This window comes from Candidatus Accumulibacter sp. ACC012, from assembly GCF_907163155.1.
Lineage (GTDB): Bacteria > Pseudomonadota > Gammaproteobacteria > Burkholderiales > Rhodocyclaceae > Accumulibacter > Accumulibacter delftensis.
The window spans coordinates 1-57,671 of sequence record NZ_CAJQUC010000024.1; the positions used below are offsets into that span (position 1 = coordinate 1).

General features: G+C 61.4%; 40 protein-coding genes, 1 tRNA gene and 1 pseudogene (1 of these 42 running past the window's edge). 17 read left to right on the top strand and 25 right to left on the bottom strand.

Going from position 1 to position 57,671, the window contains the following annotated elements; all coding sequences use genetic code 11:
* Positions 1 to 4,861: 4,861 nt before the first annotated feature.
* Genes QZ648_RS23365 through QZ648_RS23380 form a run of 4 tightly spaced genes read right to left on the bottom strand, consistent with a single transcriptional unit; the run spans position 4,862 to position 8,954 of the window.
* Positions 4,862 to 5,695, bottom strand: coding sequence for a hypothetical protein (locus QZ648_RS23365; RefSeq protein WP_291998430.1), 834 nt, complete (start codon positions 5,693 to 5,695; stop codon positions 4,862 to 4,864).
* A 51-nt stretch (positions 5,696 to 5,746) separates the two neighbouring features.
* Positions 5,747 to 6,142, bottom strand: coding sequence for a hypothetical protein (locus tag QZ648_RS23370; RefSeq protein WP_291998431.1), 396 nt, complete (start codon positions 6,140 to 6,142; stop codon positions 5,747 to 5,749).
* A 42-nt stretch (positions 6,143 to 6,184) separates the two neighbouring features.
* On the bottom strand, positions 6,185 to 6,745 hold the full coding sequence (locus QZ648_RS23375) for a Pvc16 family protein (RefSeq protein ID WP_169065085.1): 561 nt from the start codon (positions 6,743 to 6,745) through the stop codon (positions 6,185 to 6,187).
* Positions 6,738 to 8,954 (bottom strand): ATP-binding protein, encoded by a 2,217-nt coding sequence (locus QZ648_RS23380; protein ID WP_291998432.1) that lies wholly within the window; start codon positions 8,952 to 8,954, stop codon positions 6,738 to 6,740. Before QZ648_RS23380 ends, QZ648_RS23375 begins: the two co-directional genes overlap by 8 nt.
* A 229-nt stretch (positions 8,955 to 9,183) precedes the next feature.
* Here QZ648_RS23380 and QZ648_RS23385 point away from each other — a divergent pair.
* Positions 9,184 to 9,429, top strand: a pseudogene (locus QZ648_RS23385) (response regulator); the annotation flags it as partial.
* Between the two features lie 46 nt (positions 9,430 to 9,475).
* Here QZ648_RS23385 and QZ648_RS23390 read toward each other — a convergent pair.
* Positions 9,476 to 9,748 (bottom strand): hypothetical protein, encoded by a 273-nt coding sequence (locus QZ648_RS23390; RefSeq protein ID WP_248595201.1) that lies wholly within the window; start codon positions 9,746 to 9,748, stop codon positions 9,476 to 9,478.
* 128 nt (positions 9,749 to 9,876) lie between these two features.
* Between QZ648_RS23390 and QZ648_RS23395 the strand changes: the two genes are divergently transcribed.
* Positions 9,877 to 10,479, top strand: coding sequence for a HipA domain-containing protein (locus QZ648_RS23395; RefSeq protein WP_336511587.1), 603 nt, complete (start codon positions 9,877 to 9,879; stop codon positions 10,477 to 10,479).
* 209 nt (positions 10,480 to 10,688) lie between these two features.
* Positions 10,689 to 11,264 carry a DNA-3-methyladenine glycosylase I gene (locus tag QZ648_RS23400; protein ID WP_169065172.1) on the top strand — a complete coding sequence of 192 codons (576 nt, stop codon included), beginning with the start codon at positions 10,689 to 10,691 and terminating at the stop codon, positions 11,262 to 11,264.
* Between the two features lie 158 nt (positions 11,265 to 11,422).
* Here the strand turns inward: QZ648_RS23400 and QZ648_RS23405 are convergent, their stop codons facing one another.
* The gene (locus tag QZ648_RS23405) at positions 11,423 to 12,028 is read right to left on the bottom strand and encodes a plasmid pRiA4b ORF-3 family protein (RefSeq protein WP_169065083.1); all 606 of its coding nucleotides are present in this window, start codon (positions 12,026 to 12,028) and stop codon (positions 11,423 to 11,425) included.
* An 85-nt stretch (positions 12,029 to 12,113) separates the two neighbouring features.
* On the opposite strand from QZ648_RS23405, the gene QZ648_RS23410 reads away from it, so the two are divergent.
* From QZ648_RS23410 to QZ648_RS23430, 5 genes are all read left to right on the top strand, one after another.
* Positions 12,114 to 12,503: a zinc ribbon domain-containing protein gene (locus tag QZ648_RS23410; RefSeq protein WP_248595193.1), complete on the top strand. Its 390-nt coding sequence runs from the start codon at positions 12,114 to 12,116 to the stop codon at positions 12,501 to 12,503.
* A 203-nt stretch (positions 12,504 to 12,706) separates the two neighbouring features.
* Positions 12,707 to 13,009, top strand: a complete 303-nt coding sequence (locus QZ648_RS23415) for a hypothetical protein (protein WP_169065082.1) — start codon at positions 12,707 to 12,709, stop codon at positions 13,007 to 13,009.
* A 45-nt stretch (positions 13,010 to 13,054) separates the two neighbouring features.
* A complete protein-coding gene (locus QZ648_RS23420) occupies positions 13,055 to 13,933 on the top strand; it encodes an HDOD domain-containing protein (protein ID WP_169065081.1) in 879 nt (292 codons plus the stop codon).
* Positions 13,934 to 14,047: 114 nt separating this feature from the next.
* A complete protein-coding gene (locus QZ648_RS23425; RefSeq protein ID WP_291998433.1) occupies positions 14,048 to 16,249 on the top strand; it encodes an ATP-dependent RecD-like DNA helicase in 2,202 nt (733 codons plus the stop codon).
* Positions 16,250 to 16,803: 554 nt separating this feature from the next.
* Positions 16,804 to 18,024 (top strand): IS110 family transposase, encoded by a 1,221-nt coding sequence (locus QZ648_RS23430; RefSeq protein WP_291998434.1) that lies wholly within the window; start codon positions 16,804 to 16,806, stop codon positions 18,022 to 18,024.
* A gap of 276 nt (positions 18,025 to 18,300) precedes the next feature.
* On the opposite strand, the gene QZ648_RS23435 is transcribed toward QZ648_RS23430, so the two are convergent.
* A tRNA-Phe gene (locus QZ648_RS23435) sits at positions 18,301 to 18,376 on the bottom strand.
* Between the two features lie 311 nt (positions 18,377 to 18,687).
* Here QZ648_RS23435 and QZ648_RS23440 point away from each other — a divergent pair.
* Positions 18,688 to 20,853 carry an exonuclease domain-containing protein gene (locus QZ648_RS23440; protein ID WP_291998435.1) on the top strand — a complete coding sequence of 722 codons (2,166 nt, stop codon included), beginning with the start codon at positions 18,688 to 18,690 and terminating at the stop codon, positions 20,851 to 20,853.
* A gap of 385 nt (positions 20,854 to 21,238) precedes the next feature.
* Positions 21,239 to 22,459, top strand: a complete 1,221-nt coding sequence (locus QZ648_RS23445; protein ID WP_291998434.1) for an IS110 family transposase — start codon at positions 21,239 to 21,241, stop codon at positions 22,457 to 22,459.
* Positions 22,460 to 22,581: 122 nt separating this feature from the next.
* Here the strand turns inward: QZ648_RS23445 and glmS are convergent, their stop codons facing one another.
* From glmS to gltB, 4 genes are all read right to left on the bottom strand, one after another.
* A complete protein-coding gene (gene glmS, locus QZ648_RS23450; protein WP_169067861.1) occupies positions 22,582 to 24,411 on the bottom strand; it encodes a glutamine--fructose-6-phosphate transaminase (isomerizing) in 1,830 nt (609 codons plus the stop codon).
* A gap of 7 nt (positions 24,412 to 24,418) precedes the next feature.
* Positions 24,419 to 25,777 (bottom strand): bifunctional UDP-N-acetylglucosamine diphosphorylase/glucosamine-1-phosphate N-acetyltransferase GlmU, encoded by a 1,359-nt coding sequence (gene glmU / locus QZ648_RS23455; protein WP_291998436.1) that lies wholly within the window; start codon positions 25,775 to 25,777, stop codon positions 24,419 to 24,421.
* A 259-nt stretch (positions 25,778 to 26,036) separates the two neighbouring features.
* On the bottom strand, positions 26,037 to 27,479 hold the full coding sequence (locus QZ648_RS23460) for a glutamate synthase subunit beta (protein WP_169067863.1): 1,443 nt from the start codon (positions 27,477 to 27,479) through the stop codon (positions 26,037 to 26,039).
* A 2-nt stretch (positions 27,480 to 27,481) separates the two neighbouring features.
* Complete coding sequence (gene gltB, locus QZ648_RS23465) at positions 27,482 to 32,161, bottom strand: glutamate synthase large subunit (RefSeq protein WP_291998437.1); 4,680 nt, start codon at positions 32,159 to 32,161, stop codon at positions 27,482 to 27,484.
* Positions 32,162 to 32,844: 683 nt separating this feature from the next.
* On the opposite strand from gltB, the gene QZ648_RS23470 reads away from it, so the two are divergent.
* From QZ648_RS23470 to QZ648_RS23480, 3 genes are all read left to right on the top strand, one after another.
* Positions 32,845 to 34,434, top strand: a complete 1,590-nt coding sequence (locus QZ648_RS23470; RefSeq protein ID WP_291998438.1) for a Re/Si-specific NAD(P)(+) transhydrogenase subunit alpha — start codon at positions 32,845 to 32,847, stop codon at positions 34,432 to 34,434.
* Between the two features lie 12 nt (positions 34,435 to 34,446).
* Complete coding sequence (gene pntB, locus QZ648_RS23475; RefSeq protein WP_169067865.1) at positions 34,447 to 35,865, top strand: Re/Si-specific NAD(P)(+) transhydrogenase subunit beta; 1,419 nt, start codon at positions 34,447 to 34,449, stop codon at positions 35,863 to 35,865.
* 306 nt (positions 35,866 to 36,171) lie between these two features.
* Entirely contained in the window at positions 36,172 to 36,633 is a 462-nt protein-coding gene (locus QZ648_RS23480; RefSeq protein WP_169067866.1) for a CBS domain-containing protein, read from the top strand.
* A gap of 99 nt (positions 36,634 to 36,732) precedes the next feature.
* Here QZ648_RS23480 and QZ648_RS23485 read toward each other — a convergent pair whose 3' ends face one another.
* The 8 genes from QZ648_RS23485 to QZ648_RS23520 form a co-directional block, all read right to left on the bottom strand.
* Positions 36,733 to 37,854, bottom strand: a complete 1,122-nt coding sequence (locus QZ648_RS23485) for a deoxyguanosinetriphosphate triphosphohydrolase (protein ID WP_169067867.1) — start codon at positions 37,852 to 37,854, stop codon at positions 36,733 to 36,735.
* Positions 37,847 to 38,935 (bottom strand): 3-dehydroquinate synthase, encoded by a 1,089-nt coding sequence (gene aroB, locus QZ648_RS23490; protein ID WP_291998439.1) that lies wholly within the window; start codon positions 38,933 to 38,935, stop codon positions 37,847 to 37,849. The genes QZ648_RS23485 and aroB overlap by 8 nt, the downstream gene beginning before the upstream one ends.
* Complete coding sequence (locus QZ648_RS23495) at positions 38,923 to 39,459, bottom strand: shikimate kinase (protein WP_169067869.1); 537 nt, start codon at positions 39,457 to 39,459, stop codon at positions 38,923 to 38,925. Before QZ648_RS23495 ends, aroB begins: the two co-directional genes overlap by 13 nt.
* 293 nt (positions 39,460 to 39,752) lie before the next feature.
* Positions 39,753 to 41,816, bottom strand: coding sequence for a type IV pilus secretin PilQ (gene pilQ / locus QZ648_RS23500; RefSeq protein WP_169067870.1), 2,064 nt, complete (start codon positions 41,814 to 41,816; stop codon positions 39,753 to 39,755).
* Positions 41,817 to 42,332 (bottom strand): pilus assembly protein PilP, encoded by a 516-nt coding sequence (locus QZ648_RS23505; RefSeq protein ID WP_169067871.1) that lies wholly within the window; start codon positions 42,330 to 42,332, stop codon positions 41,817 to 41,819.
* On the bottom strand, positions 42,329 to 43,009 hold the full coding sequence (gene pilO, locus QZ648_RS23510) for a type 4a pilus biogenesis protein PilO (RefSeq protein ID WP_169067872.1): 681 nt from the start codon (positions 43,007 to 43,009) through the stop codon (positions 42,329 to 42,331). Before pilO ends, QZ648_RS23505 begins: the two co-directional genes overlap by 4 nt.
* Positions 43,006 to 43,572, bottom strand: a complete 567-nt coding sequence (locus QZ648_RS23515) for a PilN domain-containing protein (protein WP_291998440.1) — start codon at positions 43,570 to 43,572, stop codon at positions 43,006 to 43,008. Before QZ648_RS23515 ends, pilO begins: the two co-directional genes overlap by 4 nt.
* Positions 43,569 to 44,648: a pilus assembly protein PilM gene (locus QZ648_RS23520; RefSeq protein ID WP_291998441.1), complete on the bottom strand. Its 1,080-nt coding sequence runs from the start codon at positions 44,646 to 44,648 to the stop codon at positions 43,569 to 43,571. The genes QZ648_RS23515 and QZ648_RS23520 overlap by 4 nt, the downstream gene beginning before the upstream one ends.
* A 384-nt stretch (positions 44,649 to 45,032) precedes the next feature.
* On the opposite strand from QZ648_RS23520, the gene QZ648_RS23525 reads away from it, so the two are divergent.
* Together QZ648_RS23525 and msbA are read left to right on the top strand one after the other, a co-directional pair.
* Positions 45,033 to 47,327, top strand: coding sequence for a penicillin-binding protein 1A (locus tag QZ648_RS23525; RefSeq protein WP_291998442.1), 2,295 nt, complete (start codon positions 45,033 to 45,035; stop codon positions 47,325 to 47,327).
* Positions 47,328 to 47,333: 6 nt separating this feature from the next.
* Complete coding sequence (gene msbA / locus QZ648_RS23530; protein WP_169066160.1) at positions 47,334 to 49,136, top strand: lipid A export permease/ATP-binding protein MsbA; 1,803 nt, start codon at positions 47,334 to 47,336, stop codon at positions 49,134 to 49,136.
* A 51-nt stretch (positions 49,137 to 49,187) separates the two neighbouring features.
* Here the strand turns inward: msbA and QZ648_RS23535 are convergent, their stop codons facing one another.
* Genes QZ648_RS23535 through QZ648_RS23555 form a run of 5 tightly spaced genes read right to left on the bottom strand, consistent with a single transcriptional unit; the run spans position 49,188 to position 54,310 of the window.
* Positions 49,188 to 50,621, bottom strand: coding sequence for a lipopolysaccharide kinase InaA family protein (locus QZ648_RS23535; RefSeq protein ID WP_291998443.1), 1,434 nt, complete (start codon positions 50,619 to 50,621; stop codon positions 49,188 to 49,190).
* 36 nt (positions 50,622 to 50,657) lie between these two features.
* Positions 50,658 to 51,425: a lipopolysaccharide kinase InaA family protein gene (locus tag QZ648_RS23540; RefSeq protein WP_291998444.1), complete on the bottom strand. Its 768-nt coding sequence runs from the start codon at positions 51,423 to 51,425 to the stop codon at positions 50,658 to 50,660.
* Positions 51,422 to 52,246 (bottom strand): lipopolysaccharide core heptose(I) kinase RfaP, encoded by an 825-nt coding sequence (gene rfaP / locus QZ648_RS23545; RefSeq protein WP_291998445.1) that lies wholly within the window; start codon positions 52,244 to 52,246, stop codon positions 51,422 to 51,424. Before rfaP ends, QZ648_RS23540 begins: the two co-directional genes overlap by 4 nt.
* On the bottom strand, positions 52,243 to 53,364 hold the full coding sequence (locus QZ648_RS23550; protein WP_169066158.1) for a glycosyltransferase family 4 protein: 1,122 nt from the start codon (positions 53,362 to 53,364) through the stop codon (positions 52,243 to 52,245). The genes rfaP and QZ648_RS23550 overlap by 4 nt, the downstream gene beginning before the upstream one ends.
* A gap of 52 nt (positions 53,365 to 53,416) precedes the next feature.
* The gene (locus QZ648_RS23555) at positions 53,417 to 54,310 is read right to left on the bottom strand and encodes a lysophospholipid acyltransferase family protein (RefSeq protein ID WP_291998446.1); all 894 of its coding nucleotides are present in this window, start codon (positions 54,308 to 54,310) and stop codon (positions 53,417 to 53,419) included.
* Positions 54,311 to 54,513: 203 nt separating this feature from the next.
* On the opposite strand from QZ648_RS23555, the gene metK reads away from it, so the two are divergent.
* Complete coding sequence (gene metK / locus QZ648_RS23560; RefSeq protein WP_169066156.1) at positions 54,514 to 55,680, top strand: methionine adenosyltransferase; 1,167 nt, start codon at positions 54,514 to 54,516, stop codon at positions 55,678 to 55,680.
* 109 nt (positions 55,681 to 55,789) lie between these two features.
* Positions 55,790 to 57,028: an HD-GYP domain-containing protein gene (locus QZ648_RS23565; RefSeq protein WP_291998447.1), complete on the top strand. Its 1,239-nt coding sequence runs from the start codon at positions 55,790 to 55,792 to the stop codon at positions 57,026 to 57,028.
* A gap of 57 nt (positions 57,029 to 57,085) precedes the next feature.
* On the opposite strand, the gene QZ648_RS23570 is transcribed toward QZ648_RS23565, so the two are convergent.
* Positions 57,086 to 57,671, bottom strand: the 3' portion of a protein-coding gene (locus QZ648_RS23570) for an SPFH domain-containing protein (protein WP_291998448.1). Its footprint extends 479 nt past the window's final position; 586 of the gene's 1,065 nt are visible here — the last part of the coding sequence; the start codon falls outside the window, past its right edge; the stop codon is at positions 57,086 to 57,088.

Genomic DNA, 57,671 nt, shown 5'->3' on the forward strand with positions numbered 1-57,671 from the left:
TCCCCCCCACTGGAACAGGCAACCCACGGCCTGCCCGTTTTTCGATTTGTCCCGGGTCAAGCCGTTCCTTGAAGTGTTTTGTCTTTCGCAACATCGTACGTGCCTCTAGCTGTCGTAGTGCACGTGAATCACGAGATCGCCTCCTTAGTCTTCGCTCCACTGCAGGCTTTGCCCGACTTTTTTTTCGTTCCAGGTGATGTTCCGTTTTCGAGTAGTCGCCGGGTTGAACTGCCCTAATTCCGGCACAGCTATCGGCGTTGCCCGTTCGCGTTGAGCGGCAGCACTTGCGCTTTTGTGACTGCCCGGGATCATGATCGGATACCTCTCCGTCACCGTACCCACATCCACCACCAGCCGCCGCCCTCGATTATGCTGAAAACCGTCGGCGAGAACTAAAAAACGATCGACATCGGACGATACCGGCCCCCGTGGCTACTGCTCAGATCCTGGTGCGTGGCCGTGCTGTCGGATTTGTTGTGCTGCGCCCAATGTCGCGGCCACAAGCGTCGGAATCGGGTTCTCTTTCCGCAAACGAGGTCCGCAGGTTAAGCTCGGTGGCCATCGGGCGCGTTCCGGCTGCTGGCTGCGCCGCCGTCGGCACATTCGACCACAGTCGTCCTATCCGGCGCTTGCAGTACATCACCTGGTCCATGAACGGCCGCTCAAGCCCGGCCACTACGACGGTCACGGAATCTGGCTGGGCATGATCAACGCCCGAGCCGTGCTGCCAATCGCTCTGGAGTGTCCGACATCCGGCAAGGCGCTGGCGGGCCAGCCGCAATATCGTCAGCGGCAGCGTGGAAGGTCACTGTCCGCTTGCCATCGCTGCTTGGCGTCGCGTGATCGCCGACGCTGCTGATCGTTTTGCTCCGGCGCTTGCTGCAGATGACCTCACCCGAATGACGGGCCACCGAACGATCCCGCCATAGCCGCGGTGACCTGTCGTCCAAGCCTGGCATGCGGCATTTTTGCTTTGCACGAGCCGCTGATCGCCCGCATCGACAGAAAAACTGGCCGAAGCATGCCCGAAGCAGGGACCGAGGCCGCGTTACTACGGAGCCGCCGCTACGGGACTACGGGTTAACCTCTAGCGTCGGCGCGCGAACCAGCGGCATGAATCGTGCATATGGGTGCACCGTCAATGCGCGGTGGGCCTGTGGCTGACGCCATGATGCGCTCTGGCATGTGGATCGGAGTCCTTAGGCGGGTGACGTGACGAGGATCAGCGACGGACTCATGCCCGCGCTGGTGGTCGGGTGCGCGAACACCATCCCGTGTCAGCGAGCGTGTGTGTTGCATTATCGGCCAGGCCCTTCGCGCGATCCGCGCCAGGCAGTGCAATGGCCGGGTTTTGCGGTGGCCTTGAACGGTCTCGGGGGGGGGGGGGGGTCAGGGTTCGGCTCCCAGCGCGCATGGTCAACAACGGTCATCTCAGCCTGCAAGCGTGTCGCCATTCCGCAGATATCGTCAGCGGCAGCGTGGAGGTCACTGCCGCGTGCCATTCGCTGCTTGGCGTCGCGGTGGAATCGCCGCGCTGCATGCTAGTTGTGCTCCGGCGCTGCTGCGACTACCTCACGTCTACTCACGAGGTCCACGCCGAATGACGGGCCCCCGCACGATCCGCCATGGCCGCGGTGACCGGCGTACCAAGCTGGGCCGGGCGAGCAATTTGCGTTGCACGATCCGCTGATTCGCCCGCCATCGACCTGCCGAAGCATGCCAGACGCAGGACGCGAGGCCTCGTACGACGGCGCGCGCTACGGCTGGACTACGGTACCGCTAGCGTCGGCGCGCGACCAGCGGCGGAGTCGTGATACTGGGTGGCAGCTCTGCGCGGTGGCTGTGGATGACGCCAGGATGCGCTCGTCGAGTAGTTGATTCTGAAGGCCGTGTCTGTGACAGACGAAGGATCGCGCGGGAACTCAGCCAGCGCTGTTTTTCGGTCGGCAGAACCACCATCCCTGTCAGCGAGGGTTGTTGCAGTATCGTCAGGGACGGCAGGGATCCTTCGCGCGATCCGCTCCAGGCGTGCATGCCGTTGCGGTGGCTTTGAGGTCATCTCATGTGGGGGACGCCACAGCGCGCATGTTCCACAACGGTCAATCGCTGCCGGCTGGCAATCGGCGCCGTGGCGACAATCAAGCGGATTGCGTTTGCAGACAGCAACGTCCCATAAACAAAGGGCCTGTATACATGACACCCGTCGTCCACGTCGGCCGAGCGTGCGTTGGCCTCACCAACCTTCGAATCGAGTCTGGTTCGCCAGCCGACGCCTGTCGCGCCGGCGCCTCGTTTACGCCGTCCAAAGCGGTTGGCCCTTTCTTCGCCCGTTCTGCATCTACCGGCGTGGCCAGGTGTTGCAGCTCCAGCACGCATACGTGTCCGCGTGCCGTATAACCGGCGCAAACGAAATCTGTGCGAAAACACGTTCGGCAAACGTCGCGTGGCTACTGCCGGTGCCTGTCGCCTTTTGACCTGTACAGGGTTGCCTATTGGCTGCGTTTCGATCGATCCCGATGGTCATCTGGTGTCATGTTGCTTTTCCCGTTTATGCCCCTCTTCGCAGAGTAGTCGTTCATTCTAGAACCACCGAACCGACGACGCCGGAGAACGCACACAACGCCGGCGTGCCTGGTTTAGCGCTGTACTTGGTCCCGTGTGCGCCAGTCAGTCTCGACGGCACCCCAGATGCCAACGTTGTAGAAGTCTGGTCCGGACACTTGACGGGAAGCCTGGAACATCCAGTCGACTCGCAGAATACCCTTGGAGTCGAGCATAGTGCGCCGTTTTGCTCTCGACCTTGCCGGCCCACATCTGCATACCAATTCCCAGAGCGATCGTTACGTCTGGTCCCTTTCTCAGCACCAGGCGCCTCGGTGGTCCACTGGGAACCTGTGAACGTATGTTTATCACCGCCTTCGCGAATCGACGCGACCCTCGGTACTCATGTCCAGACCGACACTCGCTTGAATCCGCCGGCGTGAATGCGCTCTCGATCTCGACCAGGAAGTTATACGGCTCACATAGTGGTCGCTCCCGGCGCGCACCAAGGCACTTCCGTCGATGGTCATCGGGTGGCTTGATGCCTGAAAACGGTCATGATTAGCCTGCCGCTCGACTTCTCCGTGAACTTCTTGTTTGATTTCCTAGAACTGCGTCATTACAACCCGTGGGCGGTGCCCATTCTCTAAATTCGAATTTCGCCGCATACGACCAGTGCAGGTTCTAGCCAGAGGGCTACCTCCCATCGATAGTGTCCCGAGTGAAGGGTAGCCGGTTTATTCCCCCGGCTTCCAGCGCCGACCTCTACGCGAACTGATGGTCGCCTTGGGGCCCCCGTTGTTAGGGTATTCGACCCCGCTCCGTTGATGCGCCGGTAGATTCCCTGTATGTAAACTGAGGTCCTCCGCACAGGCCCTCGATGACACCAGGTATTGACCATCTTGACTTCTCACCACCGATTGATGCACCTCGACAGACGGATGACTCGCTTACGCGGGATTCTGCTGCCCCGCGCTCCTTCATTGCAGAAGCTCTCGGTCGCCGGCTGTCGGCCAGCCGCATCACGCCTCATTGATTCAGTACCATCCGGTTCACGATAACCCTGTTGTAAGGGATGAATTCATACTCTTCTGCAGTGCCATACCGGCGCTTCCTTGCCGGTCACGATGCAGTCATAATCCACCGGCAGGGACCGGTGGCCTTATTTGTCGCGCCAAAAGAGGCGCCTTGATTAATTACTGAACCCGAACGACTTCCCTCACAACCATATCCAACTCTCCGATCGCACCTCGGCACCCTTGTCGGACGGTCACTGGAAGCGTCTTGTTGCAGGCCTCCAGTATTAGTCCAGCGCGCGCCTTGTCTGTCGCCTGGCCCTCGTCGATCAGCACCACGAGCAGGGTCTTTTCGATTGTCCTGCGCGCCTTTTGTCGCTGACCTGCTTCCGCCAGTTTGTAGGGAGTTCCCTGGCATGTCAACCCATTTTGAAGTGGCGTTGCCGTATGGTCTTCGGACAGCCGAAGTCTTGCGGGTTATGCAACCGGTTCTGTAGCCTGTCGCGGTAATCTCTCGTGGCGCCGTGGTCGAGTCCGTAATCACGGCATCGCAACGTCGCCTGGTTTACTGCCGTCGATTTTCTACGCTAAAGCGGAAGTACGATAGGGAAGGCCTCTTTGCGTGCCATGTTGAAGTTTCCTCCTCGCCATTAACCCGGCTTTGCCACGAAGTCATTGCTGGCTGATGCGGATGATTGATCGAACCGGCCGTCACTTGAACGGCGCCCACCCCACCTCGATGATCATACGCCCGGCGGTCCAACCACCTCGGGTGCATTTTTTCGGCGTCCACTTATCACGAGACGGCCTCCGTCTGTCGCTGGTTGCCGAGTGGTCCCCGTCCGCCAACCTTTGGTCAATAATGCCGTGTATTGAAAACAAGGGGGGCGTTGACCCTACCCCACCAGCCTCGGTGTATTCGTCTCGATACCCCTCCTGGGTGCCCTCGTCGACGTTTCTTCTTCGGGAACAGACAGTCGTGCTCACGTTTGACGTACTTCCATTCCGAGTCCGCAGACCATGTTCGGGCGCCCCAACGACGCTACCGGCGCCAGGAAAGAACCATGACGTTCACCTCCGATCGTTGAGGGTGCGGGTGCTCACCCTTGCTGATCACCCGCTCGAGAGCCCGATGGCCGTTTCAGTACCCCACCTCGTTCCGTCCGTTTCCTTGTTGGCGCCCGCCGCGCCAACGTCGGTGGTGGGAGAGAATGCCGGCCGTGCGCCCTGCGGGTTGTGACCTTGCTCTTGGTTGCCGTTAACGGGGGCGGATCGGGAAATTGAGTCCGGTATGAGATTGCTGCTTACAGGAATTGAGGTTTTCGGTGGTACCATCCTGAAGGCGGCGGCCCCTTGCGCATCCAGGTTCTGGGGTGTGTCCGCGACAAAGAAACAATCTTTGCGGTTATAGCAATAGGTATAGGCGTTCTGCGTGACGGTGGCATTGCCGAGGGCATCCGGAATGGCGACGATGTTGATGTCGTCCACCGGATCGAAGGAGTTGATGAAGCCGGTGGCGCCAGCCCATCGGAGCTCAGCAGCGTGTCGCCATCCAGGCCCCCGGCCAGAGGGGTGGTGCCGTTGGGTGGCCGGGTAGCGCCGTTGTCGACCATTTCCACCCACTTCGAGTCCACGCGCTTGAGAACATGATCTGGCCTTGCTTCATCCAGCGTGACGTTATCGAAGGCCTCGACGACGGCACCATCATAAACAATGCTCAGCTGGAAGTAATCGATACGCACACTACCTCCCGGCAACGTGGTCTCGTCGGCCACCACGGCGCTCAACGCGTTGCCCCAGATGCCCTCCGAGTTGGCGCGCACGACCAAGCTGCCCATAGCCGCGGTCTCGGCCTTCTTGAGCGTCGTCGCGCTCCCCTTGGCCGCACGGATCACATAACAACGCGTACCGCCCTCGCTGAAGAACTGGTAGACCGCATAAGCCAAATACCCATTCTCAACGAAGCCGCCGAAGGTGGCGGTAAATTGTGTCCAGTTGGTGATCAACCGGGGCTTACCGATTGGTCCGCGCTGGGCGATGCCGACGAATGCTCCGGTCGAGGTTCCCACCCCTTCGACCGGCTTGATTCCCGATGAAACTTCCTCAACATAGACTCCTGGCGAAAGATACTCTGGCATGGCAACTCTCCTTTTCCCGGGTTAGGTGTTACTGCAATGCGACGACAGGCTTTATTCCGTTTCCTCCTCGTGTCGAGCGCCGGGCTGAGCGGCCCGCCGCTTCGGGCGGGGCGATTCCGGCGCCTGTGCAGGTTCGGATTCCGATGGCGCGGGAAGCGTCGACTCGACCGTCGGCTCGGGTGAGGCCGCCGCACTTCCCTGCCCATCGCGCTCCCGCAACGCCCACTGCCCGCTCTCAATCAGACTCTGGACATGTGGGGAATCGAGGTCGGTTGCCGAGACACCGCACTCCTCTCGTGGCTGGAAATGAAGCATCCTGCCGTCGCGGAGCAGGGCGCCGGTCGGTTGAAACAGCCTGTTCTTGATGACTGGCATGATGAACATCCTTCCTTGAGTTGGCGCGATATGTGTTGGTGATTTACCCCAGCCGTACGTCGCGATGGTCACACCGTGAATTTTCTTCGTCGGTGGCGCGATTGTTCGTTACTTTCACCGTGATCCAACCCTGATAGTTTTTTCCACGACACGGCTGATGGGCGCGATCCTCGATGACGGCACCTGTACCGGCGATACCACGTAGGTCACCGACAGGCTGAAGGCCTTGTTGGGGAACATCGCCCATAGCCGGTTCATGTCCTCCAACGAGAACGGATGGGGCGTGATCCGCACGGCCTCGTTGCCGGCATCGACCATGGTTGGCGGCAGCAACGGCGGTTTCAGTACTGGATGGTCGTAGAACACGCGCATCACGGACTCCAGGTGGCCCAGGGCGGTATCGGGATCCTGGGACAATGCGGTGACCAGGTAGAAAAGATCCAGTGGTAGCGGCGGCGGACGCAGGCCGTCCACGCCAACCTCTTGCTGTTCCGCATTCCTCAGGTACGAATTCTGCTGGACCTGGAACAGGAACAGGGCAACCTTGGCCGACGTGGCGGCGTCCACCGGCGACTTCATGACGATGTCGCCGTCAGCGAACCCGGCCTGACTCTTGAGCAGATCGATCATCGTTTTGCCTGCCGAGGAGATGATTGTTCCGATTTGTTCAGCCATCGAGAGCCTTGATCAGGTGGTGGTAGGCACCGAAGTCGTTCGCGGTGCACGGCCAGCCCAGCTTCTTGTACTCGCGCCTGGTGGCCATAATGAGATGCGGCATCGTCAGACCCGTGCCTTCCGCGGCTGCAAGGAACGCCGCACATAGTCCGATGTTCCTGATGTTCCCGCCCGGCACCTTAAACTGCTTCGCCAGGAACCGGAAGTCGATCTCCTCATCCCTGGGCACGTCGGCAGGGAAAAGCCCCTCCCATAGCCTGGTTCGGTGCTCCTCGTCCGGAAACGGAAACTCAACGACGAAGTGCATGCGGCGACAGAAAGCTTCATCGAGATTATTGCGAAGATTGGTCGCCAGGATCACGATGCCCTCATGCTGCTCCATCCTCTGCAGGAGGTAGCCGGTTTCGATATTGGCATACCGGTCATGGGCATCCTTGACTTCCGAACGTTTGCCGAAAAGCGCGTCTGCCTCGTCGAAAAACAAGATGGCGTTGCCCGACTCGGCTTCCCGGAACATCTGGTCCAGGTTTTTCTCCGTTTCGCCAATATATTTGCTCACCGCCTGCGACAGATCTATCTTGTACATATCAACTTGGAGCTCGGCGCCGATGACTTCGGCTGCCATTGTCTTGCCGGTACCGGGAGGCCCTGTGAAGAGGGCGTTCAGGCCTTTGCCGAGGGACAGCCGGCGCTCGAATCCCCAGTCACCGTAGACGATGTGCCTGTGCCGGGCCTGATTGCACAGCTCCCGCAGCAGCCGCAGGTGATCTGGCGGCAGGACCAGATTGTCCCATTTGTGCACCGGCGCGGTCTTCACGGCTAGGCCTGAGACCTTCAGCGAGACCTGCGCACGACAGGCCTCGGAGATATCCTCCGCGGTGACGGTTTGTCGCGCGGGGTCACGCCAGTAGGCAATCGTTTCGGCCGCATCGAGAGCATTTCGTATTTGCTCGGCGTTGAATCTAAAGCGGCTCGCCAGTACGCCAGGGTCTATGGTGGCATGGACTTGGCGCGCCGCGAGGTGGTCTTCCCAAAGAGATCTGCGGACTTCAACAGCGGGTGTCGGGAAAGCGATCTCGATATAGATCAGTCCCTCACTCAGCTTGCCGGGAGACCATAAGGATCTTCCCAACAAGAACGTGAGTTGCGAGAAGCCACGGATGGCGGTGAACCACGCTTCGCGCTGCGCGAAGCTCTTGGCATCATCAAGCCAAGAGTCTGTGCTTTCAATGCAGATGGCCGCCGGCAGCAGAACAGCCTCGCGTCCGATCAGCCAGGGCAGTTCGCTTGAAGTCGGCCCCGCCGCCATCGCTTTCTCGATATCGACGAACACCACCAAAAGCGCAAGATCGCGGCAAATGCTTTCGACGGCGGCGCGCTGCGCGGCTACGTCCGCGCCGTAAAGATGAAACGCGAGGCCCTTCGGCGCTTCGCTGGAGGCCAGGTGATGGCGGACGAACGCCTTCATCCTGTCGGCTAGTTTCGCCAAGGACACGGGTAGCGAGGCCAGCCGTGGGTCGTTGGTGATCAGCCTGGCGACAGGCAAAAGCCGATCGTCGATCGACGTGATGCCAAGAAGATAATTGGCGATTCTTTGATCGATGTAGAGCGCACGCGAGAGAGACGGCGACACGGCGTCGCCCCTCGCGTCGGCCACCTGGAGAAGCCTGTACTCGAATAACGGTGATTGAACGGAAAATGCCCTGCGGGCAGCCTGTCTTTCGCCCTGGTTGGGACAAAGCAAATCCAGAAGCAGCGCCGCGCTTGGGTGCTTCCGAGCCACGTCATTCTGCAGGAAAGCGTAGTGCTTTTCGTATCTTGCGTCGATCTCGATGGCAAAACATGTCAGCAGGCACTGCTCCTCGAATGTGCTGAGCCGAAAGATGTCTGCCAAACGTGGCAGGGCCAAGTGAGTTCCCGCAGCCTGACTCGCGCGACGCTTCTGTTCGATGTCCCGACCGCGCGCGACGAGCGCGTCAAGCAGTGCTTTCTCCATGACGGCGTCGCTGCCTTGCGCCGGAAAATACGCTACCGAATCTGGGACAGTTCCCGACTGTAGTTCGCTATACGACGAATGCGCACGCTCCTCGCCTTGGCGCCGGAGCACGGCAATGCGGATGCGCAAGTCGAGCCGACCAAGCTCATCGTCAACATGCGCCCAGCTATTGGAATAGCCACGACCAGCCTGCGGATAGCAATCTGGTGACATGTCTACACGCTCGAAAAGTAAAGATGCGAATTCCTGGACTCTGCTCACATGCCACTAATGGTGGTGTGTTCATGTAAGCCGAACGAGAGGAAGAAGATATTTCTGAGGCTGCTTGCAGCGGTGGCGAGAGGCCAGAAACACCCTCCCGAGAACAGCAATATATACGCCCGAATGCACGGCCGTCAACCGCCAACCTCACGCTAAATTTGTTCTCCGCACCGCCCCACGCTTGGGCGTTTCCGACCGAGTTTCTGGTCATCCGCAGATAATCAAAGACCAGGCGGACTATCAGGTACGCGCCGAAAATTCCGGAGAGCGCGCATTGCGTGCTGCGACTGTCGAGCCACGACCGGACCTGATGTTGCTCGACGGGATGATGCCCGGCTTGGATGCTTACAGCGTCCATGAGCAGTTGCACAGCAACCCCGCCAGCACCGACATCCCGGTGATCTTTCCCACCGTCCAGGCCGAGACGCGCGACCTCGAGACCGGTAACCGTATTCACCGCACACGGAACTACGTTAATCTACCGGCCGAGCGACGCCGATACAAGCCGCGGTTTTCACGGTGCGGAAGTTACGTTCGACTTTTTGCAGATCGCGATAGCGCTCATCCACGGTCTTCGCATCCATCAAGTCGACCGGGACGTTGGTTTCCAGGAGGTAGCAGCCGTCGAGCAAGCTATCTTGGGCTTTGGCCTCTTCGTCGATGGCGCAGACAATGACCGCCTCCTCCAGAGTGAGCGTGACGAACATGCTGAGCTTGTGGCGTTTGACCCAGTTCTGCAGGGCCACCAGTCCCGCCTGTGCGCTGGCACGTTTGGCACCCTTCACGAAGGCGTTGCGTTCGGACTAGAGGCCGCGCGCGGTGAGCTACCTGGATCGTCAGCGGGGGCGAACAGCCGAAGTTCACCACCAGAGCCATGACGCCAGATGGCCCTCGGCACCTTATCGTGAAGTTCAGCGAGATCGAGGAAGGGCCCGTAAGCGAGCGCTGGCGTGATCTGCTGATGGCCGAACACCTCGCGCTGAACACGCTGCGCGAAGCTGGCGTTCCTGCTGCCAAGACGCAGATATTGGACCACGGCGCTCAGCGCTTCCTCGAGGTCGAACGTTTTGATCGCACCGGCAAGCTGGGCCGGCGTGCGCTGATCTCTTTGGCCGTGCTGAATGCCGAATTCGTCGGGGCAGGAACAGGTGGCTGGCCTGCCATAGCGCGCCACCTTGCCGTTGACGGCCTAATTCGTCCGCAAGCAGCCGACGGGGCAGATCTCCTGTGGGCCTTTGGCACCCTCATCGGCAACTCCGATATGCACAACGGGAACTTGTCATTCGTCTCCGACGATGGTCGGCCGTATGACATTGCGCCAGCCTACGACATGACGCCCATGACTTTCGCACCCCGAAGTGGTGGCCGGCTTCCTGACACCCTCTCCGAAGCAAGCATTCACGCCAGTGTGGCCAACGAAACCTGGCGACGGGCAGAAGCACTGGCGCGCGCGTTCCTCGCCGGGGTCGTGGGTTAAGTAACCGATTTGGACCCTGCATCACCGCGCTGGAGCAGCACATCGAGACGGCCAGCCTCAAGATCGAACGGCTGGCTTGAGTCTGTCGCAAGAAGCAACCCCAGGCAGGTGGCTGAGGTATGAATCGCCCTGGCAGGCCAGGAAGCAGCCACGGGCACTCCCCGCCCTCTTGGCAGTACACTGAGCCTTTGGGCGCCGAGTTGATCGCGATGCAAGCTTGTCCGTGGTGCGAAGGTTTCGACCTTTACCGTGACTACCATGATTCGGAATGGGGCGTGCCGCTCTACGATGATCGATCCCTGTTTGAACTGCTGATCCTGGAAGGAGCGCAGGCCGGTTTGTCCTGGGCGACGATCCTCAAAAAACGAGAAAACTATCGCCGTGCCTTCGATGGTTTTGATCCGGCGCGGATAGCCGAGTATGACGACCGAAAAGTTGCCGCATTGTTGGCCGATGCGGGGATCGTTCGAAATCGCGCCAAGGTAGCCGCAACCATCCAGAACGCCAAAGCCTACCTTCTACTCACCGGCGACGGACAGTCGTTCAGCAATTTTCTATGGCATTTCGTTGATGACACCCCGATTCAGAATCAATGGACGACAATGGCCGAGGTACCCGCCAAGAGCACACGCTCGGAGGCCATGAGCAAGGCCTTGGGTCGAGCCGGGTTCAAGTTCGTCGGCGCAACGATTTGCTACGCGTTCATGCAGTCGACGGGCATGGTCAACGACCATCTAACGACGTGCCCGCGTCATGGCGAAGTCCAAGCCAGCTTCCGCAGGTAGTTCCAGCCGCCGCGACGGGCATAGGTCACCGCGCTCGCCGGCGCCCTCTGTCCCGAGCGCCGCATCGACTGGTGCGCCCGGTCCGACGGCGAGCAATAGCTTACCGACCGCCTCTCGTCATCCGTCGCTGCGGCGCGGCCGCCAACGCCAACGTCAGCTTACTTGATCCAGCCGTTAGAGAGCATGCGGCTGATCGCCGCGTTCGCTGCGGGCCGATCGAAGCGTGCGGGATCGAAGTCCAGCCCCGCCCAGGTGCGCATCTGTTCGGTCTCTTCTCCGTAAGGATCGCTCTCGAAGCTCTCCACGAACTCCTGGTAGCGGCCAACGCCACCGGCATCCTCGGGCGGACATGCGCGCTCGCCCGCCTCGACCCCGGCGACGGGTCCGTCGTTGTAGCGATCATCGCGGGCGCGAACCTGCTCGACGCTGATGCGATGTTCCCAGCTGTCGCCAAAGTCGTAGAGGTAAGTGAAGCTGCTGCCCATCGCCAGGCGACGGTCGAGTCGGATGCGCTTTTCGACGGCAACCGGCTGGTCGGGCTCATCGTACTCCGCATCCGGAACACCGATTCTCATGTTGCCGACCCGGAACTCGTGCAAATGGACATCCTGCCAGCCCATCGCGGCCTGAATGACGTGGTGCAGCATGGCGAAGCTCGCGTCTCCGTTGATCACGATCTGGCGCCAGATGAGAGGCGTCGTATCGACGAGTTCGACATTCAATGTGAACAAGGTCGAGGATGAATTCTTGCGAGTAGTGGCCACGGCGCTTCCCTGATCATTTTTTTCCCATTCTACGGAAGCTTTGCCCCTGCCTCCATTCACTCCACGAAAAATGCAGGAAATCTTGATGACCGCCCTGGCGTTGGTCGCCATGGCACCGCGAACGCCCGGTGAGGATTACGGTGATGGCTGGCTTCAACTGACTGCGAATTACTGCTGCTTGAGCACGCTTTCTGCGGACAAGCCGATTTTCAGGCATCATCGCGAAATCATCGGGAGTATCGACATCATGCCCATCTACGAATACGCGTGCTCCGCCTGCGGCAAGGAGTTCGAGAAGCTGGTCCGTCAGTCATCACCTGCGCCGGAGTGCCCGGACTGCCACAGCAGCGAGTTGCGCAAGAAGCTGTCGGCTTTTGCCGCGCCAGGCAACTCGGCATCGCGTGCCCATGCCATGCCCAGCTCCTGTGGCAGTTGCGGCCACCCGGATGGTCCGGGTGCCTGCGCTTTTCAATAAGCCGCCGTTCGCTCCTTCCCTTTCCCAGGAATCCCCAATTTACCACCGGCCTGCCGTCGTGGCTGAACGAGGACAGCCTGGACCTCTCACGTGTCCCGATTGGCAGCATTTTCCAGCAATCGCTCTCGGCGAACGAAGACCTGTTCAGGGACGGCTGCAAGCTGCTCAATTCGCTGTGTCATGGGGGGCGGGTCGAAGCGGGCGTGTTTCTGCTCGGTCTGCTCAGGCAGAATTCCGACAACTACGCGCGCCTGACGGCAATCGCAGAAGCGCTCACCGCGTTTCCCACGGCGGCAACGGTCGATGCGCTCGCATCGGAACTGCTTCGCGTCAAAGGCTCGAACGCCACACGCGGCTACCTGCGCCGGATCATTGACACCCTTGAGCACTTTCCCGACAACATCGCGCAAGCGCGAATTCTGGAACTATCGTCCGACCCGCGGATCGGCACACGCTTCCGTCGGCGCCTGCAATCGATCGCCTTCGGCACCTTCAATGACTGGTGACCGAGTCCGCAACGCTGCACCAGACAAGAAAGGCCCGCACCCGTCATGAATCCAAAGCAAGACCCAAATGCCGACAAGCATGGACAAGCACTAAGCGCGCAGCGCTTCCAGATGATCAAGGACATCGCCGACGAACTGGGAAAAGGGGATGTCGTCTTTCCTACCAGCTTCGACGCCGCTTTGCGCCTGCGCCGGGAACTGCAGAATCCCGACCTGCCGCTTGCACGCATCAGCAGCATCGTCAGCCTGGAACCCCTGATCGCCGCCAAACTGCTGCAGCTGGCCAATTCCGCTCTCTATCAGGCGGGTGGCGCGCCGGCGCAGGATCTCAAGGCAGCGATCACCCGCCTGGGCCTCAATCTGGTACGCACCACGGCGCTGGCCATCGCCATGCGCCAGCTCGTGCGCTCCAGGGATGTCGCGATCTTCAACGACCTCACCGTCGCCCTCTGGACGCACTCGCTGAAAAGCGCGGCGGCAACGCGCGTTCTTGCCCGCGCCCACACGCGGATCAATCAGGACGCAGCCCTGCTGGCCGGCCTGGTCCACGACCTCGGGGCTTTCTACATGCTCTACCGCGCTGCTCAATACCCGGAGCTGTGCGCCCGCCCCGACAGCATGAGGTTCCTGATCATGCAATGGCATGAAAGCATCGGCGTCTCGCTGCTCGGCGCCCTCGGCATGCCTGAGGAAATCGTCGACGCGACAATCGATCACGATCAGCTGCGACCAGCACCAGACCCGATACGGACACTCGCAGACGTCGTTTATATTGGCAGCATCCTGGCCGGCACGGATTTTGAATGGCTAGCTCAGGACGTCAACCCGAATGCCGACGAAGCAGAGGCCTTTCGCAAGCGCTTCGCCGACCTCCTGCCGGAAATCGACCGCGACGCTCAGCAAATGCAGACCATATTTGGCTAGCAGGCATGGCCCGACCGCTGGCCATCGCCTAAACTCGGAGCATCGGCGACCAGCCATGGGCTGAGAACAGCGTGTAGTCGCCTCAGCGCACGGCCTGCACTCCGCCAATTCGCCATGTCCGACTACGCCACCATATCCCCCTCCTCCGAACTCGAACGCCTTGCCGGCCTGGTTGAACGCGTCACCTTTCACAACGAGCAGAACGGTTTCTGCGTCCTGCGCCTGAAAGTGAAGGGCGAGCGCGAGCTGATCACCCTGATCGGCCACACGCCGGTCGTTTCACCCGGCGAGTACGCAGCGGCTTCCGGGCACTGGGTCACCGACCGCGAGCACGGTCGTCAGTTTCGCGCGCTGTTCGTCAAGATCTCGCCGCCCACGACGCTGACGGGCATCGAGCGCTACCTCGCGTCAGGCATGGTCAAAGGCATTGGCCCGGTCTATGCCGGAAAACTGGTGACGGCCTTCGGCGCGGCGGTGTTCGATGTCGTCGAGCACTCGCCACAGCGCCTGCGTGAAATTCCCGGCATTGGCGATATTCGCGCCAGAAAGATCACCTCCGGCTGGGCCGACCAGAAGGTCATTCGCGCGATCATGGTCTTCCTGCACGCGCATGGGGTATCGACCTCGCGTGCGGTGCGCATCTTCAAGACCTATGGCCAGGCAGCCATCGCCATCGTCAAGGAAAATCCCTACCGCCTGGCCCAGGACATCCGCGGTATCGGCTTCCTGTCGGCCGACACGATTGCCCGGAAAGTCGGCATCGCCAAGGATTCTCCACTGCGTGCCCAGGCCGGCATTTCCTATGCACTCAGCGAAGCTTCGCGGCACGGCCACTGCGGCTTGCCGTATGCCGAACTGGTGCCCCTGGCGGTGAAGTTGCTCGACATCCCGGCAGCGATCATCGAGGCGGCCATTGCCCAGGAGATCGCCAACAAGGCCCTGCTACCCAACACCGTCGAAGGACAAGCCTGTGTGTTTCTGGCACCGCTGTACTACGCCGAGCAGTCGATAGCCGCTCAGATTCAGCGGCTCAAGAGCGAAGTCACGACCCTGCCGACCTTCGCGGGCGACAAGGCGATTCCCTGGGTGGAGCAGAAACTGGCCATGCAACTGGCCGACAGCCAGAAGCAGGCAGTCCGTCTGGCTCTGTCGTGCAAACTGCTGGTCATCACTGGCGGGCCCGGGGTGGGCAAGACCACCCTGGTGAATTCGATTCTGACGATCATGGCCGCCAAGGGCGTCAAGCCCCTGCTCTGCGCACCCACCGGACGCGCCGCCAAGCGTCTCGGCGAATCGACCGGACTGGAAGCGAAGACCATCCATCGCTTGCTGGAGATCAATCCGCTCAACGGCCAGTTCAAACGCAACGCCGACAACCCCCTCGCATGCGATCTCCTGGTGGCTGACGAATGCTCGATGATCGACGTGCCGCTGGCAAACCAGTTACTCAGCGCTGTCGCCACCAGCAGCACGCTGATTCTGGTGGGCGACGTCGATCAACTGCCTGCGGTCGGCCCGGGGCAGTTCCTCGGCGACGTCATCGACTCGGGCGCGGTTCCGGTCGTCCGGCTCACTGAAGTCTTCCGCCAGGCAGCAGCCTCGCGCATCGTTCGCAGTGCCCACCAGATCAACCAGGGCGTCTTTCCCAGCCTGCCCGCGAAAGGCGAAGCCTCGGATTTCTACCTCGTCGCCGCCGAGGAACCGGAAGCCATCGCGCAGACTGTCGTCGATCTGGTACAGACTCGCCTGCCCGGCAGGTTCAAGATTGATCCGCTACGCGACATCCAGGTGTTATGCCCGATGAACCGGGGCATCACCGGCGCCCGTAGCATCAACCAGGCCCGGCAGGCGGTGCTCAACCCGCCCGGCGAAGACAGCATCGACAAGTTCGGCAACCGCTTCAGCGTCGGCGACAAGGTCATGCAGATCGAGAACAACTATGATCGCGACGTCTTCAACGGCGATATCGGTTTCATCACAGCCCTCGATGCCGACGAAAAGGAGCTCACGGTGGCTTTCGATGGCCGGGAGATCAACTATCCGTTTGGCGAACTCGACGACCTGGTCCTCTGTTACGCAACGACGATACACAAGTCACAGGGTTCCGAGTACCCGGTGGTGGTCATTCCCGTCTCCACCCAGCACTACATGATGCTCAAGCGCAAGCTGATCTACACCGGTATCACCCGCGGCAAGGCGCTGGTCGTGCTGGTCGGGCAGAAAAGAGCGCTGGCCATGGCGGTTAAGGGCAAGCAGGTGCAACAGCGCTGGTCGAAACTGAAGGAGCGTCTCGTGATGATGTGCGGCCGATCGTGATCAGTGCCATTCACCACCGGCACTTCGCCAGGGCATGCACACGACAATTGGGCGAATTTCTCTTTTGCAGCACAATGCTGCCCACGACCAACCAACGCTAACGATCATGTCAGTCGAGATACCCCGGATGATGAAATTCATGACCGTCCGCCCTCTCACTTGCAGTGCGCATTCCGGCTTGCACGCCGGAATCGTTCGACGGGCAGGGAGCATGCTCCCTGAATTCTCCGCCTCACCCCCGGCCCTTCTCCCGCGAGGGGAGAAGGGAGTTTCGTGAGTCGCTTGCGCGACTTTCACATTAACGGTCATTGCAGTTGCGGCCGCCCCGGATCATGAAAGAAAATTCGAGTTGGGAAGCGATGGGTAGAGGTCGCGCAAAGCTTTGGCGGCTCGACCCCGAACTTTAACGTGACCCGCTGAACCGACTCGTACCCCGGATTGCTGCCATCGAGCGCACACATTAAAAGGGCCGTTGGCGACCTGTCGCCTTCAGGCAACTTCGGTTCTGGCACCCACCGCCTCCCGCTTTCAAGTTTATTGCGAAAGGAGACGGTATGGAACTGGTTCCGATCCACAAGCGGGTCATTGGACTCGACATTCATCAAGCCCAGATCACGGCGTGCGCGATCATCGAGGAATCGAGCGGCGAGACACGCATCGAACAACGGCAATTTGGTGCCTTCAAACGCGATCGACGGGCGCTGGCGGCCTGGGCGGCGGCGCTTGAGCCTGAGGAAGTCGTTATGGAAAGCACAGGCATCTACTGGAAGAGTCCGTATGCGGCGCTGGAGGCGGTGGGTCTCCGGGCGACGGTGGTCAATGCCCGCCACGTCAAGCAGGTGCCCGGGCGCAAGACCGATGTCGGTGATGCCCAGTGGCTGGCCACCCTGGCGCGCGCCGGTCTGCTGCGTGGCTCTTTCGTGCCTCCGGCCAAACTGCGCGAACTGCGTCTGATCGCCCGGCAGCGGCAAAAGCTCGTTGGCCTGCTCTCGTCCGAGAAGAACCGCCTGCACAAAGTGCTGACCGATGCCGGCATCCGCCTGGCCGTGGTCGTCAGCGACATCCATGGGCAGTCGGCACGGGCGATGATCAAGGGCATCCTCGCCGGCCAGCCTCCCGAAGAGGTGCTCAAGCTCGCCAGCCGACGTCTCAAGGCCAGCCGCGAGGAGTTGTACGATGCCCTGCAGGGCGAATTGACCGCGAGTCATGTGTTCGTTCTCGACGAACTGTTGCGGCATATCGAGGGGCTTGAAGCGGCCATTGCCCGCTTCGACGCTCGACTGCTTGGCGAGCTGGCAAGTGAGATGAATGCGCTGGCGCTGCTGCAAACGCTACCGGGCGTCGACGCGATCGGCGCCGCCATGCTGCTGGTCGAAATAGGCAGCGACATGAGTGCCTTTGGCTCCCCGGATCGCCTCGCTTCCTGGGTCGGCGTTTGCCCGGGCAACAACGAATCCGCCGGAAAACGAAAGTCGGGGCGCGTGCGCAAGGGCAATCTCTACGTTCGCCGACTTCTCTGTGAGTTCGCTCACGCCGCCAGCCGGACCAAATCAGCGTTCCAGTCCAAGTTCCAGTCGCTGATCGTTCGCCGTGGTCACAAACGGGCCATCGTCGCGCTGGCTCACAAAATGTTGCGCACCATCTTCTTCATGCTCAAGCGTGGCGAACACTACCGGGATTCCGCCACCAACTATGAGCAGCTTTCCGTACAGCGCAACGCTTCTCGCTGGATCAAGGCTCTGACTCGCTTCGGCTTCATCCCCGCAGCCGCTTGATTCACAGCAACCCATTTGCATGACCCCAGGCGGTCAGGATTTCGTGCGTCTTCCAACTGGCTTCTTTCACATTAATCGCCGCTATCGCCAACCGGGACGGGCGCAGCGGCGCCATCGAGTGCAGCCGAGAAACCTGGCCAGCCGATGCTTGGAAGCTCAATCGTTGAGGATCAATGTGGAATTCGCGGACAGCCCGCTGGCCTGCAGGCCACGCCCGACACATGCGCCACCCAGAACGCATTTAGCCCAACCAATGGCCGGGCTAAATTTTTTTCATGGTGGCCAAGCGCGGAATCGAACCACGGACACGCGGATTTTCAGTCCGCTGCTCTACCAACTGAGCTACTTGGCCATCGAGTGCGGCAGTATATCGAATCGATTCTCTGTCGTCAAAGCCAACAGGGCAATCGCATGAATATAAAGCGCGACCGTGGAAGCGGCCGCCGCGGTTGGCGTTGCTCGCGGCAAAAAAACGGCGCACCTGCCCCCCCTTTCCCGGTCGGGAGTTTGCCACTTTGTCCGCTCTGCCCTGCTCATTTCCGCGGCCAGTCGGCTAAGCTTATGCCTCGTCGCCTTGGCGACGCGATTTCTGGACCGATGCACGCCACTTTGGGAGGGGTGATGAGTGCCAGATCACCCGCAATCGTTGAACAGGCCCAGTGAATGAACGCACGTATCCGCTTCGCCATCTCGGTGATCGTCCTCGGTCTGCTGATGACCGGCCCCTTTGTCATTACCGCGCTGCTCATCTGGGCCGGCGCAAAAGCGCCCGAGCGGGCAATGCTCGTGCAGCTGATCGCGCCACATCTTTCGCTCGGCGCGATGATGACCACCTTTGGCTTCGTCCTCGGCCTGCTGGTGATTCGTTACCTGTTCCGCCAATACGTGCAGGGGCTGCTCAAGATGGCCGAATGCCTGCGCCTTATGCTCACCGCCAACCGCGACTTTCGCGTCCTTCCCGAAGGCCCGCCCGAAGTCCGACAGCTGGCCGAGGCGACCAACGATCTGGCGCAGCAGCGTGATGGACTGATGGATGACGTGGACATCCAGATCGCGGCCGCCAAGGCCTCTGTCGAGGAAGAGAAAAACCGCCTGGCAGCACTGATGTCCGAGCTGGCACAGGCGGTGGTGGTGTGCAATCTGGACGGCCGCATTCTTCTCTACAACAGCCGCGCCCGGCTGCAGTTCAGGGCCTTGGCGCAAGGCAGCACGACGGGTACCGGGGGTGCGTTGATCGGCCTCGGGCGTTCGATCTTCTCGATCCTCGAGCGTAACCAGATCGATCACGCGCTCGAAGTGGTGCACCAACGCCTGCAAAAAGGGGCCGGGGCGGCGATCGCCAACTTCATCACCACCGCTCGCGGCGGCCAACTGCTGCGCGTGCAAATGGTGCCGGTGCTGTCGATCGCCGACGACTCGCCGGAGAACGACATCAGCGGCTACGTGCTCACCGTCGAGAACATCACGCGGAGCCTGGAACAGGAGTCGCGCCGCGATCAGGTCCTGCAATCGCTGACCGACGGCAGCCGCGGCAGCCTGGCCAATATCCGCGTCGCGGTCGGCAACCTGATGGACTACCCGGACATGGAAGCGGCGGTACGCGAGCGCTTTGTCGGTATTGTCAGCGACGAGGTCGTGCGCATGAGCCAGCGCCTCGACCAGACGATGAACGAGTTCGCCGATTCCTTGAAGACCCGCTGGCCGCTGGAAGACGTCCTGGGCATCGACATCATCGCCGCCGCGCAGCGCCGCATCGAGGAGCAACTCGGGCTGCCGAGCAAGACCGAGGAAATCGACGACGCCCTGTGGCTGCGCGCAGAGAGCTTTTCGCTGGTCTTTTCGATCTGCGGCCTGGCTTTCCGCTTGCTCGAACACTATCAAATCAAGGAGCTGCGTTTCCGGCTGCAGCCCTTCGGCAAGCTGGCCTACCTGGATATCATCTGGGCCGGGCACGCCATGTCCTCGGAGACTTTCTACACCTGGGAAACGGAACCGATGCAGGTCGGCAGCGAGCACTCGCCGCTGTCGCTACGCGATGTCATCGACCGCCATGGTGGCGAAGTCTGGTACCAGCGCGACAAGGCCGCACACTGCGCCTTCTTCCGGCTGGTCCTGCCGGTGGCCATCCCCGAGACGCTGGCCGCAGCAGAGGCCAGCGACGAGAGCCAGCTGCGCCCCGAGTACTACGATTTCGACCTCTTCGACTTTCGTGATCAGAGCATCGACCTGGACCGGCCGCTGGCCGATCTCAGCTACACCGTCTTCGATACCGAGACCACCGGTCTCGAACCGGCGGCCGGCGACGAGATCATCCAGATCGGAGCGGTACGCATCGTCAACAGCCGTATGCTGCGCCAGGAAAACTTCAACGAACTGGTCGACCCCGAGCGCCTGTTGCGACCGGAAGGAATCCGCATCCACGGCATCACCGACGACATGGTGCGCGGCCAACCAAGCATCGACGCGGTGCTGCCGGCCTTCCACGACTTCTGCAACGATACCGTCCTGGTCGCGCATAACGCCGCCTTCGACATGCGTTTCCTGCAACTCAAGGAGGAACGTACAGGGATTGTTTTCAGCCAGCCAGTGCTCGATACGCTACTACTCTCGGCCGTGCTGCACGCCAACCAGGACTCGCACCAGCTGGAGAAAATCGCGGAACGCCTGGGGATCAGCATCGAAAGCCGACACAACGCCCTCGGCGACGCTCTCGCCACCAGCGAGGTCTTCCTGAAAATGCTGCCGCTGCTCGAACAGATGGGAATCAGCACCTTGCGGCAGGCGCTGGAAGCTTCGCAGAAAACTTATTTTGCGCGGGTGAAGTACTGACGCACGACTGACGGTCATGACAGTAGAGATACCCGGGATGATGAAAGTCATGACCGTTTCCCTCTTCCCCTGCCCCTTCTCCCGCAAGGGGAGAAGGGAGTTTCGTGAGTCGCTTGCGCGACTTTCACATTAACGGTCATTGCAGTTGCGGCCGCCCCGGATCATGAAAGAAAATTCGAGTTGGGAAGCGATGGGTAGAGGTCGCGCAAAGCTTTGGCGGCTCGACCCCGAACTTTAACGTGACCCGCTGAACCGACTCGTACCCCGGATTGCTGCCATCGAGCGCACACATTAAAAGGGCCGTTGGCGACCTGTCGCCTTCAGGCAACTTCGGTTCTGGCACCCACCGCCTCCCGCTTTCAAGTTTATTGCGAAAGGAGACGGTATGGAACTGGTTCCGATCCACAAGCGGGTCATTGGACTCGACATTCATCAAGCCCAGATCACGGCGTGCGCGATCATCGAGGAATCGAGCGGCGAGACACGCATCGAACAACGGCAATTTGGTGCCTTCAAACGCGATCGACGGGCGCTGGCGGCCTGGGCGGCGGCGCTTGAGCCTGAGGAAGTCGTTATGGAAAGCACAGGCATCTACTGGAAGAGTCCGTATGCGGCGCTGGAGGCGGTGGGTCTCCGGGCGACGGTGGTCAATGCCCGCCACGTCAAGCAGGTGCCCGGGCGCAAGACCGATGTCGGTGATGCCCAGTGGCTGGCCACCCTGGCGCGCGCCGGTCTGCTGCGTGGCTCTTTCGTGCCTCCGGCCAAACTGCGCGAACTGCGTCTGATCGCCCGGCAGCGGCAAAAGCTCGTTGGCCTGCTCTCGTCCGAGAAGAACCGCCTGCACAAAGTGCTGACCGATGCCGGCATCCGCCTGGCCGTGGTCGTCAGCGACATCCATGGGCAGTCGGCACGGGCGATGATCAAGGGCATCCTCGCCGGCCAGCCTCCCGAAGAGGTGCTCAAGCTCGCCAGCCGACGTCTCAAGGCCAGCCGCGAGGAGTTGTACGATGCCCTGCAGGGCGAATTGACCGCGAGTCATGTGTTCGTTCTCGACGAACTGTTGCGGCATATCGAGGGGCTTGAAGCGGCCATTGCCCGCTTCGACGCTCGACTGCTTGGCGAGCTGGCAAGTGAGATGAATGCGCTGGCGCTGCTGCAAACGCTACCGGGCGTCGACGCGATCGGCGCCGCCATGCTGCTGGTCGAAATAGGCAGCGACATGAGTGCCTTTGGCTCCCCGGATCGCCTCGCTTCCTGGGTCGGCGTTTGCCCGGGCAACAACGAATCCGCCGGAAAACGAAAGTCGGGGCGCGTGCGCAAGGGCAATCTCTACGTTCGCCGACTTCTCTGTGAGTTCGCTCACGCCGCCAGCCGGACCAAATCAGCGTTCCAGTCCAAGTTCCAGTCGCTGATCGTTCGCCGTGGTCACAAACGGGCCATCGTCGCGCTGGCTCACAAAATGTTGCGCACCATCTTCTTCATGCTCAAGCGTGGCGAACACTACCGGGATTCCGCCACCAACTATGAGCAGCTTTCCGTACAGCGCAACGCTTCTCGCTGGATCAAGGCTCTGACTCGCTTCGGCTTCATCCCCGCAGCCGCTTGATTCACAGCAACCCATTTGCATGACCCCAGGCGGTCAGGATTTCGTGCGTCTTCCAACTGGCTTCTTTCACATTAAGGCGCGTACCGGTCAACAGACCGGTACGCGCAGGCGGCGCTGCGGCCTTACTCGACCGTCACCGATTTGGCCAGATTGCGTGGCTTGTCGACGTCGGTGCCGCGTACCAGCGCCACATGGTAGGCGAGCAATTGCAGCGGCACGACGTGCAGCAAGGCCGACAGGGCGCCGTAGTGCTCGGGCAGGTGCAGGACGTGGATACCGTCCGACTCCTGCATCTCGCTGTCGGCATCAGCAAAGACGTAGAGTTCGCCGCCACGGGCGCGCACTTCCTGCAGATTGGACTTGAGCTTTTCGATCAGCGCGTCGTTGGGAGCGACGGCAATCACCGGCATGTCGCGGTCGACCAGCGCCAGCGGGCCGTGCTTGAGCTCGCCGGCCGGGTAGGCCTCGGCATGGATATACGAGATTTCCTTGAGCTTCAGCGCGCCTTCCATGGCGATCGGGTAGTGACGACCGCGGCCGAGGAACAGGGCGTGCTGCTTCATCGAGAACTGCTCGGACCAGTGGCGAATCTCGGGCTCGAGTTCGAGAATCTTGGTCACCGCGATCGGCAGGTGCCGCAAGGCGTGCAATTCGGCGCCTTCGGCCCGCTCGTCGAGGCGACCACGCAGCTTGGCGAGGACCAGGGTCAGTAGATAGAGGGCGGCGAGCTGGGTGGTAAAGGCCTTGGTCGAGGCAACGCCGATTTCCGGACCGGCGCGGGTAATGAAACGCAGGCTGTTCTCGCGCACCAGGGACGACTCGGGAACGTTGCAGATGCACAGCGTGCGCAACATGCCGAGCGACTTGGCATGCTGCAGGGCGGCGAGGGTATCGGCGGTCTCGCCCGATTGCGAGATGGTCACCAGCAAGGTGGTCGGATCGGGCACCGAATCGCGATAGCGGTACTCGCTGGCGACTTCGACCGAGCACGGGATGCCGGCGATCGATTCCAGCCAGTAACGCGCGACCAGGCCAGCGTGGTAGCTGGTGCCGCAGGCGATGATCAGCACTTGCCGGACATCCTTGAGGACTTCTTCGCTGGCCGCACCAAACAGGCCTGGCTGGATGCTGTTCGCGGTACCGAGCATTTCGAGCGTGTTGGCCAGCGCCACCGGTTGCTCGAAGATCTCCTTCTGCATGTAGTGCCGGTACTGGCCAAGTTCGACGGCGTCGGCAGAGAGGTGCGATTCGCTCTCGGCCCGCTCAACGGGCGTGCCGTCGATGGTCGTGATGCGGTAGCTGTCGCGCATCAGTTCGGCACAGTCGCCGTTTTCGAGATAGACCATGCGCCGCGTGACCTGCAAGAGCGCCGAGGCGTCCGAAGCGGCGTAGCAGCCATCGTCGGTGAGGCCGAGCAGCAGCGGCGATCCTTCGCGGGCAACGACGACGCGGCTGGGATCGGCCTCGCGCAGCACGGCAATGGCGTAGGCGCCCTGCAACTGCTTGATGGCCTTGCAGACGGCAGCCAGGAAATCAGGGGTGGTCTTCAGCTCGTAGGCGATCAGGTGGCCGACCACTTCGGTATCGGTATCGGAAGTGAACTCGTAACCGACTGCCTTGAGGCGTGCACGTAGCGCCTCGTGATTCTCGATGATGCCGTTATGCACGACGGCCAGCCCCTCCGAGATGTGCGGATGGGCGTTGCGCTCGCTGGGGACGCCATGCGTCGCCCAGCGGGTGTGGGCGATGCCGGTGTGACCGGAAATCTGCGCGCTATCGGCCTGCGCGGTGAGCTCGGCGACGCGGCCAACCGAGCGCAGGCGTTGCAGGCCGGCATCGTTGATCAGCGCCAGGCCGGCCGAATCGTAGCCACGGTATTCGAGCTTGCGCAATCCTTCGAGCAGGACGGGGATGATGTTGCGGTCGGCGACCGCGGCAACGATGCCACACATGATCAGCTCACTTCTTCACTTTTTGTGGCCGTTTCCAGCCGCTAATCGAAACCTGCCTGGCGCGCGAAATGGTCAGCGTGTCGGCTGGCGCGTCTTTGGTCAGCGTCGTACCGGCGCCCAGCGTCGCGCCGCGACCGACGGTAACCGGGGCCACCAATTGCGTATCCGAGCCAATGAAGGCATCGTCCTCGATGATGGTCTTGAACTTGTTGGCTCCGTCGTAGTTGCAGGTGATCGTACCGGCGCCGATATTTACCCGGCTGCCGATGATCGCGTCGCCGATGTAGGCCAGATGATTGGCTTTCGACTGCGCGGCAACTTTGGTGTTCTTGAGCTCGACGAAGTTGCCGACGTGCACGCCGGCGGCGAGTTCGGTTCCCGGCCGCAAGCGCGCGAAAGGTCCGATGACGCCATCCGGTCCGACGATCGCGTCTTCGATATGACTGAAGGCGGCGAGACGCGAGCCGGCACCGATGGTCGCGTTCTTGAGCACGCAGCAAGGACCGATCTCGACCGCTTCTTCGAGAAGCACCAGCCCTTCGAACACGCAATTCACGTCGATGAACACGTCACGTCCGCAGCGCAACTCGCCACGTACGTCGATGCGCGCCGGGTCAGCCAGGCGCACCCCCTGCTCCATCAAGCGCTCGGCGGTCTGCCGCTGGGCGACGCGTTCGAGCTCGGCCAGTTGCACCTTGCTGTTCACGCCAAGCACTTCCCATTCCCCCTGCGGCTGCGTGGTCCGGATCGGCACGCCGTCGGCCACCGCCATGCCGACGATGTCGGTCAGGTAGTACTCCTGCTGGGCGTTGTCGTTCGACAAACGGCCCAGCCATTCGGCGAGGCGCGCCGTCGGCAGGGCAATGATGCCGGTATTGACTTCGCGGATGCTGCGCTCTTCGGGCGTGGCGTCCTTCTGCTCGACAATGCGCACCACCTCACCTGCGGCGTTGTGCACGATACGACCGTAGCCAGTGGGATCGGCCAGTTCGACGGTAAGAATGGCCAGCGCGCCGCGCGCTGCGTGCGCCAGCTTCTTCAGGGTTTCGGCCTGAATCAGCGGCACATCGCCGTAGAGCACCAGCGTCGTCTCGGCAGCGCTGAGTTGCGGAATGGCCTGCATGACCGCGTGACCGGTACCCAGTTGCGGCTCCTGCAGGACCCAGCGCAGATCCGGGGCAGCAATGGTCGTGCGCACGGCGTCACCACCATGGCCATAGACCAGACAGACCGCCTCGGGAGAAAGACTGCGAGCGGCATCGATGACGTGCGCGACAAGGGCCTTGCCGGCGACCGGATGAAGGACCTTGGGCAGGTTCGAATGCATGCGCTTGCCCTGGCCAGCAGCGAGAATGACGATATTCATTGGCTAAACCCCTAACACCCCGTTCGAAGCTACAGTCTTGTCCTAGTCCTGCGGCCCTCGGTGGCTGGCGTACGGCGCTTGCCGGCTGGCACGAAGGACAGCTGCAACGCGAATTCCGAAACACCCCTAGCGCAAACAGTATTCTTTCAGCAAGGACCGCGCGCGGCGCGGAATTATGTCACAAGGCAGAGTTTGCACCACCACGAAGCAGCTCATCGTGGTGCGGGAAAGAGGTGCCCCGCGGCCGCAGACTGAAAACTCAGCGTGGCAGATCGGAACGACCCATCAGAAAAGCATCGACTTCGCGCGCGCACTGGCGACCTTCACGGATTGCCCAGACGACCAGCGACTGGCCACGCCGCATGTCACCAGCGGCGAAGACCTTGGCAACGCTGCTGGCATAGCAACCGTGACCATCGGTGGTCGCCTTGACGTTGCCACGGGCGTCGAGTTCAAGAGCCAGTTGTTCCAGCAAGCCGTTCTTGATCGGCGCCACGAAGCCCATCGCCAGCAGCACGAGATCCGCCGGAATATTGGCCTCGCTGCCCGCAACTTCGCTCATGCGGCCGTTTTGCCACTCGACGCGGACCAGCTTCAAAGCCTTCACCTTGCCGTTTTCGCCGATCAGCTCCTTGGTGGAAACGGCGAAGTCGCGCAGGCAACCCTCTTCGTGCGAAGACGAAGAGCGCATCTTCAATGGCCAGTAAGGCCAGGTCAGGCTCTTGTTCTCACTCTCCGGCGGTTGCGGCATCAATTCGAATTGCGTCACTGACAGCGCGCCATGACGATTGCTGGTGCCGACACAGTCCGAACCGGTATCGCCCCCGCCGATCACCACCACCCGCTTGCCGGTGGCCTTGATCTGTGCCGGCACCTGATCGCCAGCATTGACCTTGTTCTGCTGCGGCAGGAAATCCATGGCGAAATGCACGCCATCAAGGTCGCGGCCCGGCACAGGCAGGTCGCGCGGCGATTCCGCGCCACCGGCGAGAATCAGCGCATCGAACTCGGCCAGCAAGCGCTCGGCGGGGGTCGACTGCTCCGAATCGCCGCCAATTTCCTGGTTGACGCGAAACTCGACGCCCTCGGCCTCCATCTGCGCGATGCGCCGGTCGATATGTGATTTTTCCAATTTGAAATCGGGGATTCCGTAACGCAACAGACCACCCAGGCGGTCGCTTTTCTCGAAAACGACGACGCGATGCCCGACGCGCGCCAGCTGCTGCGCCGCCGCCAGCCCGGCCGGCCCGGAGCCGACGACAGCGACGGTCTTGCCGGTCTTGACCTTCGGCGGCTGCGGCCGGATCCAGCCTTTTTCCCAGCCTTTGTCGACGATCGCATGCTCGATCGACTTGATGCCGACGGGGTCGGTGTTGATGTTCAGCGTGCACGCCGCTTCACAGGGTGCCGGACAGATGCGGCCGGTAAAATCGGGAAAGTTGTTGGTCGAATGCAGAACGGCCAGCGCCTGCTCCCAATGGCCCCGATACACCAGGTCGTTCCAGTCGGGAATGATGTTATTGACCGGGCAACCGGTATTGCAGAACGGAATGCCACAGTCCATGCAGCGAGCGCCCTGCAGGCTGGCCTGCTCGTCGTTGAGAGTAAGGATGAACTCGCGGTAATGCTTGAGACGTGACTTGGCCGGCTCACTGACTTCCGCCAGACGCTGATACTCGATGAATCCAGTCGGCTTACCCATGCTTATGCTGCCTCCAGTTGCTTTTGCGCCGCGATCTCGGTGAGTACTCGACGGTACTCGTGCGGCATGATCTTGACGAACTTGGCGCGATAGTTGCTCCAATCGTCGAGCAGCCTCCGCGCCTGCAGGCTACCCGTGTGGCGATGGTGCTTCTCGAGCAGGCCCTTGAGCAGCACTTCGTCCACAACGCCGAGGTGACGCACATCCACCTTGCCATGACCTTCCAGCTCGTCACCCGCGTCGCTGCCCTGACGGGCGGCAAACTCTTCCTCGACCGGTTCGAGCGACACCTGCGCCATGTTGCAGCGCGACTCGAAAGTGCCCTCCTCGTCGAACACGTAAGCCACTCCACCGGACATGCCGGCAGCAAAATTGCGGCCGGTAAGCCCGAGCACGACCACGGTGCCGCCGGTCATGTACTCGCAGCCATGATCGCCGACCCCTTCGACGACCGCTGTCGCACCCGAGTTGCGGACTGCGAAACGCTCACCGGCGACGCCGGCAAAGTAGGCTTCGCCTTCGGTCGCACCGTAGAGAACGGTATTGCCAACAATGATGTTGTGCAAGGCTTCGCCGCGGAAAGCGGCATGCGGACGAACGATGATTCGCCCACCGGACAGCCCCTTGCCGACATAGTCATTGCCTTCACCAACCAGGTCGAGGGTCACGCCGCGCGCCAGGAAGGCGCCAAAACTCTGCCCTGCCGTGCCCGTGAGACGAATTTCGATCGTTCCATCCGGCAAGCCTGCATGACCATAGCGTTCGGCCAGCCGACCTGACAGCATCGCCCCGACGGTGCGGTTGAGGTTACGCACCGGCAGGTCGATGCCGACCTTTTCGCCGCGTTCGAGAGCCGGCCTGGCGAGGGCAATGAGCTCGTTGTCGAGCGCTTTGGCGAGACCATGATCCTGCTCTTGTTGGTGGAAGACCGGCGTTTCGTTGGCTGCTGCCGGACGATTGAAGATGCGGCTGTAATCGAGCCCGCGAGCCTTCCAGTGAGTGATCCCCTTCTGCATATTGAGCAGGTCGCTGCGGCCAATCAGTTCATTGACACTGCGCACCCCCATTTGCGCCATCAGCTGGCGCAGTTCTTCGGCGACAAAGAAGAAGTAATTCACGACGTGCTCGGGCTGACCGGAGAACTTGCGACGGAGCAGCGGATCCTGCGTCGCCACACCCACCGGACAGGTGTTGAGGTGGCACTTGCGCATCATGATGCAGCCTTCGACAACCAGCGGTGCGGTAGCAAAACCGAACTCGTCGGCGCCCAGCAAGGCGCCAATGAGTACGTCGCGGCCGGTTTTCATCTGCCCATCGACCTGCACCCGAACGCGGCCACGCAGTCGGTTGAGAACCAGCGTCTGCTGCGTCTCGGCAAGGCCGAGTTCCCACGGCGAGCCGGCGTGTTTGATCGACGACTGCGGGCTGGCACCGGTCCCCCCGTCGTGACCGGCGATCACCAGGTGATCGGCTTTGGCCTTGGTGACTCCAGCCGCAACCGTACCAACACCGACTTCGGAAACCAGCTTGACACTGATCGAGGCCTTGGGGTTGGTGTTCTTGAGGTCATGAATCAGTTGCGCCAGGTCCTCGATCGAATAAATGTCGTGGTGCGGTGGCGGGGAGATCAGGCCGACACCTGGCACCGAGTGACGCAGGAAACCAATGTATTCGGAAACCTTGTGGCCGGGCAACTGACCGCCTTCGCCGGGCTTGGCACCCTGCGCCATCTTGATCTGGATCTGGTCGGCGTTGACCAGGTATTCGGCAGTCACCCCAAAACGCCCCGAGGCCACCTGCTTGATCGCCGAGCGCAGGCTGTCACCGGCTTGCAGCCGATAATCGCGCTCGACGCGCGACTCGCCGATGACACTGGCCAGGGTCTCGCCACCCTCGAGGACCTTGAAACGTGCGGGGTCCTCACCGCCTTCGCCGGTATTCGACTTGCCACCGATACGATTCATGGCAATCGACAGGGTGCTGTGCGCCTCGGTCGAAATCGACCCTAGCGACATGGCGCCGGTGGCGAAACGCTTGACGATCTCTTTCGCCGGCTCGACCTCGTCGAGAGCGATAGCGGGCCCTGCCGCCTTGATCTCGAACAGACCACGCAGGGTCATGTGGCGCTGCGTCTGGTCGTTGATCAGCGTCGCGTATTCCTGGTAGGTCTCGGTCTTGCCGGTACGCGTCGCGTGCTGCAGCTTGGCGATCACATCGGGCGTCCACATGTGCTCTTCGCCGCGCACGCGATAGGCGTATTCGCCGCCGGCGTCGAGCATCGTCGCCAGCACTGCGTCGTCACCGAAAGCCTGACGATGCAGGCAAATCGCCTCTTCCATGATCTCGAAGACGCTAATCCCCTCGACTTGCGTCGAGGTACCGGTGAAATACTTGTCAACGACGACCTTCTGCAGACCGACGACTTCGAAAATCTGCGCCCCGGTGTAGGACATATAGGTTGAAATGCCCATCTTGGACATCACCTTGAGGAGGCCCTTGCCAACCCCTTTGATGAAATGCTTGATCGCCTTCTCGCCCTTCGCGGCGTCGCCTCCGACCAGGTGCTGCAGCGTTTCCAGCGCCAGGTAGGGGTGCACCGCTTCGGCACCATAACCGGCGAGTACCGCAAAGTGATGCGTCTCGCGTGCCGCGCCGGTTTCGACAACCAGTCCGACCCGCGTACGCAGCCCCTTGGTGACCAGATGTTGATGCACCGCCGAGGTGGCCAGCAAGGCCGGGATGGCCACGTGCTCGGCGTCGAACTTGCGATCCGAGACGATCAGAATGCTGGAACCGCGATGGACATGATCCTCGGCTTCGTGGCACAGCGAGGCCAGCCGCGCTTCGACGCCTTCATTACCCCAGGCCAGCGGATAGCAGATGTCGAGTTCGGCGGAGTGGAACTTGTTGCCGGTATAGGCCGCAATCCGGCGCAACTTGGCCATGTTGTCGAAGTCGAGGACCGGCTGTGCAACTTCCAGGCGATACGGCGGGTTGATTTCATTGATCCCGAGCAGGTTCGGCTTGGGGCCGATGAACGACACCAGCGACATCACCAATTGCTCGCGGATCGGGTCGATGGGTGGATTGGTGACCTGCGCGAAGAGCTGCCGGAAGTAGTTGAACAGCGGCTTGCTGCGGTTCGAGAGAACGGCAAGAGGCGAATCGTTGCCCATCGAGCCGGTAGCCTCCTCGCCGGAGTTGGCCATCGGTTCGAGAATGAACTTGACGTCTTCCTGGCTGTAACCGAAGGCCTGCTGACGATCGAGCAAGGACGCCGAGTAGGTGCGCGCCGAGACGCTGGCCGGTGCCGGCAGATCGTCAAGCTTGATATTGATGCGGCTGAGCCAGTCCTGATAGGGCTTGAGGCGCGACAGCGTGTCCTTCAACTCGCGATCCTCAATGATCCGTCCCTGATCAAGGTCGATGAGAAACATCTTGCCCGGCTGCAGGCGCCATTTCTTGACGATACGCTCCTCGGCAATCGGCAGCACCCCGGACTCGGACGCCATGACCACCAGATCGTCGTCGGTGACCAGGTAGCGCGCCGGGCGAAGGCCGTTGCGGTCCAGAGTGGCGCCGATCTGACGCCCATCCGTGAAAGCGACGGCGGCCGGACCGTCCCACGGCTCCATCATCGCTGCGTGATACTTGTAAAAAGCGCTGCGCTTCGGATCCATCAGCGTATGCGACTCCCACGCTTCGGGAATCATCATCATCATCGCGTGCGCGAGCGAATAGCCGCCCATGACCAGCAACTCGAGGGAGTTGTCGAAGGCAGCGGAATCGGACTGCCCCGGATAAATCAGCGGCCAGATCTTTTCCAGATCGGCACCAAGCATCGGCGACCAGGTGCCTTTCTCGCGGGCGCGCATCCAGTTGTAGTTGCCGCGTACGGTGTTGATCTCGCCGTTGTGGGCGATCATGCGGTACGGGTGGGCAAGCTGCCAGGTCGGGAAAGTGTTGGTCGAAAACCGCTGGTGAACCAGAGCCAGCGCCGAAACGCAGCGCGGATCCAGAAGGTCGGTGTAGTACTGACCCACCTGAGTCGCCAGCAGCAAGCCTTTGTAGACGATGGTCCGCGCCGACATCGACGGTTGGTAGAACTCCTTGCTGTGCTTCAGCCCCAGCGCCAGAATGGCGTTGGCGGCGCTACGGCGAATGGCGTAGAGCTTGCGCTCCAGCGCGTCGGTCACCATGATGTCCGGGCCGCGGCCGATGAAGATCTGGCGAATCACCGGCTCGCGAGCCCGCACGACGGGCGACATCGGCAGTTCGTGATGCACCGGCACGTCGCGCCAACCGAGAACGACCTGCCCCTCGGTGCGTACCGCGCGCTCGATTTCTTCCTGACAGGCAAGCCGGGAGGCCGACTCCTTCGGCAGAAAGACCATGCCGACACCATAATCACCGACTGGCGGCAGGCGCACGCCTTTGCGGCCCATTTCCTCGCGAAAAAGGGCGTCGGGAAGCTGAATCAGAATCCCTGCGCCGTCACCCATCAGAGGGTCGGCACCGACCGCGCCGCGGTGATCCAGGTTGTTCAGGATCAACAGACCCTGCTCGATGATCGAGTGACTTTTCTGGCCCCGGATGTGCGCTACAAAACCGACGCCACAGGCATCGTGCTCGTTGGCTGGGTCGTAAAGCCCTTGCCTTTCAGGTATGGTCGAATCGATCACGGTCGAATCCTCACAAAACAAAGATGCATGGTACCCACGCGAGCTGCACCGGCAAGCTCACTAAAACGGGCGCGAAGCCAGCCAGCAGGCCAGTCCGGGCGACCCGCGACTATACCCCTAATGGCGCGGGCCTTCAACATGCTGCGCCGCACCAAGGGAGGGCGCCACCTCGCGGCTCAGGCACCAGGAAGCGGCACTCAACACAGCCACCTCGCCTGTAGACACTACGCAGCCCACAATTTGTTCTTGAAGCAATATTCGGGCCACCCAATCAGCAGTTGCCGCGCACCCACCCACGCCGCCGCAAAACAGGCTGCGATCGCCAGGACGCGGGAGCGCTCGAGATCGCCGTCGATGCCGGCACAAGGGTTGCAGCCAGCAGCTTTCTTCGTGATGCCTGCCCGCCGACAGGATCGGTGCTTGGACAGCGTATTCCGCGTGCTGAATTCCTTTTTGTGCTTGTGGTAAGCTGCGCACGCTAGGCGCTTGACGGTGGTGCTTGTGCCGATCGGCAAAGGCCGAGGCCAGGGGGAGGTCGTTCTGCGCACCGCGGAACGGGGAATTCTTCGACCGTTTTCAAGATTGACACTGGCGATTCGCGTTCGTGGGGTAGGCGAGCACCGCGGTTTGCGGGCCGTTTTCTTTGAACACTGGCACTAACGAGACAAGGGATGGAGGGCTGAATGCCGCTAACAATCGGAGTTCCGAAAGAGGTTGCAGCAGGGGAAAAACGCGTTGCAACAGTACCAGAGGTAGTCGAGAAACTGATCAAGCTAGGTTTCGCTGTTCAGGTTGAAGCCGGCGCAGGCGATGCCGCGACGGTTTCCGACGACGCTTATCGCGCCGCTGGCGCGCAAATTGTCGAAGACACGGCCACCTTGTGGTCATCTTCGGACATCATCTTCAAGGTGCGTGGCCCGTCGACCGAAGAGGTCGGCTTGCTGAGCGAGGGCACGACGCTGGTAAGCTTCATCTGGCCAGCGCAGAATCCCGAACTGCTGGAGCAGCTGGCCGCTCGCAAGGTGACCGTTCTGGCCATGGACAGCGTGCCGCGCATTTCGCGGGCGCAGAAGCTGGACGCGTTGAGTTCGATGGCCAATATCGCGGGCTACCGGGCGGTGATCGAGGCGGCGCATGCCTTCGGTCGTTTCTTTACCGGCCAGATCACGGCGGCCGGCAAAGTACCCCCGGCCAAGGTGTTCGTGATCGGCGCCGGCGTTGCCGGTCTGGCCGCGATCGGCACAGCGTCGAGTCTGGGCGCCATCGTCCGCGCCAACGACACCCGTCCGGAAGTCGGCGACCAAGTGACGTCGATGGGTGGTGAGTTTGTCGCTGTCGATTACGTCGAAGAAGGTTCCGGCGTGGGCGGCTACGCCAAGGTGATGAGCGAGGGCTTCCAGAAGGCGCAGCGCGACGTTTTCGCCAAACAGGCGAAAGACGTCGACATCATCATCACTACGGCGCTGATCCCCGGCAAGCCGGCACCCAAGCTGATCACCGCCGAAATGGTGCAGTCGATGAAGCCCGGCAGCGTGATCGTGGACATGGCCGCCGAGCAGGGCGGCAACTGCGAGCTGACCGAGCCGGGAACGGTGACCGTCAAGCACGGCGTAACGATCATTGGCTACGCGGATCTACCGAGCCGGCTATCCAAGCAATCGAGCACGCTGTACGCAACCAACCTCTTCCGCTTGAGTGAGGAACTGTGCAAGAACAAGGACGGCTCGATCGACGTCAATATGGACGACGAAGTTCTTCGCGGCACGACAGTGGTCAAGGATGGCGCGATCACCTGGCCGCCACCGGCTCCGAAACTGGCCGCCGCCGCACCCAAGCCAGCCGCAGCCAAACCCGTTGCCGCGGCCGCGAAATCCTCGGGTCACGGCAAACCCGGCGCACCCTCGTCGGCGAAGCGTGCGGGCGTGATGTTTGGCGTTGCGGCCCTGTTTTTCCTGCTCATCGGCGCCGGTGCGCCGAAAGAGTTCCTCGCCCACTTCACGGTCTTCATACTGGCCTGCTTTGTCGGCTACATGGTGGTCTGGAACGTCAAGCCAGCACTGCATACGCCGCTGATGAGCGTCACCAATGCGATCAGCAGCATCATCGCCATTGGCGCCCTGGTGCAGATCGCACCACCCATGGATGGCATCGCCCTTGACCGGCCCGACGGCTGGATTCGCCTGCTGGCGATCCTGGCCATCATCCTGGCGACGATCAACATGTTTGGTGGCTTCGCTGTCACTCAGCGCATGCTGACAATGTTCCGCAAATAGGAGTCGATGAATATGTCTTACAGCTTGGCAACCGTCTCCTACATTGGAGCGACAATCCTCTTCATTCTCTGCCTCGGAGGACTCAGCAATCAGGAGACAGCCAGACGCGGCAATCTCTACGGCATGATCGGTATGGCCATCGCCGTGCTGGCAACGATTTTTGGCCCCTATGTGGCCGGCTTCGGCGGCATGGCGTGGATCATTTTTGCGATGCTCATTGGCGCCAGCATCGGCCTTTACGCCGCCCGCAAAGTGCAAATGACGCAGATGCCCGAACTGGTCGCGCTGATGCACAGCATGGTCGGCCTGGCAGCAATGCTGGTCGGTTTCGCGAACTACGTTGATCCGATCGCCGCTTCGCACCTCAGCGGCGCCGCGAAGACCATCCACGAAATCGAGATTTACGTCGGCATCCTGATTGGTGCAGTGACCTTCTCGGGCTCGGTGATCGCCTTCGGCAAGCTGTCGGGCAAGATCTCCGGCAATCCGCTGCTACTTCCCGGGCGGCACTGGATGAATCTCATCGGACTGCTGGTGGTCATCCTGTTCGGATGGAAGTTTGTGCAAGCCGACTCCATCGGCACCGGCATGGCCTACCTGATCGTGATGACCATCATCGCCCTGGCTTTTGGCGTGCACATGGTGATGGCCATTGGCGGCGCCGATATGCCGGTGGTGGTTTCGATGCTCAACAGCTACTCGGGTTGGGCGGCCGCGGCAACCGGCTTCATGCTCTCCAACGACCTCCTGATCGTCACCGGCGCACTGGTCGGATCGAGCGGCGCCATTCTCTCGTACATCATGTGCGCGGCGATGAATCGCCACTTCATCAGCGTCATCGCGGGCGGCTTTGGAACTACCGGAGGCACCCCTGTGGCGGTTGACGGAGCGCAGCCGGCAGGTGAGGTGACGCCGATCCTGGCGCTCGAGACTGCCGAGCTTCTGCGCGACGCCAAGAACGTGATCATCATCCCGGGGTACGGGATGGCCGTCGCGCAAGCACAACACACAGTGTACGAAATCACCCGCTTTCTGCGTGAAAAAGGCGTCAATGTGCGTTTCGGCATCCACCCGGTGGCCGGCCGCATGCCGGGTCACATGAACGTGCTGCTCGCCGAAGCCAAGGTTCCCTACGATATCGTGCTTGAAATGGACGAACTCAACGAGGACTTTCCGAAGACCGATGTGGCGATGGTCATCGGCGCCAACGATATCGTCAACCCCGGCGCCCAGGACGACCCGAACAGCCCGATCGCCGGCATGCCGGTGCTCGAGGCGTGGAAGGCGACAACGTCGATCGTGATGAAGCGCAGCATGGCCTCCGGCTACGCCGGGGTAGACAATCCACTCTTCTACAAGGAAAACAATCGCATGCTCTTCGGTGATGCGAAGAAAATGCTCGATGAAGTGTTGATTGCTCTGAAGGCTTAAATGTGAAAGTCGCGCATGCGACTCACGAAACTCCCTTCTCTCCTTGCGTGAGAAGGGCCGGGAGAAGAGGGGGCCGTCATGACTTTCATGATCCGGGGTATCTCGCCGTGTCATGACCGTTAAAAAGGGCCTGCGTTCTCGCCCGCTACGACCGCACAACGCCCGCCTTCGCGGGCGTTGTGCTTTCTCGAGGCAATCCTCGGGCGCAAGCTGCGAGCGCATTTTCGGATGTCGATCGACATCTGATAGAATCAGCGCCAACAGTCAAGAAACGCATCAGCTAGCTAGCCTATTCCAGGGGGAAACATGGAGGTCAAAGAAGTTCTGCAGGTCAAGGATTCCGCGCTGTTCGCTGTCCATCCGGACTCGCCGCTCTCGGAGGCGGTAATCATGATGGCCGAAAATGACATCGGCTCGGTAATCGTCATGGAGGGAGGTAAGCTGGCAGGGATGCTGACCTTCCGCGAGGTGATGCTGATCCTCGCCAAGCGCCAGACCGAGCGCCGCGTTGGCCCAACGCCGCCGATCGCAGAGATCCTGGTTATCGAAGCAATGGAAGCCAATCCGCCCACCACGGCCCTGGAAATGGACGTCGACGAGCTGCGTCGCATGATGGTCGATACGCACACCCGCTACGTACCGGTCATGGAAGGCGACACCATCATCGGCATCGTCTCGTTTCACGACGTTGCCAAGGCCGTGCTTGAAGAGCGCAATATGGAAAACAAGCTCCTCAAGGCTTACATCAAGGATTGGCCATCACCTTGATCGTTCGGGCGCGTTGAAGCACCTGCGGCGATTGCCGGAAAAGAAACAGGGCTAGGGATCTGTTCAGCGCACCGCAGGAACGGGACAGCTCGCCGCGCTTCAGCTCTCGCCGACGGCAAACAAGCGCCGGTGCTCCTTGATCGCATAGCGGTCGGTCATCCCGGCAATATAGTCGGCCACCCGACGCGCCTGATCGCCATCACCTGGCAGTTGATACTGCGGCGGTAAGAGGCGTGGCTCACTGGTGAAAGCAGCAAAGAGATCGCCGACGATCCGCTGCGCCTTGCTGGCCATTCGCAACACCCGATAGTGCTGATAGAGCTGCGTGCGTAGAAAGCGCTTCATTTGCCGCTGCGCCCGAAAAGACTCATCGGAGAACGCCACCAGGGCCGACCCGGACCTGGCCGCGGCGAGATCCGGGGGCTGAGATTGGCGAATGTTGGCGGCGGTTGTTTCGATCAGATCGCAAACCTGAGCGTTGATCATCTGCCGGATCGTCTCGTGGATCAAGCGCCGCCCACCAACGCTCGGATGGACTCGCCGAACGTCGGCGACGTGGCTCGCAAACAGGCTCAGCTCTTCGAGCTGATCGAGGGTAATCAGCCCTGAGCGCAAGCCGTCATCGACATCGTGGTTGTTGTAAGCGATTTCATCGGCCAGATTGCAGATCTGGGCTTCCAGCGACGGTTGCGTGCGACTTAGAAAGCGCTCGCCGAGCTCTCCCAACTGGCGAGCTTTTTCGGGCGAACAGTGCTTGACGATACCTTCGCGCGTCTCGAAACAGAGGTTGAGCCCGGCAAAGGCCGCGTAGCGCTCCTCGAGCAAATCGACGATGCGCAGGCTTTGCAGATTGTGTTCGAAGCCGCCATGGTTGCGCATGCACTCGTTGAGCGCCTCCTGGCCGGCGTGGCCAAAGGGCGTATGGCCAAGGTCGTGGGCCAGCGAAATAGCTTCGGCGAGGTCTTCGTTGAGCTCTAGCGCACGCGCAATGGCGCGCGCGATCTGGGCCACTTCAAGACTGTGCGTCAGACGGGTACGGAAGAGATCGCCTTCGTGATTGACGAAGACCTGCGTCTTGTATTCCAGACGCCGGAAGGCCGTCGAATGCACGATCCGGTCGCGGTCGCGCTGGAACTCGCTGCGATACGACGGCCTCGTGTCCGGGTAGCGACGGCCCCGCGAGTTAGCCGCCGTTACGGCGTAGGGAGCGAGATCAGGCATGCGCCGAGCGCGCCAGGATGGCTCTCCTGACCTCGCTCTCCGCGGCGACTTCGCTGACCACTGCCTGACCAATGTCCTTCAGGAGCACGAAGCGAAGCTTGCCTTCGCGTACCTTCTTGTCGTGTTGCATCAGTTCCAGATAGCGCTCGACGGCCAGCGGCGGCCCGAACACCGGCAATCCCGCACGCTGAAACAAGCGCACCACCCGCTCGATCTCGGACGCACCGAGCCAGCCCAGCTGCGACGAGAGTTGGGCGGCGATGAGTGTGCCGGCGGCGACGGCTTCGCCGTGCAGCCATTGGCCATAGCCCATAGCGGTTTCGATGGCGTGCCCGAAGGTGTGGCCAAGGTTGAGCAAAGCCCGCTCGCCGCTCTCGTGCTCGTCCGCGACGACCACTTCGGCTTTGTTGCGGCACGATCTAACAATGGCCTCCGCCAGCAGCTCGGGGTCGCGACACAGCAGCCCTTCGAGGTGGACTTCAAGCCATTCGAAAAACGGCAGGTCCCTGATCAGACCGTATTTGATCACTTCGGCCAGACCCGCGCGCAGTTCACGATCGGGCAGCGTCTTCAAGGTATCGGTATCGGCCAGCACCAGTTTCGGCTGATAGAAGGCACCAATCATGTTCTTGCCGAGCGGATGGTTGATCGCTGTCTTGCCGCCCACCGACGAATCAACCTGCGCCAGCAAGGTGGTCGGGATCTGGATGAAGGGCATGCCGCGCTGAAAACACGCCGCCGCAAAGCCGGTCATGTCGCCAACGACGCCGCCGCCAAGAGCCAGCAGGGTCGTTGCCCGCTCACAGCGAGCCTGCAGCAGAACGTCAAAAATGGTGGTCAGCGTTTGCCAGTTCTTGAACGCTTCGCCGTCGGGCAGGATGACCTCGACGACTTCGATTCCAGCACGCCGCAGCGACCCTGACAGGCGCTCGAGATACAGGGGCGCGACGGTGGTGTTGCTCACGATCGCCACTTTCGGCTGGCGCAGATACGGCAGCAGCAGGTCGCCCCTGTCGAGCAGCGCACGCCCGACATGAATCGGATAGGCGCGGTCCGCGAGTGCAACGGTCAAGGTTTCCATGGCTTTTCCAGTTTCTTGAGCAACAGTTGCAGCACCGACTGCGCGCTGATCCGAGAACCGCTGACCACCAGATCGGCGATGCTTCGATACAGCGGGTCGCGCTGCTGGTGCAGCTCCTTGAGTTTCCGCAGCGGGTCGCTGACCCGCAGCAAGGGCCGATTCTTGTCGTGGCGCGTGCGCTCACAGAGGGTTTGTAGAGGCACATTGAGGTAGATCACCAGGCCGCTGCCCTGCAAATTGACCCGATTCTCGGCGCGCAGAACCGCGCCGCCGCCGGTGGCCACCACGCGACCGCGCAGGGACGAGAGGTCCTCGATGACCTGGGCTTCGCGTTTGCGAAACCCCTCCTCACCTTCGATCTCGAAGATCGTCGGCAGGCTGACGCCGGTACGCGCCTCGATTTCGTGGTCGGAGTCGACAAACTGATAAGCCAGGCGCTTGGCCAAGACCTTGGCGATCGTCGTTTTGCCGGCGCCCATCAGGCCGACCAGATAGACGTTCCTTTTCTCGTCCTCGATGTTCACAAGTCCATTTTATCGCAAGCCATAGAGGACGAAACGAAGAGCGTGAGAAAAGCCGGCTCAGGGCCGGCTTTGTAGGCTTGCCAAACGGTCATGACAGATCAACCCACGCCCGATTGTGAAAGTCATGACCGCCCCCCCTCCACTTGCAGTGCGCATTCCGGCTTGCACGCCGGAATCGTTCAACGGGCAGAGAGCATGCTGCCTGAATTCCCCGCCGAACCCCCGACCCTTCTCCCGCGCAGGGAAGAAGGGAGATTCGTGAGTCGCGTACGCGATCTTTCCGGTGAACCGGGTTAACGTACCGACAGATTATCGGCAACGATTCTCGGCGTTATGAAGACCAGCAATTCGGTCTTGTCGTCGATGGTCTCACGGTTCTTGAACAGGAAGCCGATGTACGGAAGGTCACCGAAGAACGGGATGCGAGTGGTGTTGTTGCGGGTTTCCTGAGTGTAGATGCCACCGATGACCACCGTACCGCCGTTCTCGACGAGCACCTGTGTCTTGACGTGCTTGGTATCGATGGCCACGCCAGCACCGGTCGACAGGCGGGTATTCGGGGTGTCCTTGTTGACGTCCAGTTCCATGGAAATCTTGCCATCCGGGGTAATCTGGGGCGTTACTTTCAACGCCAGGTTGGCTTTCCGGAAGGAGACGCTGGTCGCCCCTGAACTGGTCGCCTGCTGATAAGGAATTTCGACGCCCTGCTCAATGATCGCCTCGACCTGGTTGGCGGTCATCACGCGTGGGCTGGAGATGACCTTGCCGCGGCCATCTGCTTCGAGCGCCGAGATCTCGGCCGTCAGGAACTGCGTCAGGGCGTTGTTGAAGAGCAGGAAATTCAGCGTACCGGCGTTTCCGGTCCGTGGCGTGGCTGGCAGGTTGACCTGCGTGCCGCCCATGTCGAGATTACCGCTGACCGCCGTACCGTCACCACCAATCCTGACCGCGCCGTCGGGGAAAGTTTGCCGCCAGCCCAGGCGTACGCCAAGGTTTTTCGCAAAACTATCACCAGCTTCAACAATACGTGCTTCGATCATCACCTGCCGGGCAGCAACGTCGACCTTGGCGATCATGGCCCGCACCTCGTCGAGCCGGCTGGGCGTATCCTTCACAAAGAGGATGTTTGAGCGCTCCTCGACAACGGCGCTGCCACGCTTGGAAAGCACTGTCTGCTTGGGGTCGATCAGCAGTTTCTGAACTGCGTCGGCCTTGATGTAGTTCATCTGGAAGCTCTCGGACACCAGGGGCTCGAGATCGCCAATCTGTATTCGCGATTCGAAGTCGAGCTTTTCCTTGGTGGCAATTTCCTCGCTCGGCGCAATCAAAATGACGTTGCCATTCTTGCGCATGGCAAGCCCCTTCTGCTGCATGATGATGTCCAGCGCCTGATCCCAGGGAACGTCCTTGAGAATCAGGGTGATCGAACCACCGACGGAATCGCTGACCACCATGTTCATGCCGGTGAACTCACCGATCACCTGCAGCAGGCGCCGCACATTGACGTTCTGGAAGTTGAGCGACAGCTTTTCGCCCTGATAGCCGCCGCGGCTCCCCTGTACCAACTTGTTCGGGTTCTCGATGATCGGCTTGACTTCAATGACGAACTGGGTGTCGCTCTGATAGGCGTTGTGCTCCCAGAGACCGTGCGGGGTGATCGTCATGCGCGCGTTCGGGCCTTTCTGAACAGTGCTCACCTTCAGTACCGGGGTGGCGAAGTCGGTGACATCGAGCTTCTTCTGCAGCGCGCCGGGAACGCTCACATTGGCGAAATCGACGACCAGATTCGCCCCTTGTTGGCGGATGTCGATGCCGGCGTTGGCATCGCTCAGATCGACCGTAATACGCCCCTCACCGTCCTTGCCGCGCCGGAAGGCGATGTCGCGAACGGCGTTCCCGGTGACCGAGGGTATCGCTTTGGCGAAATGCTCGACAGCGGTTGCGCCCTGAGTGGTCGAACTCGGCACCAGAGCCAGCAAAAGGTCGTTGCCTTCAATGCGTGCTTCATAGGTCATCGGCTTGTGCAGGTTCAGTACCAGGCGGGTTCGGTCCTCGGCCTGGACAATATTGGCGCTCTTCAGCTCACCTTCGTTATACGCCTGACTCGACCTGCCCAAGCCGTTGATCGTATTCGCAAAATCGAAGGCGATGCGGGCTGGCTTGGCAACGCTGAACGCTGGTGGCAATACCGTCAAGGGCTCCTTGAAGGTGAGCCTGACGTTGAGCACCGAGCCCTGCTGAATGACATTCATCGACTCGATCGAATTCGAGTGAGCGTCCTGCGCGTTGGCGGGCCCGAAGATGAATAGAACAGCTCCAACCAGGCCGAGCAGGGTTTGTTTGATGATCTGCTTCATTTACTTTGCTCCCTTTTCCTGCAACAGCAGGCTGCTCGTCCTCTCCACCCAGTCACCGGCGGAATCTTGAACAAGCTCTCGCAACGTTACCTCTGATTCGGAAACATCGATCACCACGCCGAAGTTCTGGCCCAGGTAGTTGCCGATCTTGACCTGGTACAAAGCGCTCTCGACCTGAATGATGGCATACGACACCTTGGCCCTGGTCATCACGCCGACGTACTGCAGCGATTCCAGAGGGTAAAGTTCCAGAGGCTCCTTGGGTCGGTCGAGGTCAGGCTTGAAACCGCTCCCTCCCTTTCGTGCATCCGAACCCAGCTTGGCCGGCTTGAACGGGTCGATCAGGTCACCGACATCGTAGGCCACGGGCTCATAGGGTTCGACCACGGGCAGCGGCGGTATCTTGCCTTTGGCGTCCTGCGCCACCGTGCTCATCCACTCGCGAAGATCCTCATGATCACCGCTGGCACAGGCGACCAGAAAGACGCTGGCCAGCAGAACAAGAAGTTTGCTCATTTCTTGCCACCCTTCTTGGCCGCCTCGGCCGCCCTCTTCTTGGCCGCCAACTCTTCCGCATCGAGATAGCGGAAGGTCTTGGCAACCGCATCCAGCACCAGCCTTCCATCCTTGCTCTGCGGGTTATCGACAATCGAGATGTTGTTCAAGGTGACAATTCTGGAGAGCTTGCCAATATCGCCGGCAAATGCACCGAAGTCATGGTAAGTCCCCGTCAGGCGCACATTGACCGGCAGTTCGGCATAGAAATCCTGCACCTGCTCGCTACCGGGTTTGAAGAGATCGAACTGCAGGCCGCGGCCCATCCCCGCCTGGTTGACTTCGACCAGCAGCGCTTCGACTTCGGATTTGTTAGGTAGCTGCTTCAACAAGGTACCGAATGAGCGGTCAATTTCATCCAACTGCTGAATGTACAGGTCGAGGTTGACAGCTTGCTTCTTCTTGGCCACGAACTGATCCTTCAGCCGCAGTTCTTCCTGTTCCTTGCTCGCCAACTCGTCCAACTGGTCAGCCCAGACAAACCACCACCCGGCTAGCGAAAGCAAAATGAACAACCCGACCAGGACGGTCACACGCGGCGCAACCGGCCACGCTCCGGGATCCTTCGGATCGAGATTCTCAAAGTCTCTGAGCATCTCGCGGAAATCGATAGACGGAAGCTTGGGCGTCGTCTTCATTTCTGCCCCTCTTGGCCTACGGCGGCCCTTTTCAGGGAGGCGTTCATGCTGAATTCGTTGAGACGACGCTTGTCGACCAGCACTGCCTTGATCTCGATCAAACGGGGTTTCTCAAGCCACGGCGACGCTTCGATATTACGCATCAGCGTTGAAACGCGGGCGCTGGACTGAGCGTAGCCAACAAGATGGATGCTCTGCCCGACCTGCTTCAGCGAGCGGATATACACTCCCTCAGGCATCTGCTTGGCGAGCTCGCTCAGCAAGCGCACCGCTTCGGCGCGATCGCGCTGCAAGGATTCGATGATTCGCTTGCGCGCCATCAAGGCGTCACTTTGCGCCTTGAGCCGATTGATTTGATCGATTTGCTTGTTAAGGACGGCGATTTCCTTCTGCAGGAAGTCGTTCTTGGCATCCTGGGCGGCAATATAGCCGCCAATCACGGAGTAGACAAGAAAGACGATCAGGCCGGAAAGAACGGTGATCAAAGCGAGCACAGCATAGAACTGCTGTCGCCGCGCTCGTCGCTTCTCTTCCCGATGCGGCAGGAGATTGATGCGTATCATTCGTCGAACCTCCGCAGCGCAAGACCGCAGGCAACCATCAACGACGAGGCATCGGTGAGCAGGTTCTTGGCGCGCACGCGATCGGCAAGCAACATTTTGGCAAAGGGATTGGCAATGACAGTGTTGATCTGCGTGCGCGAGGCGACGACTTCGTCGGCCCCGGCAATGACGGCGCAGCCGCCGGCCAGGACGATGTGGTTGATCTGATTGAACTGAGTCGAAGTAAAGAAGAACTGCAGGGCACGCGACAATTCCAGCGCCAAGGACTCAAGAAACGGCCGCAAGAGTTCGGCCTCGTACTCCACCGGCAAATTGTGGCGGCGCTTTTCTGCTTCTGCCTCCTCGAAACTCATTCCGAAAAGGCGGGCAATATCCTGCGTCAGCTGATTGCCGCCAAACGCCTGCTCGCGAACGTAGAGCTGCTGACCATCGCGCAGCACGGTCAGGTTCATCACGTTGGCACCGACGTCGACCAAGGCGATGATCCTGCCCCGGCCACCCTCGGGAAGCTGTTTTTCGATCAGCTCGAACGCTGAAAGCACCGCATAGGACTCGACATCGAGGACCACCGGTTTGAGTCCTGCCGCTTCCGCCACAGCGACACGGTCCTCCACCTTTTCCTTACGAGACGCAGCGATAAGAACTTCGATCTCGTCAGGAGACGATGACACCGGGCCGAGCACCTGAAAATCCAGATTGACCTCGTCGAGAGCAAAGGGGATGTACTGGTTGGCCTCGGATTCCACCAGCACTTCCAACTCGTCTTCCCTCTGCCCGGCGGCAACGATGATCTTCTTGGTGATCACATGCGACGCCGGCAGGGCAATGGCCACCTGCCGCGTAACGGTCGCCAGTTTCTTCCAGGCGCGCCGGACCGACTCCGCCGCAGCTTCCAGGTTGACAATGTTGCCATCCGAGACAGCGTCCCTGGGCAAGATCTCAATCGCGTAGCGCTCGACGCGGTAACCGCTTTTCGCATCGCTTGCCAGTTCCACCATCTTGACCGACGATGAACTGATATCAAGACCGATCAGGGAGCGCGCCTTGGGATTAAAGATCGAAAGATCAAGCTGCAAATCGCCACCCCCGGCCAAAAAACCCTTCAATAATTTGTAGTTAGCGTACTTATAGATATTCTACTTTAGATGCTAGCAACAAGCTCCCGACCTGTAAAGCAATTTCTCCGCTAGGGCCTTGGATATCTTGTTTTAGTCTAAGAGTGTAGCGTAAACCACTAAAATCATTGATTTTGCGTAGCCTGTTCTTAGCCAGGGAATTGACATGACCAAGAACGGCAGCGACGCCGTCCGGTTGTGCACAGGGCGCCATCCTCGGTACCTGCGGCAAGCCAAGCGATGCGAGAAGGAGGACAGGAGCGGCAAGCGCCACGCTGATCTTCGCGCCTTTTCATGGCCGCGCCAATATAATAGCGGGATCTGCCTTTCTTTCCGGACGCCGTGTTGCCTACTGCCCTCCGCTGGATCCTATACCCCATCGTAGTTGTTGTCGGCCTTGCCGCGATAGCCCTTGCCATGGTGGCCGTGGTCCTTAGCCTGGCCTACCCGAACCTGCCGTCGCTCGAGATTCTTACGGACTACCGCCCCAAGGTACCGTTGCGGGTGTACACGGCGGACGGCTATCTGCTCGGCGAGTTCGGCGAGGAGCGTCGTGCCGTAGTCAGCATAGACGAGGTCCCGCCAATCATGAAACAGGCCATCCTGGCAGCTGAGGACGAGCGCTTCTATCAGCACAGCGGCGTGGACACGCTGGGCATCCTGCGCGCACTACAAGCCAACCTGGTTGGCGGTGGCAAGCGCCAGGGGGCATCGACAATCACCCAGCAAGTGGCCAAGAACTTCTTTCTGTCCTCTGAGAAAACCTACACCCGCAAGCTCTACGAAGCACTGCTGTCTTTCAAGATCGAACACAACCTCAGCAAGGACCAGATCCTCGAGCTCTACATCAACCAGATATTTCTCGGCCAACGCGCCTACGGCTTCGCCGCCGCAGCGCAGATCTATTTCGGCAAGTCGCTGGCCGACCTTACGGTCGCCGAAGTGGCCATGCTTGCCGGCTTGCCGAAAGCGCCCTCCTCCGACAACCCGGTGGCCAGGCCGAAGCGCGCCCGCATTCGCCAGCAGTACGTTCTCAGGCGCATGCTGCAACTCGAGTTCATCAGCGACGAGCAGTATGAGGAAGCTCTGGCGCAAGCCCTGGTGATCAAGCGCGACGTCAGCGAACGACCGATTCACGCCCAGTACGTCACGGAAATGGCCCGCCAGATCGCCGCCGAACGCTTTCCCGAGGATGTCTATACGCGCGGCCTGCGCGTCCACACAACGATTCTCAAGGCCGATCAGGAAGCGGCCTATGACAGCGTTCGCCGCGGGGTCCTGGACTACGACCGCCGCCACGGCTATCGAGGCGCCGAGGGCTACGTCGACATCAGCCGGATTAAATCGGAACAGGACGAGGCCCTCGAGGAACTGTTGCAGGACTTCACTGACGCCGAAGACATGCACCCGGCGATCGTCCTGGAAGTGAGCAAAAAGGCCATTCGAGCCTACCGGCGGGGCGGCGAGATTGTCACTCTCAGCGGCGACGGCCTGAAGTTCGCAGCGAGCATGATCGACAACAAGGCGCCGGCCAACAAGCGCCTCAGCAGGGGCGCGATCATTCGCGTCCAGAGCGACGAAAAAGATAATTGGCGAATCGTTCAGATGCCCGAGGTGGAAGCTGCTTTCCTGGCCGCAGATCCGCGTGACGGCGCCATACGCGCCCTGATTGGTGGCTTTGATTTCAACCGCAGCAAATTCAATCACACCACCCAGGCCTGGCGGCAGCCGGGCTCGAGCTTCAAGCCCTTCATTTATTCGGCCGCCCTTGAAAGAGGCTTCACAGCGGCGTCGGTGGTCAACGACGAACGGATCAGCTTCCCGGCAACGGTCACCGGCAGTCAGGCCTGGGAACCGAAAAACTACGACGGCAAGTATGAAGGGCCGATGCGTATCCGGCGAGCGCTGGCCCGCTCGAAAAACATGGTCTCGATCCGTCTCCTGCAGGCGAGCGGCGTGCGTTTTGTGCAGGACTACGTGACGCGCTTTGGCTTTGACGCCAGCAAACACCCACCTTACCTGACCATGGCCCTGGGCGCCGGCTCGGCAACCCCCTGGCAAATGGTCGCCGGCTACGCGGTCTTCGCCAACGGCGGCTACCATATTCGGCCCTACATCGTCAGCCAGATCCTGGATGACAAGAATCAGCTGCTGGCGCAGGCAGCGCCAACGACTGCCGGCGACGAACGCCTACGCGCCATCGACCCGCGCAATGCTTTCCTGATGGACAGCATGTTACGCGACGTGACCATCTACGGAACCGGTGCGCGCGCTTCGGCGACGCTCAAGCGGCGCGATCTCGCCGGCAAGACGGGAACTACCAATGACCAGGTAGACGCCTGGTTCTGTGGCTACCAACAAACCGTCGTCGCCTGCTCCTGGATCGGCTTTGACCAACCGCAAAACCTTGGCCGGCGAGAAACGGGCGGCTCGGCAGCGCTGCCGATCTGGATTGGCTTCATGAGCAAGGCGCTGAAGGATGTCCCGGAGTCCTTTTTGCCAGCTCCCGATGGAATTGTCTCGGTGGCCATTCCGGATAACGGCAAAGGGCCAGGCCGGGAGCTGTTCTACAAGGAAAACGCACCGGCCGAAATAGCACCCATCTGGCCCGCCGACGATGGCAGCGAAGCCGAGGACTGAGCACTTTTGACAACCGCCGGCAAGACCGCCAAACCAGCCACTTCGTCGCTACGAATCTATTTTCGCCTGCTCGGCTATTTGCGGCCCTTTCTCGGCATGTTCGCGGTCAGCTTGCTGGGCTACATGATCTTCGCCTCGTCGCAACCGATGATGGCCGGAATTCTGAAGTACTTTGTCGATGAACTGAGTGAGCCCAGCAGCATAAGCCGGCAGACGACGGCGCTGACCGGTGATCTGGACCTGATCTACGGCATACCTCTGCTGCTGGTCCTCGTCGTCACCTGGCAGGGGATCGGCTCCTTTCTCGGCAACTATTATCTGGCGAGAGTTTCGCTGGGGCTGATCCACGATCTCAGGCGCGCCCTTTTCGACAGCCTGCTACGTCTGCCGAACGGCTATTTCGACCAGCACAACACCGGCCATCTGATCTCGCGAATCACCTACAACGTGACCATGGTCACCGGTGCCGCGACGGATGCCATCAAGGTCGTCATCCGTGAGGGGATGACGGTCATCTTCCTGTTCGGCTACCTGCTGTGGATGAACTGGCGACTGACGCTGGTAATGGTCGCCATCCTGCCGATCATTGGCGTCATGGTCAGCCGTGCCAGCCGGAAGTTCCGCCGCCAGAGCCTCAAGATACAGGCGACCATGGGCGACCTGACGCACGTCGCCTCGGAAACCATCCAGGGCTACCGCGTGGTCCGCAGTTTCGGTGGCGAGAACTACGAATCGAACCGCTTCCGGACAGCGAGCGAGGACAACACGGCCAAGCAGCTGCGCATGGTCAGAACGAGCGCAACCTACACCCCGGCGCTGCAGTTCGTCACCTTTTCCGCGATGGCGGTGCTGCTGGCTCTGGTCCTGGCGCTGCGCGGCGACGCCTCGGCAGGCGATCTGGTCGCTTATCTCACCGCCGCCGGAATGTTACCGAAGCCGATTCGCCAGCTGTCCGAAGTCAGCTCGACGATTCAGAAAGGACTGGCCGGTGCCGAAAGCATTTTTTCCCAGATCGACGAAGAGCCAGAGCCCGATCACGGGAGCATCGAGAAGGAGCGAGTCAGCGGCCGCCTGGAGGTGAAAGACCTGTCCTTCGCCTATCCGGGCAGCAACACGCGCGTTCTCGATCAGATCAGCTTCGCGGTTGAACCGGGCCAGATGATCGCCCTCGTCGGGCGCTCGGGCAGCGGCAAGTCAACACTGGCCAATCTCATCCCCCGCTTCTACCATCACGACTCTGGCCAGATTCTCATTGACGGGGTCGATGTCGAGGATTTCACCCTGCGCAACCTGCGCCAGCACCTCGCGCTGGTCACCCAGCAGGTAGTGCTGTTCAACGACAGCATCGCCAGCAACATCGCCTACGGCGACCTTTCCGAGGCCCCGCGCGAGGCCATCGAAAAGGCCGCCGAAGCCGCTTTTGCTCGCGAGTTCATCGACCGTCTGCCAGACGGCTTCGAAACCCTGGTCGGAGAAAACGGCGTCATGCTCTCGGGTGGCCAGCGGCAGCGACTGGCGATTGCCCGGGCGCTGCTCAAGGATGCACCGATCCTGATTCTTGACGAGGCGACCTCAGCGCTCGACACGGAGTCGGAACGTCATATTCAGAGCGCTCTCGACCAGGTGATGGCCGGCCGAACGACACTGGTCATCGCGCACCGCCTGTCGACTATCGAAAAAGCCGACCTCATTCTGGTCATGGACCAGGGACGCATTGTCGAACGCGGCAGCCACGCCGAGTTGCTGGCCAACGACGGCCACTACGCGCGCTTGTACGCAATGCAGTTCAGCGAGCCCGCCGACAGCTGATCGGCAGCCGCCAGCGAGCGCCCGAGCGGATCGCTGGGGCAACGCGAGGCTTCAAGCGGCGGGTAGCTGCTCGTCGAGCCAGCGCTGCAGTGCACAGCCTGACGGCCAGTTGCGTAACAGGCGGGCGCGGTCGCGCCGCCAGGCACGCGCATGCGCGATCGCCGAGCGATGTTGCACGACGCCATCGAGGTCGATGAGCAGCACGCGCTCGCCGTCCCAGAGCAGATTGGTGGCCTTGAGATCGCCATGGCTGATGCGATGTCGGCACAAAGCTGCAAATAACTCGCAGATGGCCTTGCCCTCGTCAGCCGGCGGCGCGCTATCGGCCGACAGATGGCTCAGCAGATTCGGGCCCGGGCAGTACTCGCAAATCAGCCAGGCGCGTCGGCGTAGCGGTCCGCAGCGCTCCTCGATCAGCGCCAGCGGCCTTGGCGTCGGGATGTCGAAGAACAGCAGCCGGTGCGCCTCGCGCCACGAATGCCAGGCGCGGCTCGGACGCCACAGACGACCGAGCGCGTGCCGCAGGTTCTTGAGGTTGTAGCGTTTGATCAGCAGCGCGCGGCCTATCACCACGATGCGCGCCACCGTCGTCGTGCCACCATCCTTGAACACCTCGCCGCTGCTGATGGCGCGGTCCGGCGCCGCCAGCAAGGGCGCCAGCACTTCCGCTTCCTCGCGGCGCACGGCGCAAAAGCGTACGCCTGTCTGCTCGACCGCGAACAGCGTGCACTCACGCACTGTCTTGGCCAGCAGGTCCCCCAGGCGCCAGGCTCTGACGCGCTCGATATTGCGTTGCAAGACCGCCTGCTCAGGCAAGCAGGCCTGCTCGGCAGTGTAAGCGGGCAGCAAAGCGCTGAGCTGGCGGTCCCACGCCGGCGGCAACTGCGCCAGGAGAACCGCCAGGTTGGCGCCAGCGTCGGCTGGCGCCAAGGCCTGTCCGCGGCAGATCACGCGCACCGCATCGCCGTCGACGACCAGCACCCTGCCGTCATGACGTAGAAAATTGCCGAGATGCAGGTCGTCCTGGACCAGGCCAGCGGCGTGCAGCCGTCCGAGCATGCCCAGCGCCGGCGCCAGTACGGCCAGCGCCTCGCCGTCCCCGGCGGCCCGTCGGGAAACCCGCTCCCAGGCTTCGGCAAGGCTCTCGGCTGTTTCGAGAAAAACAGTCAGCAGGGCGTAACCACCACCGGCCATGGCCATTGCGGCGAGCACTTCAGGGGTCGGCACGCCGGCATCACGCAGCGCTTCGAGCCCCCCGCGCTCGTACCGCCAATGTTTTTCGCAGCGCCGCCCGACGAAGAGCTTGGCCAGCACGCGCCGACCGTCGAGTTCTGCCTCACCAACCAGCCGCTTGCCGGGCAGGACACGCAGCAGGCGTCGCATGCTCAACTGGCGCCCATCGGCAAGGGCCACGCAAAACGGCAGTCGTGGCTGGCGACCGGCGGCGCGCAGCGTTCTCGCATCGCTCAACACGGGCACGCTCATGGCCAGCGCGATGGCGCTCGGCAGCGCCCGCCGCGCCTACTCTCGGCCATCGAAAAAGTGAACGATCTTGGCGATTCGCTGCCGATCACCATCGCCAACACGCGCCTGGCCTGCGTAGTCAAGGTAGAAGCGCAAGCGCTGACTGCGCGACAGTTTTTTCTTGGCCAGCTTGTCGAGGCAGGCCAGATCCTTGACGATCCGATACTCGAGGACGGCACCACGATAATAGTTGCCAGTCGGGCAATCGATCAGATAGGCCGTCGGCGACGCACCGCCATCGACCAGCAGGTTGCGCCACTTCAGATCGTTGTGCACGAAACGAGCGTCGTGCAGCGTCCTGGTCAGGCTGGCGACCTGCTGCGACACCTGCGTCAGCCAGGCATGATCGCCGAGTCGCGGATCGTCGCTGTGAGCGAGGTAGGCGAGATCCATCGTATCCGGAATTTCCTCGGTCACCAGCGCGCCGCGAACGAAGCCGCCAAAACGCCGCTCGATGCCATAGGCGACCAGGGTTGCGGTCGGAATACCCCAGGCTCGAAAAGCGAGCAGGTTCCGCCATTCGGCACGCACCCGCGGTGGACCCAGCCAGCGCCGCAGACCGAACCAGCGCCGGCGCATGGTCTTGCCGTTACCACTATAGCGCTTGACGTAGTAGCGCTTGTCGCCGACGCCGACGCGCAGCACGCAACTCAGTTGATCGTTGGCTATGCCCTCACCGGCAAGTAAAAAAACGCGCTCGATACTGCCAAACACGGCGCCCGCTTCGCTTGCTGCATACTGTGGATTCACCCACCAGTTTCTCATGTCATTTCCCCTGCCGCCACCTTACGAGCGAAACGTGCCTGCAAGCGAAGTGTTTCGCTCGCCAGATGCGAAAGCAGCGGCGCTTCATCGCGCAGAATACGCCGCAAGGGACAGGCAAAATAAGCCGCCAAAAAACGCAACAGGTCACGCTTGCTCAAGCCGATGTCGACAGCCGAGAAGTATAAAGCCGCCAGATCCTTGTCGCGCCAGCGTCCCGGCAGTTGCCCTCTGAGTTGCGCGCGGTGCAGATCGATCAGAGACAGCCTGAACCGGTCGGCGGTCGGTGCCGGGTCAAGGTGCAGGAGAAAATGACAGAGGTAGAAATCGCGATGATTGATGCCCGCCCGATGCATTCTCCTCGCCATGCCAGCGACACGGGCGATCAGCGCGCGCTTCAAGCGTAGCTCCGGGGGATGCTCTTTCCAGTCCAGGCAGAAGTCCTCGAGACTGAGCGTCGGGGCCAGCTCCTCGGTGATGATGAACGAGTGTTGCCGCCCGGGGTCGCGGCCACGCCGCCCGTAGGCGACGGCGTGCATGCTATCGACGCCGAGTTCGCTCAGGCACTGGATGGCCCGCCACTCATTCGCTGCCCCGAGCACCGGCAGGCGTAGCGAAAGAAGATTCTTGACGATCTCGGTCCAGCCGACACCACGATGAATCTTGACGAAGTAGCCACGCCCGGCGACTTCGGTTCGCAAGGTGCGGCGCGCCTCGAGTTCGCGAAAAATCTCGCCTTCGAGGGTCTCGACGGCGACGAAGGGATCCTGCCCCGCCCACAGCGAGCGAAAGGGCTCGTCAAGGAACAACACGTCGCCGCTCATGACCTTTCCTTGAGGATCAGCTCGGCGGCACGTTCAGCGTTGCTGTAGATGTCGGCCTGCTCGGCAAAGGCCAGGGCGCGAGACTGCCATTGCCGACGTGCTGGCTCGTCACTCAAGACCTGCGCCAGCAGGCGATTGAGACAGGCTTGTTCAAAAGGCTCGGGCACGACCCGCCCGGCATCGGCATCACTGACGAAATGCGCGTAGCCGCAAACAGCGGTGGTGAGCACCGGCAGGCCGGCGACCATTGCCTCGAGCAGCACCGTGCCGGTGTTTTCGTTGTAGGCCGGATGGATCAACAGGTCAGCGCCGAGCAAAAAGCGCGGAATGTCGCTGCGTCCGCGCAGAATGCGCACCCGATCAGCAACGCCGAGCGCTCGCGCCTGGGCATGGAACAGCTGCGCCTCGTCGTCGCCGATGGCGAACAGTCGGCAACGCTTGGCGAGCGCTGCCGGCAGCGTCGCCAGCGCCTTCAGGCTGCGGTCCAGGCCCTTGGTCTTGAAGCCCGAACCAAGCTGCAGCAGAAGCAAATCGTCGGCGGCCAGCGCGAACTCGTGCCGAAAAGCGGCACGGATCGCCGCGGCATTTGCCGGCGCGCGGCGGTCGCGCGCAATTCCCGGCGGCAGCAGATGAAAACGCTCGTCCGGTGTGGCGTAGTACTTCTGGAACAACGGCTTTTGTAGTGGCGAGATCAGCAGGATCTCGGTGCGTGCCCCGGCCCCGAAAACAGCGCGCTCGTATGCGGAGAAATGGCGGTAGCGCCCCGACAGCCGATAGAGCGCACTGCGTAGCGTGCGCGCCTTGTCTTCGAAACAGGGGTCGGCGGCAAAATAGACATCAAGTCCAGGCATCTTGTTGAAGCCGACGACCCGGTCGGCGGATCGGGCCGCCAGATCCTGGCCGACCCAGTGACTGAACTTCGCGTAGCGGCGCGGATTGCTGAGCGCCCTGACCGGCACCAGGACCACCTCAAAGCCCGCCGGAACATCGCCACGCCATTCCAGTGTGTACGCCCTGATGCTGTGGCCGCGCGCCTGGCAGGCCAGGGCAATGCGCAGAAAATCGCGCTGCAGGCCGCCGAACGGGAAGTATTTGTAAAGGCAGAAGGCGATCTGCATCAAGAAATCCCGGCGCTGGCGGCAAGGGTGCAGCGACAGTGCGCAGAGTCACTCACTGCTCGGCACCCTGCTGTACGTCCCGCTGAGCGCCGGCTTCCGCCAGCGGCGCTGCTGCACTGCTGCGCCGCCGCTTGTAGCGGTTGTAGCCCCAGAGATACTGCTGCGGGCACTGGCGAACCAGCACTTCGATCTGCTGATTGATCTGTAGCGCCCGCTCTTCGATGCTGCCCCTGATTGGCTGTGTCGGCGCCTGCAGGTGAAAATGGTAACCGGCGCCGGCGGGCAGCCGTTCAGCCCAGACCATGATCACGCTCGCCCCGGTCTCGACCAGGCGCGCAGCGAGGGTCATGGTGTAGGCCGGTCTGCCGAAGAAGTCCAGCCAGCGGCCTTCGCCAGCCCGCGGCGCCTGGTCCGGCAGCATACCGACGGCTTCACCGCGTTTCAGCGCCTTCAGCAAGCCGCGCACCCCTGACAGATCAGCCGCCGCCAGGTGCAACTGCGCGCGCGCCCGCCCGGCTTCGATCATCGTCTGCAGCCAGGCCTGCTTGGGCGGCCGATAGAGAACCGTGATTGGGGCATGTGTGGACAGGTACTGCGCGGTGACCTCAAAACATCCCAGATGCGGCGTCAAATAGAGGATTCCCTTGCCTCGACGTGAAGCCGCTTCGACCAATTCCCACCCCGACACCTCGACAACCCGACTGGAGGTCTCGGCGAGCGGACGTAACCAGACCCGTGGCAGTTCGAGCATGCCCTTGCCGGCTTCAGCGATGGCTGCCGAACGTAGGCGTCCGGCCTCTGCTGCGCCAAGTGCGAGCACCATGTTGTCGTGCATGTGGCGGCGGTAGGTCGGCGACAGCAGCCAGGTCAGCCAGCCGACAACGAAGCCCAGGGAATGCAGCCAGGCAAGCGGCAAGCGGCTGAGGAAACGAAAAAGTGTGATCACGGTGCGATCCGGTAGCTGCTGAGGTTTGACCCGCCAGCCAGAGAAAAACTATAATTATCCCTCCGCCGAGTTAATCAGGACAACTTGCAGGGCGGGGACGCAGTAAGTGCGGCCAAAAAAATACTGCTAAAGCGTCGTCTGCTCGAACCCCGGAGCCGGCAACGCCGCCGTTTCGGGGTTTTTCCATTGGAGCAGATCAAAGCATGAGCACAGAGCACCTCTTTACTTCGGAATCGGTTTCCGAAGGCCATCCGGACAAGGTCGCCGACCAGATCTCCGACGCCATTCTCGACGCCATTCTCGCCGACGACCCGCCTGCGCGGGTCGCCTGTGAAACCCTGGTCTCGACCGGGCTGGTCGTCATCTCCGGCGAGATCACCACCAAGGCGCACATCAACTATCGCGAAATCGCGCAGGAAACCGTTCGCCGCATCGGCTACAACAACTCCGACATCGGCTTCGACTACAAAAGTTGCGCCATTTTAACGGCCATCAACCGCCAGTCTCCCGATATCGCGCAGGGCGTTGACGAGGGTCAGGGCATCGACCTCGACCAGGGAGCTGGCGACCAGGGACTGATGTTCGGCTACGCCTGCAACGAAACGCCGTCGCTGATGCCGCTGCCAATCCATTACGCGCACCGTCTCATGCAACGCCAGGGTGAAGTTCGCCACGACGGCCGCCTGCCGTGGCTTCGCCCGGATGCCAAGAGCCAACTCACGGTCCGCTATGTGGACGGCAAACCGGTCTCGATCGACACCATCGTCGTGTCCACGCAGCACGACCCGGACGTCTCGCACGCACAGATTTCGGAAGCCGTGATCGAAGAAATCATCAAACCGGTCCTGCCGCCGGAACTGCTCACCAGCGCAACCCGCTATCTGGTCAACCCGACCGGCCGCTTCGTCGTTGGCGGCCCGCACGGGGATTGCGGCCTGACCGGCCGCAAGATCATCGTCGACACCTACGGTGGCGCGGCCAGACATGGCGGTGGTGCGTTCTCGGGCAAGGATCCGTCAAAAGTCGATCGCTCGGCGGCCTACGCCGCGCGCCATGTTGCCAAGAATATCGTCGCCGCAGGCCTTGCCGACCGTTGTGAAGTGCAGGTGGCGTACGCCATCGGCGTCGCCCGGCCGGTGTCACTGATGGTCAACACCTTCGGCACCGGCAAGGTCAGCGACGAAGTCATCGCCGCACTGATCGGCGAGCACTTCGACCTGCGCCCCAAAGGCATCATCCAGGCGCTCCAGCTCTTGCGACCGATCTACCGCAAAACCGCGGCCTACGGCCACTTTGGCCGCGACGAGCCCGAGTTCACCTGGGAAGCCACCGACAAGGCAGCGGCACTTCGCGCAGCTGCCGGGCTCTAGAAATACGGCTCGCGAAGCAGGGAAAGGGGCAGCGAGGCCCCTTTCTTGCTGCGGCATACGGTGTAGACTAGCGCTGGCTCCAGCGTGGAGCAGCCACCGAGAACCCGCCATGCTCAAGCGAATCGGCGTTCAGCAGCTGACTGTCGGCATGTACCTCAAGGAGTTCTGCGGCCCCTGGCTGGAACACCCTTTCTGGCGCTCATCGTTTGTTCTCAGCGATGCCAAGGACATTGCCACTATCCGCGCCAGCAGCGTCAGGGAAGTGTGGATCGATTGTGCCAAAGGCCTCGACCTGCCGCCGGGCGAAGCTGTCGTTTCGGTCGCCGAGTCCGAGGCCCAGGTCGACGCCGAACTGGCAGTTGCGGCAAACAGCGTGCGCGACACGGCACGCGCTCCCAGCGCCGCAGAGTTCACGCGCGCAGCCAAAATTGTCGCCAACTCGCGGCAGGCGGTCACCTCAATGTTCGCGGAAGCGCGAATGGGCAGGACCGTCGACACCGGCGGCGCGCGGCGACTGGTCGACGAGATATCGGACTCGGTAAGCCGCAGCGCGGGCGCACTGATCAGCCTGGCACGCCTGAAGACTGCCGACGATTACACCTACATGCACTCGGTGGCCGTTTGCGCGCTGATGATCGCCCTCGCCCGGCAACTCGGTCTCGGCAACGAAGCGGTGCGTTCTGCCGGCATCGCCGGCCTGCTGCACGACCTTGGCAAAGCGGCCATACCGCTCGACATCCTCAACAAGCCTGGCAAGCTCACCGATGCCGAGTTTGCGATCGTCAAGACGCATCCGGAGAAAGGACACGAAATGCTTCTCCAGAGCAGCGACATCGACCCCGTCGCCCTGGATGTTGTCCTCCACCACCACGAAAAAGATGATGGCTCGGGCTATCCAAAGCGCCTGCGAGGTGCTGCGACAAGCGTCTACGCCAAAATGGCGGCCGTCTGCGACGTCTATGACGCGATCACCTCGAACCGCCCCTACAAGACCGGCTGGGACCCCGCTGAATCCTTGCGCAAGATGGCCGAGTGGAGCACTGGCCATTTCGATCCGTTGGTCTTCCAGGCCTTTGTCAAGAGCATCGGCATCTATCCGATCGGCTCCTTGGTGCTACTCAATTGCGGCCGCATCGGCGTGGTCATCGAGCAGAACGAGAAGTCGCTACTTCACCCACAGGTCAAGGTTTTTTTCTCGACGCGCCACGCGGCCCGCATGCTCCCGGAAGTCGTCAATCTCGCCCGTCCCGGCTGCCGGCAGACGATCATCAGCCGTGAAGACCCCGCCAAATGGAACTTTCCTGACCTCAACGAAATCTGGAGCGGACTGCCCGCAAGCTCGCGCTGACCGCTACGGCAGCCATTCTTCGGCAATCGCCCGGGCCCGCCAGCGCCGACTCCCGGCTCAAACGAACTTAGCAAGCAATTCCGCCTTCTTGGCGTCGAATTCGGCCTGCGAAAGGATCCCCTTGCCGACCAGCGCGTGCAGCTTCTCCAGCGTCGCCACCACCTCGTCGGCACTGAGCGCTGACGCTGCCGTCGGCGCCGCAACGCCCTGCGGCGAAGCACCGACCACTGCCACCTGCCCCGCCGGCACCCCCGCCGCCGGCATGGCCGACCCCATCGCAGTGGTCATTAACTGGCCAATGCCGAGCCCGGCCCCGAGACCGGCGCCTATGCCGGCGAGGCCGCCTTCGTTCTGTGCTGCCAGAGGAATACTGCTCGCCACCTGGTATTGCGTGTAGCGTCCGAGGTCGCCAATCATGTTCATGCCGATACGCGTGTCGAGAACCTTCTGCAGCTCTTCGGGCAGCGACACGTTCTGCACGACCAGGCGGTCCAGAAGCAGGCCATAGCGCTCGAAGACCGCCTCCAGCTTGCCTTTCAGCGCCCGACTCAACTCGTCCTGGTTGGCCGCCATATCGATGAAAGGCACGCCCGACTCGCCGAAGAGGTCGGTCATCGAGCTGATCACCAGGTTGCGCAACTGG

Coding starts and splice junctions, on each gene's coding strand:
- QZ648_RS23365 (WP_291998430.1), bottom strand. CDS start 5,695: ATGCCAGAGTATCTTTCGCCAGGAGTCTATGTTGAGGAAGTTTCATCG.
- QZ648_RS23375 (WP_169065085.1), bottom strand. CDS start 6,745: ATGGCTGAACAAATCGGAACAATCATCTCCTCGGCAGGCAAAACGATG.
- QZ648_RS23380 (WP_291998432.1), bottom strand. CDS start 8,954: ATGTCACCAGATTGCTATCCGCAGGCTGGTCGTGGCTATTCCAATAGC.
- QZ648_RS23395 (WP_336511587.1), top strand. CDS start 9,877: ATGACGCCAGATGGCCCTCGGCACCTTATCGTGAAGTTCAGCGAGATC.
- QZ648_RS23400 (WP_169065172.1), top strand. CDS start 10,689: ATGCAAGCTTGTCCGTGGTGCGAAGGTTTCGACCTTTACCGTGACTAC.
- QZ648_RS23410 (WP_248595193.1), top strand. CDS start 12,114: ATGACCGCCCTGGCGTTGGTCGCCATGGCACCGCGAACGCCCGGTGAG.
- QZ648_RS23420 (WP_169065081.1), top strand. CDS start 13,055: ATGAATCCAAAGCAAGACCCAAATGCCGACAAGCATGGACAAGCACTA.
- QZ648_RS23425 (WP_291998433.1), top strand. CDS start 14,048: ATGTCCGACTACGCCACCATATCCCCCTCCTCCGAACTCGAACGCCTT.
- QZ648_RS23430 (WP_291998434.1), top strand. CDS start 16,804: ATGGAACTGGTTCCGATCCACAAGCGGGTCATTGGACTCGACATTCAT.
- QZ648_RS23440 (WP_291998435.1), top strand. CDS start 18,688: ATGAACGCACGTATCCGCTTCGCCATCTCGGTGATCGTCCTCGGTCTG.
- QZ648_RS23445 (WP_291998434.1), top strand. CDS start 21,239: ATGGAACTGGTTCCGATCCACAAGCGGGTCATTGGACTCGACATTCAT.
- glmS (WP_169067861.1), bottom strand. CDS start 24,411: ATGTGTGGCATCGTTGCCGCGGTCGCCGACCGCAACATCATCCCCGTC.
- glmU (WP_291998436.1), bottom strand. CDS start 25,777: ATGAATATCGTCATTCTCGCTGCTGGCCAGGGCAAGCGCATGCATTCG.
- QZ648_RS23460 (WP_169067863.1), bottom strand. CDS start 27,479: ATGGGTAAGCCGACTGGATTCATCGAGTATCAGCGTCTGGCGGAAGTC.
- QZ648_RS23470 (WP_291998438.1), top strand. CDS start 32,845: ATGCCGCTAACAATCGGAGTTCCGAAAGAGGTTGCAGCAGGGGAAAAA.
- pntB (WP_169067865.1), top strand. CDS start 34,447: ATGTCTTACAGCTTGGCAACCGTCTCCTACATTGGAGCGACAATCCTC.
- QZ648_RS23480 (WP_169067866.1), top strand. CDS start 36,172: ATGGAGGTCAAAGAAGTTCTGCAGGTCAAGGATTCCGCGCTGTTCGCT.
- QZ648_RS23485 (WP_169067867.1), bottom strand. CDS start 37,854: ATGCCTGATCTCGCTCCCTACGCCGTAACGGCGGCTAACTCGCGGGGC.
- aroB (WP_291998439.1), bottom strand. CDS start 38,935: ATGGAAACCTTGACCGTTGCACTCGCGGACCGCGCCTATCCGATTCAT.
- pilQ (WP_169067870.1), bottom strand. CDS start 41,816: ATGAAGCAGATCATCAAACAAACCCTGCTCGGCCTGGTTGGAGCTGTT.
- QZ648_RS23505 (WP_169067871.1), bottom strand. CDS start 42,332: ATGAGCAAACTTCTTGTTCTGCTGGCCAGCGTCTTTCTGGTCGCCTGT.
- pilO (WP_169067872.1), bottom strand. CDS start 43,009: ATGAAGACGACGCCCAAGCTTCCGTCTATCGATTTCCGCGAGATGCTC.
- QZ648_RS23515 (WP_291998440.1), bottom strand. CDS start 43,572: ATGATACGCATCAATCTCCTGCCGCATCGGGAAGAGAAGCGACGAGCG.
- QZ648_RS23535 (WP_291998443.1), bottom strand. CDS start 50,621: ATGAGCGTGCCCGTGTTGAGCGATGCGAGAACGCTGCGCGCCGCCGGT.
- QZ648_RS23540 (WP_291998444.1), bottom strand. CDS start 51,425: ATGAGAAACTGGTGGGTGAATCCACAGTATGCAGCAAGCGAAGCGGGC.
- rfaP (WP_291998445.1), bottom strand. CDS start 52,246: ATGAGCGGCGACGTGTTGTTCCTTGACGAGCCCTTTCGCTCGCTGTGG.
- QZ648_RS23550 (WP_169066158.1), bottom strand. CDS start 53,364: ATGCAGATCGCCTTCTGCCTTTACAAATACTTCCCGTTCGGCGGCCTG.
- metK (WP_169066156.1), top strand. CDS start 54,514: ATGAGCACAGAGCACCTCTTTACTTCGGAATCGGTTTCCGAAGGCCAT.
- QZ648_RS23565 (WP_291998447.1), top strand. CDS start 55,790: ATGCTCAAGCGAATCGGCGTTCAGCAGCTGACTGTCGGCATGTACCTC.